Source organism: Nocardioides sp. NPDC054178 (assembly GCF_055585005.1).
Genome location: NZ_JBVJKY010000004.1, coordinates 220849 through 275704, shown reverse-complemented (window position 1 = coordinate 275704; position 54856 = coordinate 220849). Strand labels below are relative to the sequence as shown.

Here is a 54856-nt window from a genome sequence, read left to right as displayed (position 1 = left end):
ATCTTGCTAGTCAATCTGACTACCATCGAGCCATGAACCTCGATGACCTCGACGTCACCCTGCTGGAGACTCTGCACGCCCACCCGAGGGTAGGCGACCTCGAGCTCTCCCGGGTCGCCGGCGTCGCCCGCGCCACCGTGCAGAGCCGGCTGCGCAAGCTGGCCGAGGCCGGCGTGATCCGCGACTGGGCGCCGACGATCGACCCGGCCGCGGCCGGGCACGCCGTCCAGGCGTTCGTGACCCTGGAGATCTCCCAAGGAGCCCTCGAGGACGTACGCCGCGACCTCGCCGAGATCCCCGAGGTGCTGGAGGCGTACGTCACCACGGGCTCCTTCGACGTCTTCTGCAAGGTCGCGACCGGGTCGCACGCGAAGCTCCAGGAGGTGCTCGTTCGCATCGACCAGTCCCACGCCGTCGTCCGCTCGACCAGCGTGGTCACGCTCTCCACCCTCATCGAGCCGCGCACCCTCGACCTGCTGCGCACCGGAGCCACACCCCGCTGACCGACACCGCACAGATTTTCGTTGACGAGATTGCTAACAATCTTGTTGATGATCTATGGTCTGTGACGTGCGTCATGCCCCACACCTTCGAAACCAGACACCCGTGCGGTGTCTCCTCATGCGCGGCGGGACCTCGCGGGGACCGTTCTTCGACGCCCGCGACCTGCCCGCGGACACCACGCAGCGCGACGCGGTGCTGCTGGCGGCGATGGGTTCGCCCGACCCCCTCCAGGTCGACGGGATCGGCGGCGGCCACCCCCTGACCAGCAAGGCCGGTATCGTCGCGCCCGGTGCCGCCGGCAACGAGCAGGGCATCGACATCGAGTGGACCTTCGCCCAGCTCCAGCCCGACTCGGACCAGGTCGACACGACCCCCAACTGCGGCAACATGCTGGCCGCTGTCGTGCCCTTCGCGATCGAGACCGGCATGGTCACTCCCGCCGGCGACACCACCACGGCCCGCGTCCTCACCCGCAACACCGGCGCGGTCGCCGAGATCACCGTGCAGACGCCGGCCGGCCCGGACGGGCAGCGCTTCGTACGCTACGACGGCGACGCCCGCATCGACGGCGTCCCCGGGACGGCCGCGCCGGTGCGGATCGGGTTCCTCGACACCGCCGGCTCCGTCGCCGGGAGCCTGCTGCCGACCGGCAACGTACGCGACACCGTCGAGGTCCCCGGCGTCGGCCCGGTCGAGGTGACCCTGATCGACAACGGCCAGCCGCTGGTGATCGTCGATGCCCGGGCTCTGGGCGCGACCGGCGCCGAGAGCCCCGAGGAGATCGATGCCGACGAGGCGCTCCGGGCCCGGATCGAGACGCTGCGACTCCTCACCGGCCGCGCGATGGGTCTGGGGGACGTGACGAGCAGGCCCTTCCCGAAGATGACGCTCGTCTCCGCCCCGAGGAACGGCGGCGCGATCAGCACCCGCAGCCTGATCCCCCACCGCACCCACCGCTCGATCGGCGTCCTGGCCGCCGTCACCGCCGCGACCGCGGCCGTGCTGCCGGGCTCGGTCGCCCATGATCTCGCGGTGCTGCCCACGGTCACCACGACGCCGGACGGGTCCGAGACCACGCTCAGCGTCGAGCACCCCACCGGCGAGTTCAGCGTGACGCTCGGCCTCGACCCCGACGACCCGACCCGCGTGACCCGATCCGCCCTGCTGCGTACGGCTCGGCTGATCATGGCCGGTCAGGCCATGGTCCCGAGCTCCATCTGGACCCAGGAGACCCCTGCATGATCATCGACATCCACGGCCACTACACGACCGCACCGGCGCCGCTGGGCTCGTGGCGCGACGCACAGGTGGCTGCGCTGACCGACCCCAGCGCCGCCCCGGATCCGGCCGGCCCGCAGATCTCCGACGACCAGATCCGCGAGACGATCGAGGCCAACCAGCTGCGGCAGATGGACGAGCGCGGCATCGACCTGACCGTCTTCTCCCCGCGGGCCTCGTTCATGGCCCACCACGTCGGCGACCTCGCGACCTCCACGGCGTGGGCGCGGATCTGCAACGACCTGTGCGCCCGGGTCGCCGAGCTCTACCCGACCCGGTTCGCCGCGGGCGCGATGCTCCCGCAGTCACCCGGCGTCGACCCCGCGACCACGGTCGCCGAGCTCGAGCGGGCGGTCACCGAGCTCGGCGCGGTCGCGGTGAATCTCAACCCCGACCCGTCCGGCGGCCGCTGGGACTCCCCTCCCCTGACCGACCGGTCCTGGTATCCCATCTGGGAGAAGCTCGAAGAGCTCGACGTACCGGCCATGATCCACGTCTCCACCAGCTGCAACCCGGCCTTCCACACCACCGGTGCCCACTACCTCAACGCCGACACGACCGCGTTCATGCAGCTGCTCACCGGCGACCTCTTCGCGGACTTCCCTGACCTGCGCCTGGTGATCCCCCACGGTGGCGGCGCGGTCCCCTACCACTGGGGCCGCTTCCGCGGCCTCGCCCAGGCCCTCGGCAAGCCGGACCCGACGGAGACCCTGATGAGGAACGTCCTCTTCGACACCTGCGTCTACCACCAGCCCGGGATCGACCTCCTCCTCGACGTGATTCCGCACAGCAGCGTGCTCTTCGCCTCGGAGATGATCGGCGCCGTACGCGGCGTCGACCCCGACACCGGTCACCACTTCGACGACACCCGCCGCTACGTCGAGACGTACGCCGCCCGCCACGGCCTCACCCAGGCCGAGCTCGCAGACCTGACCGAGGCCAACGCCCGCCGGGTGTACCCGCGCCTGGATCGGCGGATCCGGGCGGCCGAATCCCCTGTAACACGTCGTTCGTAGGACTACGCGCCCTATCTGAACGACCGGATAGTCCTACGAACAGCGTGTTACACCCCGCCACCCCCGCCACCCACCCCAACCAGGAGACCACCGTGCACGAGCTCGGAGTTGTTCACACGACCATCGACCGCGCCGACCCCGCGGCCGTCGAGGCGCTGTCCGAGTTCGGCGTCGCGACCATCCACGAGGCGATGGGGCGGCTCGGGCTGATGCGGCCCTACCTCCGCCCGGTCTACGAGGGCGCGAGGCTCTGCGGCACGGCCGTGACCGTGCTGCTCCAGCCGGGCGACAACTGGATGCTGCACGTCGCCGCCGAGCAGGTCCAGGACGGTGACGTCGTCGTGGCCGGCTGCGTGACCGAGTCCGAGGACGGCTTCTTCGGCGAGCTGCTGGCCACCTCGCTGCGCAGCCGCGGCGCCCGCGGCCTGGTCATCGACGGCGGCTGCCGCGACGTCGACGAGCTGCGCGCGATGGACTTCCCGGTCTTCTCCCGCGCGATCAACGCCAAGGGCACCGTCAAGGCGACCCTCGGCTCGGTCAACGTCCCGGTCAACGTCGCGAACGCGCTGGTCAACCCCGGTGACGTCGTCGTCGCCGATGCCGACGGGGTGGTCGTCGTCCCGGCCGCCCGCGCGGCACAGGTCGCCGAGGCCTCCCGCCGGCGCGAGGAGGCCGAGGCCGGCAAGCGCGCCCGCTTCGAAGCCGGGGAGCTCGGCCTCGACATCTACGACATGCGCCCCGCGCTCGACGCGCTCGGCCTCACCTACAAGGACTGATCCGATGGTCACCCCCGGCTGGCTGCACTGGTTCGAAGGACCCACCGAGCCCACCTTCACGCTCCCCGAGGGCGCGGTCGACGCCCACTGCCACGTCTTCGGCCCCGCGGCCGAGTTCCCGTTCGCGCCCGAGCGCAAGTACACCCCGGTCGACGCCTCCAAGGACCAGCTCTTCGCGCTCCGCGACCACCTCGGCCTGGCCCGCAACGTCCTCGTCCAGGCGACCTGCCACGGCGCCGACAACAGCGCCCTCGTCGATGCCCTGCGGCACTCCGGAGGAAGGGCCCGCGGGGTCGCGACCGTCCGTGCCGACGTCAGCGACGAGGAGCTGGCCGGCCTCCACGAGGCGGGGGTGCGTGGCGTACGTTTCAACTTCGTCAAGCGCCTCGTCGACGTCACGCCCACCCAGGTGCTGGAGACCATCGCGGCCCGGATCGCCCCGCTCGGCTGGCACGTGGTGATCTACTTCGAGGCCGCGGACCTTCCCGACCTGAAGGACTTCTTCGCGAGCCTGCCGGTGCCGCTGGTCGTCGACCACATGGGCCGGCCCGATGTGACCAAGGATCCCGAGGGACCCGAGTTCGCGGAGTTCCTCGACTTCGTCGCGGCAGGCGATGTCTGGGTGAAGGTCTCCTGCCCGGAGCGCCTGACCGTGACCGGACCCGCCGCCCTCGATGGCGAGACCGAGGCCTACCGAGACGTCGTCCCCTTCGCCCGCAAGGTCGTCGAGCGCTTCCCCGACCGCGTCCTGTGGGGCACCGACTGGCCCCACCCCAACCTGAAGGACCACATGCCCGACGACGGGCTGCTGGTCGACCACATTCCACACATCGCCCCCACACCCGAGCTGCAGCAGGCGCTGCTCGTGGACAACCCCATGCGCCTGTACTGGCCCGAAGGAGAGCACAGTGCCTGATCCCACCCCCACCAACGCAGCCAACCGGCTCGACCGGCTGCCCATCTCCCGGTTCCACAAGCTCGCCACCGTCGCCCTGGCGTTCGCCTACTTCTTCGAGTTCGCCGACATCAACACCTTCGCCACGACGGCACCGGTGATGCGCGAGCAGTGGGGCGTGACGATCAACCACATCGCGTACGTCACCTCCCTCTCCTTCGTCGGCATGTTCCTCGGGTCCGTGGTGGCCGGCGGCCTGGCCGACCGGCTCGGCCGGAGACGTACGCTCGTGGCGACCACGATCTGGTTCTCGATCTGGTCCTTCGCCAGCGTCTTCGCCTGGGACATCGTCGCGATGGGCTTCTTCCGGGTGATGACCAGCGCCGGGCTCTCCGCGATGACCGTGGTGGCCGTGGTCTACATGAACGAGCTCTTCCCGCGCGCCAAGCGCGGCAAGTTCCAGGCCTACGTCATCGTCATCGGCATCTGCGGCACCCCGGCGACCAACCTGATCGCCTCCGCGGTGGTCCCGATCGCCGACTGGACCTGGCGCCTGGTCTTCCTGTGGGGCGCCCTCGGTGTCCTCTTCCTCTTCTTCGTACGCCGCCTGGTCGAGTCGCCGCAGTGGCTGGAGTCGCGGGGTCGCCACGCGGAGGCCGAGGAGATCCTGGTCGGCCTGGAGCGGGACGCGGCCGCCGAGCACGGCCCGCTGCCCGAGCCGGCGGCACCGGTCGAGGACGGCCCTGCCACCAGGGCCGGGCTGGCGATGCTGAAGGACAAGCGGTTCCTCTACCCGACGATCCTGCTCTCGGTGCTGTGGATCTCCCAGACGATCGGCTTCTTCGGCTTCTCGTCCTGGGCACCCACGCTGCTCGCAGCCGAGGGCGTCAGCGTCGAGGACTCGATCTTCTACGTCGCCCTGACCACCATCGGCGCCCCGCTCGGCTCCTTCCTGGCCTCGCTGGTCACCGACCGCTACGAGCGCAAGTGGTGCCTGGTCGTCTTCGGCCTGATCATCGCCGGCTCCGGTCTGCTCTACGGGCTGACCTTCACGCCGCTGCTGATCGTCGCCTTCGGGTTCCTGGTGAACCTGTTCGAACGCGGCTACACCGCCCTGGCCTACGCCTACTCCCCCGAGCTCTACGACACCAGGGGCCGCTCGCTGGGCACCTCGGTCTCCTACGGCCTCGGCCGGCTCTCCAACGCGGCCGGCCCGCTGATCATCGCCGGGCTCTACAGCGGGCTGGGCTACCAGGCCGTCTTCTACTTCATCGCCGGCACCTGGGTGGTCGGGGCGCTCGCCCTGGCGATCTTCGGCCCGGCCACCCGCAAGGCCCGGCTGGCCGCCGAGGCCGCCGCCATCCCGGCTCACTGAAGGGAGTGACCATGCCCCACCCCGTTCCGGAGAACCTGAGCTCGCTCAGGCGGATGGTCGCCGACTCCCCCACCCGCCCACCGCTGGGCGAGGTGGCACACATCGGCCACGCCCAGCTCTTCACCCCGAAGCCGGCCGAGACCGTCGCGTTCTTCACCGACTTCCTCGGCCTGACCGTCTCGGATCAGGACGGTGACCACACCTACCTGCGCACCTGGGACGACTACGAGCACCACAGCGTCGTCGTCACCGGGCGCGCCACTCCGGGCATCGGACGTACGGCACTGCGGTGCTCCTCACCCGAGGCGCTCGAGCGTCGGATCGAGGCGGTCGAGGCCACCGGGGCTCGCGGAGAGTGGCAGCAGGACGAGCCAGGCATCGGGCCGCTGTGGGTGACCCAGGACCCCGACGGGCACGAGTTCGCGCTCTATCACGAGACCGACTACTGGGAGGCTCCCTCCGACGACCTCCGGCCGGGGCTCAAGAACCAGCCCCAGGCCAAGCCGGGCCACGGGGTCGCGGTGCGGCGCCTGGACCACATCAACTACCTGGCCCGCGACGTCGAGGCGACGACCGGCTTCGTGATCGACGCCCTCGGCGCGCGGCCCACCGAGCAGATCAGGCTCGACGACGGCCACATCGGCGCCCGCTGGTCGACCTTCACCCAGAAGTCCTACGACCTCGTCTACACCGAGGACTGGACCGGGTCGACCGGCCGGCTGCACCACCTGGCCTTCGCCACCGACACCCGCGAGGACATCCTGCGGGCCGCCGACCTCGCCCTCGACACCGGCGTGTTCATCGAGACCGGACCGCACAAGCACGCGATCCAGCAGACGTTCTTCCTCTACGTCTACGAGCCCGGCGGCAACCGGATCGAGCTGTGCAACCCGCTGACCCGGCTGGTCCTGGCCCCCGACTGGCCGCTGATCACCTGGACCGAGGCCGAGCGTGCCAAGGGCCAGGCCTGGGGCCTGAGAACGATCGAGTCCTTCCACACCCACGGCACCCCGGTCGTCGACGGACCTCTCTAGGGCATCCGGGGCAGCTCCACCGAGACCCGCAGCCCGCCGCCGGGCCGGGCCAGGACCGCGAGGTTGCCGTCGTGGGCACGGGTGATGCTCTTGACGATCGCCAGCCCCAGACCGACGCCGGCGTGGTCACCGTGGATGCGCTGGGTGCCGCGCTGGAACGGCTCGGTGAGCGTGGCGACGAGCTCGCGGGAGAGCTCCTCACCGGTGTTCGCGACGGTGAGGACCACGCTCCTCTCGCTGGCAGCGACCGTGACCGAGACCGACCCGGCCTCGGACCCCGTCTCGGGCAGGTTGTGGACGATCGCGTTGTGGATCAGGTTGGTCGCGAGCTGCAGCAGGAGGGCCGGCGAGCCGCTGACCGCGGCCTGCTCACCGGAGGTCTCGATGCGTACGCCGCGCTGCTCGGCCAGCGGCAGCAGCGTCTCGACGGCCTCCTCGGCGACCAGCGAGAGGTCGACCCGCTCCCGGGCGAAGGAACGCTGGTCGGCACGGCTGAGGACGAGCAGGGCCTCGGTGAGGTCGATCGCGCGGGAGTTGATCAGCCGGAGCCGGTCGACGAGCTCGTCGACGTCGCGGTTCGGGTCCTTGGCGGCGACGTCGAGGAGGGTCTGCGTGATCGCCAGCGGGGTGCGCAGCTCGTGGGACGCATTGGCTGCGAACCGCTGCTGCTCGGCGACCTGCGACTCGACCTTCTCGAGCATGTCGTCGAAGCCGTCGGCGAGCTCACGGAACTCGTCGCCGGGGCCCTCGAGCTCGATCCGGTGCGAGAGGGAGCCGGTCGCGGCCGTACGCGTGGCGTCGGTGATCCTCCGCAGCGGCGCGAGCATCCGGCCGGCGAGGATCCAGCCCCCGACCAGCCCGAACACGAGCAGGAAGCCCATCATCGTGGCGGCCCGTGGCACGAACGCGCGCTCCAGGTCGGAGCGGTTCGGGACGAAGGGAGCACTCGGCCTCCCCGGCTGCTGCGGCCATTCCATCCACACCCCGTCGGGGACGTAGCGCAGCAAGAAGACCCACACCACCGCGAGCAGCAGCACCCCGGTGACCACGATGACCGCGGCATAGCTCAGCGTCAGCTTGAGCCTGACGCTCATGCCCGGGCGCCTAGGAGTCGACATCGATCCGGTATCCGACACCCGGCACGGTCGCGATGATCGTGGGCTCGCCGAGCCGCTTGCGCAGGGCGGAGACGGTGATGCGTACGGCATTGGTGAACGGGTCGGCGTTCTCGTCCCAGGCCCGCTCCAGCAGCTCCTCGGCACTGACCACGCCGCCCTCGGCGGCGGCGAGCACCTCGAGCACCGCGAACTGCTTGCGGGTCAGCGCGACGTAGCGGCCCTCGCGGTAGACCTCCCGCCGGAACGGGTCGACCCGCAGGCCGGCGATCTCCCGCACCGGCGGCCGGCTGTAGGCGCGGCGCCGGTCGAGCGCCCGCAGCCGCAGCACCAGCTCGCGCAGCTCGAACGGCTTGGTCAGGTAGTCGTCGGCGCCCAGCTCGAAGCCGGAGGCCTTGTCGTCGAGCCGGTCGGCGGCGGTGAGCATCAGGATCGGCATCCCGGTGCCGGCGGCGACGATGCGCTTGGCGACCTCGTCGCCCGAGGGCCCGGGGATGTCGCGGTCGAGCACCGCGATGTCGTAGGCGTTGACGCTCAGCAGCTCCAGAGCCGTGTCGCCGTCACCGGCGATGTCGGCGGCGATCGCCTCCAGCCTCAGGCCGTCCCGGATCGCTCCAGCCATCAACGGCTCGTCCTCGACCACCAGCACCCGCATGCTCTGATCCTAGGTCGATGACATATCGCTGACGTATTCGAAATGTCATACGCCCTGACGACACCCGGACGGGTTGACTGGCACGGTGACCTTCACTGTCCGACCGATCAGCCCCGCCGAGCACCTCGACCACGTCAGGTCGCGGCGCTCGGTCAGCTTCCTGCAGACCCCGGCCTGGGCCGAGGTGAAGCCCGAGTGGCGCGGCGAGTCGCTGGGCTGGTACGCCGGCGACCGGCTCGCCGGGACCGGGCTGGTGCTGCACCGGCCGGTGCCGCGGCTGGGCTGCACGCTGGCCTACCTGCCGTGGGGTCCCGACATCGACTGGGCCGGCGGGCTCACGGTCTGGTTCCCGCCGCTGGTCTCCTACCTGCGCTCGCAGGGCGCGTTCGCGATCCGGGTCGCTCCCCCGGTGCCCACCGACACCTGGGACGCGACGCAGGTCAAGGAGGGCATCGCCGACCCCGGCGTCGCCCGCCTCACCGACGTCCCCGGCCGCCCCGACCCGGTCGGCGCCGAGGTGACCCGCTACCTCCGCGACTCCGGCTGGATCCCGCAGAACCCCGAGGACGGGTTCGGCGCGGGGCAGCCGCAGTTCACGTACGAGATCCCGCTGCGGCACCCGGACGGGACCGCGCGGTCCGAGGACGACGTGCTCCGCGGCATGAACCAGCTGTGGCGGCGCAACATCAAGAAGGCCGCGAAGGCCGGCGTCGAGGTGACCACCTCGGCCGGCGGCGAGGACCTGAAGGCGTTCCACGACCTCTACGTCCACACCGCCGGGCGCGACGGGTTCACGCCCCGGCCGCTCGCCTACTTCGAGAAGATGTTCGCGGCGCTGGCGCCCGAGGACCCCGGGCGGATCCGGCTCTACCTCGCCCATCACGACGGCGACCTGGTGGCCGCGACGATCTATGTCCGCGTCGGCGGTCACGCCTGGTACCTCTACGGCGCCTCCTCGACCGAGAAGCGGGACGTACGCGGCTCCAATGCCCTCCAATGGGCGATGATCCAAGACTCGCTGGCCGCCGGGTGCGACGTCTACGACCTGCGCGGGATCACCCCGACCCTGTCCGCCGAGGACTCCCACGTCGGCCTGATCCAGTTCAAGGTCGGCACCGGCGGGCGGGCGGTGAGGTACGTGGGCGAGTGGGACCTGCCGCTGCGGCCGATCCTCTACCGGGCCTTCGAACTCTACATGAGCCGGCGGGGTCGATGACGAAGATGACGAAGATGACGAGCAGGAAGATCGGGAAAGAGGACCTCGGATGATCGTGAACGAATCGGGCTCACTGACCGAGACGGGCATCGTCGTGCTGACGGTGCTGGCGTTTCCGGTGGCCGCGCTGGCGGTGCCGGTGCTGGCGGTGCTGCGTCGGGTTCTCGGCGTCGCCTGGCGCCGGGCTTGGCGCCACTCGCTGGCGGAGGTCGCCATCGTCTACGGCACCGTGCCGGGGCTGCTGCTGACGATGGTTCCGGGCAGCGAGGCGGGCCTCGTCTCCGGAGCCGTCAGCCTCGAGCCGTTCACCGACATGCCCACCATGGGACGGATCGGCATCGTCGGCAATCTGATCCTGCTCGCCGCCCTCGGCTTCTTCGCCCCGATCCGGTTCCGCGGGCTGCGCTCGGTGTGGCGGGTCCTGAGCCTGGCGGTCGCGGTGTCGGTCTCGATCGAGGTGCTGCAGTACGTCCTGGTGCTCGACCGGGTCTCCTCGGTCGACGACGTGATCCTCAACGCCGGTGGCGCCACCGCCGCCGCGATCCTGTCGTGGCCGTGGTGGCGGGCGCGCGCCAGGTGGTCGCCACCGGCTCGACCGCCTGTGGCGACCCTCCGCGTCCCCGCCGGGCTCAGGGAGTGACGATGGCGAAGTCGGGGTCGCCCTGATCGAGCACGGCGGTGAGCCTGCCCAGCGCGGAGCGGTCGCCGGCGATCTCGATGCCTGCCTCGGCGAGCCGCTCGGGAGTGGGCGTACCCATCGCGAGGACGGGCAGGCTGCGCCGTTTCGTCGTGAGCGTGGCGTCGGCGTCGCCGGTCTGCGGAGCGGAGCTGTAGGTGAGGGCGCCGTTGACGAGGCGCAGGCGGTAGCGCTCGCCGGTGTCGGTGATCACCACGTCGATGCTGAGCTTCTCCTCCCACGCCGCGGGGCCGTCGACCTGGACGGCCATGGCGTCGAAGAGCATCTCGGGGCCGAGCTGGGCGACCATGTCGTGAGCCGCGGTCACCGTGGGGGTGCCGAACTGGCCGTTGCGGAGCTCGTAGGCACCGGAGAGGTAGAAGTTGCGCCAGGTGCCGTTCTCCGCGCCGTAGCCGAGCTGCTCGAAGGTGTCGGCGAGCAGGTCGCGAGCCGCTGCGTGGTCGGGCTGGGCGAAGACCACGTGGCTGAGCACCTCCGCCGCCCAGCGGTAGTCGCCCTCGTCGTAGGCAGCCTGCCCGTTCGCGACCACGGCGTCCGCGCCGCCGCCGAGGCCGACGTACCGCTTGGCCTTCTCGACCGGGGTGTGCTCCCACAGGTGGGCGGGGTTGCCGTCGAACCAGCCGAGGTAGCGCTGGTAGATCGCCTTCACGTTATGGCTCACCGAGCCGTAGTAGCCGCGGGTGGACCACGCGTTCTCGAGGGCGGGCGGCAGCGTGATCTGCTCGGCGATCTCCGAGCCGACCAGGCCCTTGTTGAGCATCCGCAGCGTCTGGTCGTGCAGGTAGGCGTAGAGGTCACGCTGGAGCGAGACGAACTCGACCACCCGCTCGTTGCCCCAGGTCGGCCAGTGGTGGGAGGCGAAGACGACCTCGACCTCGGCCCCGAACAGGTCGATGGTCTCGGTCAGGTACTTCGACCACACGTGCGGGTCGCGGACCAACGCACCGCGCAGGGTGAGGAGGTTGTGCAGGGTGTGGGTGGCGTCCTCGGCCGCGCACAGTGCCTTGAGGTCGGGGAAGTAGAACAGCATCTCCGCGGGGGCCTCGGTGCCCGGCGCCATCTGGAAGACGATGCGGACCCCGTCGATGACCTCCTCCTGGCCGGTCGTCGTGATCTCGAGGGTCGGCGCGATCAGGGTCACCGTGCCGGTCGACGTGGTCTGTCCGAGCCCTGCTCCGAGCGCTCCCCGAGGGCCGCGGGGCAGCGCGGCGCCGTACATGTAGCCGGCACGTCGTCCCATCGCGGTGCCGGCGTAGACGTTCTCGGAGACCGCGTGCTCGACGAATCCCTCGGGTGCGAGCACGGGCACCTTCCCGGCATCGACGTCCTCCTGGGTGGTGACGCCCTTGACGCCGCCGAAGTGGTCGACGTGGCAGTGGGTGTAGATCACCCCGGTCACCGGCCGGTCGCCGCGGTGCTCGCGGTAGAGCGCGAGCGCGGCTGCGGCCGTCTCGGTCGAGATGAGCGGGTCGATCACGATCACACCGGTCTCGCCCTCGACGAAGCTGATGTTCGACAGGTCCAGCCCGCGCACCTGGTAGAGACCGGGAACGACCTCGAAGAGTCCGTCCGCCGCGACCAGCCTCGACTGTCGCCACAGGCTCGGGTTGACCGTGTCCGGCGCATCGCCCTCGATGAAGGCGTAGGTGTCGTTGTCCCACACCACGCGGCCGTCCTCGGCGCTGACGGCGTTGGGTCGACGGCGCCCGAGGAGACCTCTGTCGGCGTCGTCGAAGTCCTCGGTGTCCGAGAACGGCAAGCGCTTCAGGAGCGCACGCTGCTGGTCGGCGATGGCGGCCGTGGCATCACGAGGAGCTGTCGTCATGGCTCGACGCTGGCGCGACGGCGGTCGCGCCGCCTCACCCGAATCCGGTGGGCTTCGCGGCGGGCCTCGAGCTAGACGAGCGCGGCGGCTACCTGGTCGAGGCGGGCTCCGCGGGACGCCTTGACCAGCACCACGTCGCCGGGGGCGAGGTGGCGGCGCAGCCAGTCGATCGCCGCGGCGTTGTCGGGCAGGGCGACCGCCTGCTGCCCCGCACCGTCCGCGATGACGGCGGCAGCCTCGCCGATGGTGAGGACCAGGTCGGCCCGGGTGGCGGCGTACGTCCCGATCTCGTGGTGCGCGTCGCGGCTCGTCTCGCCGAGCTCGAGCATCTCGCCGAGCACGGCGATGCGGCGCCTGGCGTCGATCGAGGCGAGCGCGTCGAGGCCGGCGCGGGTGGACTCGGGATTGGCGTTGTAGGAGTCGTTGATCAGCGTCGCACCGCTGGACAGCGCGCGCAGCTCCATGCGCCACTTCGAGATCGAGGCGGTGTGGAGCGCGGTCGCGGCCTGCTCGAGCGGAACCCCGGCGGCCAGCCCCGCCGCCGCGGCGGCCGCGGCGTTGAGGGCCCAGTGGGCACCGACGAACGGGAGCGTGACGACCGCCTTATCGTCGTCGTTCTGGAGCGTGAACGAGGGCCGGCCGAGCCGGTCCAGGGCGAGGTCGCCGAGGCGTACGCTCGCCCGCTCGCCGGCGCCGAAGGCGAGCACCGGGCCGGCGGTGAGGTCGCTCATCGCGAGCACCCGCGGGTCGTCGGCGTGGAGCACGGCGGTGCCGCTGCTCGCCATGCCCCGCACCAGCTCGCTCTTGGCCGCCGCGATCGCCTCGCGCGAGCCGAACTCGCCCAGGTGGGCCTGGCCGACGTTGGTCACCACCGCGATGTCGGGCGCAACGAGGCCGGTCAGGTCGGCGATGTCGCCGATGTGCCGGGCCCCCATCTCGAGCACCAGGAACCTCGTCGTGGCGTCGGCGCGCAGCATCGTGAGCGGTACGCCGAGCTCGTTGTTGAACGAGCCGGAGGTCGCGACGGTCGGTGCCGCGCTCGCCAGCACGGCCTCGATCATGTCCTTGGTGCTGGTCTTGCCCTGGGAGCCGGTGACCGCGACCACGGTCAGCTCCTCGCGCAGCAGCGCGACGACGTGGGCGGCCAGGAGCTGCAGCGCGGCCTGCGCGTCGTCCACGACCACCGTCGGCAGCGCCGTCGGGCGGGAGCCGAGCACGGCGACGGCACCGGCCTCGGCGGCCTGTGGGGCGTACTCGTGACCGTCGGTGTGCTCACCCGCGAACGCGACGAAGAGGCCGCCCGGGTCGGCCTCGCGACCGTCGATCACGGCCGGCGCGCTCACGGTCACCGAGCTGTCGCCGACGACCTTCCCGCCGACCAAGGAGGCGATCTCGTCCAAGCTGAGGGGAATCATCCCAACAGTGTTCGAAATCCTACGTTGCCGGAGCGTATCCGCTCATCGATATACGGACGATAAGTCAGCCCGGGATCACAGGCCTGCCTATCGTCGGCATATCGGAAATTCCATACGGGACCGCAACCGCAGCTGAGGTTTGCTGGCGTGGATGATCTACCACGAGCCGACCCTGACGGCGACCACCGAGCCGATGGAGACGACCGTGATCCCGCCCACCGTCGGGATCACGGTCTACGGCTGCGCCCCTGATGAGAGCCTCCTTTTCGACTCCTTGGCACCTTCTCTCGGCGTCGTCCTGAGGACCACGACCGAGCCGGTCTGCGAGGAGAATGCCGCGCTCGCGGCCGGAGACCGCTGCGTCAGCGTCAGTCACAAGTCGCCGATATCGAATGAGACGCTTCTCGCGCTGAAAGGCAGCGGTGTCCGGTATATCTCAACGCGTAGCGTCGGTCTCGACCACATCGATGTCGACTTCGCGGCGAGCATCGGGATAACGGTCGGAAACGTCGCCTATTCGCCCGACTCCGTGGCCGACTACACGTTGATGCTGATGCTCATGTCGCTGCGCCGGGCGAAGGCGGCGATCCGGCGCACCGACGTCCACGACTACCGTCCCGCGACCACGCGTGGCCGCGAGCTGCGCGACCTGACCGTCGGCGTGGTCGGGACCGGACGGATCGGCGCCGCGGTCATCGACCGGCTGCGCGGGTTCGGCGGCGACGTGCTCGCCTACGACATCCGGCCCCGGCCGACGATCGCCGGGGTGGAGCACGTGGATCTGGACACGCTGGTCGAGCGCAGCGACATCATCACCCTCCACGCGCCGCTCAGCGAGGAGTCGCACCATCTTCTGGACCGGCGGCGGATCGACCGGATGCGTCCCGGTGCGTACGTCGTCAACACCGCACGTGGCGCGCTCGTCGAGACGCCGGCGCTCATCACCGCGCTCGAGGAGGGCCGGCTGGGCGGCGCGGCCCTGGACGTCATCGAGGGCGAGGAGGGCGTCTTCTATGCCGACCTCCGCGGACGCGAGCTCCCCAACAGCTGGCTGGCGCGGCTCCAAGAGATGCCGAATGTGCTGGTCAGCCCCCATATCGCCTACTTCACCGACCATGCCCTCCTGGACACGGTCGAGAACTCCATCGTGAACTGTCGTGAATTCGAAAGCAGGTTTCCGCATGTCTAAGCTCAAGGTCGGCATCATCTTCGGTGGCGTCTTCGAGGAGCACCCCGTCTCGGTGAAGTCGGCGCAGGAGGTCAACCGGTTCCTCGACGCCGACAAGTACGAGGCCTACTGGATCGGCATCACCAAGAGCGGCGACTGGCGCCTGTGCGACGGCCCCGAGGCGAGCTGGGAGGACGGCGCCCACCGCCCGGTCGTGCTCTCCCCCGACCGCAGCATCCACGGGCTGCTGGTCCTCGACGAGGGCCGCTACGAGACCATCCGGCTCGACGTCGTGCTCCCGGTCCTGCACGGCAAGCTCGGCGAGGACGGCGCGATCCAGGGCCTCTTCGAGCTCTCCGGGATCCCGTACGTCGGCTGCGACGTGCAGAGCTCGGCACTGTGCATGGACAAGTCGCTGGCCTACACGGTCGTCGGCGAGGCGGGGATCCCGACACCGACGTTCTGGACCCTGTCCCCCGGCGACACGGTGCAGACTCTTGGCGATCCCGGCGTACTCCCCTATCCGGTCTTCGTGAAGCCCGCCCGCTCCGGGTCCTCGTTCGGGGTCAGCAAGGTGACCTCGGCGGCGGACCTGGAGGCCGCGGTGGCGACCGCACGACGCTACGACGAGAAGGTGCTCATCGAGGAGGGGGTCGTCGCCGAGGAGATCGGCTGCGCGATCCTCGGCAACGAGGGCGAGCTGGTCACCGGCGAGGTCGACCACGTCGCACTCACGCACGGCTTCTTCAAGATCCACCAGGAGGACGCTCCCGAGACCGGCTCGGAGAACGCGACCTTCATCGTGCCCGCCGACATCCCGGCCGAGGCGCAGGAGCTGGTCAAGGCCGAGGCGCAGCGGGTCTACCGCGCGCTGGGCTGCCGCGGGCTGGCGCGGGTCGACATGTTCCTCAAGGCCGACGGCACCGTGGTGCTCAACGAGGTCAACACGCTGCCCGGGCTCACCTCCTACAGCCGCTACCCGCGGATGATGGCGGCGGCCGGGATCTCGATGACCGAGCTCCTCGACCGTGCGGTCACCCTCGCGCTGGAGGAGACGGTCCGATGAGGGAGGGCTTCACCTTCGTCGACGAGCTGGTGCCGGGCGTCCGCTGGGACAGCAAGTACGCCACCTGGGACAACTTCACCGGCAAGCCGGTCGACGGCTACCTGGTGAACCGCATCGTCGGGACCCGCGAGCTGTGCGCCGCACTCGCCCAGGCGCGCGACAAGGCCGCGACCCTCGGCTTCGGGATCCTGCTGTGGGACGGCTACCGCCCCCAGCGCGCCGTCGACGCGTTCCTGCGCTGGGCCGCCGAGCCCGCGGGCGACAACGATCCCCGCAAGCCCGTGCACTATCCGGCGATCACCCGCCCGGAGATGTTCGAGAAGGGGTACGTCGCCACGAAGTCCGGCCACAGCCGCGGCAGCACCGTGGACCTGACCCTCTTCTCGCTGGCCACCGGTGCGCTGCTCGACATGGGTGGTGACCACGACCTGATGGACGAGATCTCCCACCACGGCGCGACCGGAGTCTCCGAGGTCGCGGCCCGCAACCGGTCGCACCTGTGCTCGGTGATGGAGTCGTGCGGGTTCAGCCGCTACGAGAACGAGTGGTGGCACTACTCGCTGGTCGAGGAGCCCTTCCCCGAGACCTACTTCGACTTCCCCGTCGGCTGACTCAGGAACTCAGCCAGCCGTGGACCTTCGAGCGGTTCGCCTCCTTCCAGACGGAGGCGAACCGCTCCTCGGCGTCCTCGGCGGCGGCCTCCTCGGCCTCGAGGAGCTCGCGGATGGCGTCGTCGGGCGCGGGAACCAGCGCGATCGTCCGGATCATGACGGCGGCGTCGTTGAGGTCGCCGAGGTTCGACTGAACCGACTTGGCGGCACCGGCGAGACGCTCGGCGTCCTTGCCGAAGACCGCGCCCAGCGACTCGGCCGCGTAGCGGACCCGCTTGGCCCTCTTGCGCACCTCGTGGAGCCGCCGGCGACGCTCGGCTGCGTCGTCAGTGTGATCGGCTGCGTCGACAGCAGCCACCAGACGTCGCCAGCTCCGGCGGACCCGCTTTCGCAACGCCTTCTTGCCGGGGGCGCCCTCCGACCAGGGAAGACCGTCGGCAGCGGCGAGGGCGGCGGTCAGGGCGCGGTAGCGCTCACCGTCCAGCTCCGGCAGCAGCCGGGCGCGCTCCTGGGCCTGGCGCTCGGCGAGCGCCGCCCGCAGTGCGTCGACAGCGGTCGGTCCCGGGCCGTGCTTGGCCACCCAGCGCGCCAGCCGTTTGCGCAGCACCTCGGTGTCGCGTACGTCTCCCAGGAGGGCACCCAGCCACTTCAGCTCCTCGCGGAGCGGCTCGGTCCGCTCCGCGTCGAGGAGCGGGCGGTAGGTCGCCAGGACGCTGCGCAGGCTGCGTACGGTCACGCGCATCTGGTGGACCGCGTCGTCCTCGTCACGCAGCACGAGCCGGCCCCAGCGGTGGAGCGCGGCCACCTGGTCGCGCCACCACTCGCCGACCGGCTCGTGTGGATGAGTCATCCCCACAGTTCTACCCTGCTACGGGCTCCAGGTCACCCACCTTCTCCTCGGTCTCCGAGCCGCCTTTCTCACGGTGCGGGAGGAGGGTCAGGAGCAGACCCGCGCCAGCCCAGCAGGCGAGCACGATCAGCGGAACCGTGGAACCGGCACCGTCGAAGAAGGACAGGCCACGCAGGGCCGAGCCGGTCGCACCCGGCGGCAGGAGCTGGCCGAGCCAACCGAGCGGGATCATCTCCGGGGCCGAGGAGATGCCCGAGAGGGGGTTGCCGACCAACATGATCAGCAGCGCCATGATCCCGACGCCGGCCATGCCGATGAAGTGGCGCAGGCCCACGATCGGCAGCGCGACCGCGAGGATGCCCAGGGCAATGACGCCTGCGTTGACCACGTAGGTGCCCTCGAGAGCGCCGAGCCAACCCTGGATGACTCCGGTCATCGCCAGCCCGCCTCCGATCGCGATGAGGAAGGCCGCGGCGACGCGGTCGCGGGTGCGCTTGAGCGCCAGCGAGGTGATCGCCCCGGCCATGATGCCGCCGAGCGCGAGGGGCAGCGCCGCAGTGCCGAAGACGAGTCCGCGCGGGTCGTCCTCAGGAGCAGCGACGACGTCGGTCACCTTCGGGGCGGTGCCGGTCTCGGCGCCCATCGCCGTCGCCATCGCGGTGAGCTGCTGGGCGACGTTGGCGCTGGCGGCGGTCGCGGTCAGCACCTCCTGGCCCTCCGGGGCGACGACGATCGCGCCGTACGCCTCGCGGTCCTCGATCGCCTCGACCGCCGCGTCGCGGTCGGCGACCGCGATGACGTCGAAGGCGTCCTCGCCCGCAGTGGCGGCGAGCTGCGTCTCGATCTGGGCGACGGCCTGTTCCGGACCGGCGACGGCCAACGGCAGCGCCCGTGGCTCCATCTCGCTGGAGGGCCAGGCGAATGCGGTGATGAGCAGGGTGAGGAGGGTGACCAGACCGAGGCTGACCCCGATCACGGCTTGCACTGACTTGGGCATGTCTGTTCCTTCTTAAAAAAACGAATGTTCATTCTCTTTGGGGGAACTCTCCTCTCCTCCGCAAGATTTATCAAGAATGAATGTTCGTTTTCTTTTGAGGTACTCTCTTCACATGCCCAAGGTCAGCGAGCAGCACCGTGCTGAGAAACGCCAGCAGATCATCGCGGCGACGCTGCGCTGCGTGGAGCGCGACGGCTTCCACAAGACGACGATGGCCGCGGTCGTCAAGGAGTCCGGCCTCTCGGCAGGTTCGGTCTACACCTACTTCCGCGGCAAGAACGACATCATCCACGCGATCGCCCAGTCCGGCCTGACCGGTGTCACCGACGCGATCAACCGCCTCATCCCCGAAGAGGGCTCCGGCATGGACGCTCCCCCGCCGGAGTGGGCGATCGAGGCCGCCACCCAGCATGTCCTCGATCTCGGCGCCGAGCTGGGAGTCGACCTCCCCCGGATCGCGCTACAGACCTGGGCGGAGGCCGCGCGCGACCCGGAGATCCACGCGCTCATGGCCCCCGAGGCTCGTCGCATCCGCGCCGCCTGGCACAACTACGCCGAGAAGGCCATCGACGCGGGCCAGTTCCGCCGTGGCGCCGACCCCGAACGGATCGCGATGGTCCTCACCGGTCTGCTACCGGGCTTCATCCTGCAGCGGATCATGCTGGGTGACGTCACGCCGAAGATCTACGCTGCAGGGCTCGCCGACCTGCTCGGCCAGGCAGGGGTAGTCCGGTAGCGAACTGTCTATTACTCGCCGGTAAATGGACAGTTCGCTACCGGACTACCCCAGATCCCCCTCCCAGCGGGCAACCCAGTAACGCACGCCGTAGGGGTCGTCGTCGTAGTCGACCGCCACCGTCCTGACGGTGCGCAGCAGGGAGGCGGCCTCCACGATCGGGCCGACGTCCGCCCAGAGCTCATCGGCCAGCCCGAGGTCGAGCGCGCCGAGCGCCTCGGGGTCGGGGGTCGCCAGCGCCGTGCCGAGCACGTCGTCGAACCCGGCGGCCCGCGGGTCGAGGTGCCCGGGCGCCTTCTCGCTGCGGCGGGCCGAGCCGTTGGCGACGATGAGGTAGGCCGCCTCGCCGCTGCCCACCGGAGCCGTGCCGACCTCGGCCAGCAGCGAAGCCGCCACCCGGGCGCCCTGCGCACCGGCGATGACACGTACGCCCTCGCCCAGCCAGGCCGCGGCGGCCAGGCAGGCCGAGCGGAGCTCGTCGACGGGATCCTCGAGCGAGGCGTACTCCGGCAGCAGGGCCAGGCATCCGGGAACCAGCGCCACTCGTGTCACTGCAGCCCCCTGATCGCTCGCTTCGGACGTCGCCGGCCGGCGATCGTCCAGGCCATGTCGACGGTCTGCCGGGTCTCCGGCACCTGGTGGACCCGGTAGATACGGGCACCGGCCATCGCGCACACGGTCGTCGCGGCCAGGGTGCCGAGGAGGCGCTCCCCGACCGGCAGGTCGAGCGTCTCCCCCACGAAGTCCTTGTTGGAGAGCGAGACCAGCACCGGCCAGCCGGTCGCGACCATCTCGCCGAGCCGGCGGGTGATCTCGAGGGAGTGGAACGTGTTCTTCCCGAAGTCGTGGGCGGGGTCGATCACGATCGAGTCCTTGGCGACGCCGGCGTCGAGGGCCCGCTGGGCGTAGCCGAGGGTGTCGTCGATCGCCGCGCGGACCACGTCGTCGTACTCGATCCGGTAGGGCCGCGTCCGCGGCGTCACGCCGCCGGTGTGGGTGCACACGATCGCGGCGCCGTGCGCAGCGGCGACGTCGACGAGCTCGGGGTCGGCACCACCCCAGGCGTCGTTGAGGAGGTCGGCGCCGGCCGCGCACACCGCGTCGCCGACCTCGGCGCGCCAGGTGTCGACCGAGATCACCAGCGACGGGAACTCCTCGCGCACCCGGGCGACGAAGTCGACCACGCGGGCCTTCTCCTCCGCGGCACCGATCTCGGCGCCGGGGGCGGCCTTGATCCCGCCGATGTCGATGATCTCCGCGCCCTGGGAGGCCACCAGGCGTACGCGCTCGAAGGCCGCGTCCTCGGCCCACGTCGCTCCCTTGTCGAAGAACGAGTCCGGGGTGCGGTTGACGATCGCCATCATGAGCGCATCCTCGTCACCGAAGGCGTGTCGTCCCAGGCGCAGCATCAGGCGACCATACCGCCCGAGCCGTCGCGCACCGGCGGCCGCTCCAGCAGGCTCACGGAGCGGTCGACGACCTTGGTCGAGCCGTCGATCGGGATGTACTGCCGCATCTCGACGTCGTCGCCCGCCGGACCGGTGCCGAGGCGGCGCGACATCATGCCCACGATCTGGGTCGCCATCAGGCCGAGATCGAAGAGATCCTGGTGGCTGTGGTCGCGCTGGCCGAGGTCGACCTGGGCGATCGCGTCCATCCCGCGCGTGTCCATCGTGTCGACCAGGGCGGCGAGCTCCACGCCGTAGCCGGTCGGGACCTGCAGCCGCTCGAAGAGCGAGCGCCGGATCGACCACTCCCCCGCCAGCGGCTGGATCAGGTCCCGCAGCGGCCTGCGGTGGAGAGCCAGCAGCGGGCGGGCGACGAGCTCGGTGACCCGGCCGCCGTCGAGGCCGTGCTCCCCCGGGCGCCTGTAGAACCCCTTGACCAGCTCGATCTTCGGATCGTTGAGAAGAGGGCCGACCAGGCCGCGTACGAAATGGGTGTCCCAGTCGGTCAGGTCGGCGTCCATGAAGACGATCAGCTCACCGGTCGTCACGAACTGCGACTTCCACATCGCCTCACCCTTGCCGGGGTAGGAGCCGAGCTCCGGCCGGATCGCAGCCGAGGCGTAGACGTCGGCACCGGCGTCGGCGGCGATCCGTGCGGTGTCGTCGGAGGAGTCGGAGTCGATGACCACGAGCTCGTCGACCAGGTCCGAGGTCTCCATCAGGCTGGTGCGCAGCTTGTCGACCAGGCCGCCCACGGTCGCGGCCTCGTTGCGCGCCGGGACCACGAGGCTCACCCGCTGGCCCTGCTTGGCCGCGACGAGGTCGGCCAGCGACCAGTCGTCCCAGTGATGGGTGTTGCTCTGCGACCACGACATGTCCCAAACCCTATCGACGGTGTCCTCGAACACCGGACCGATACCCGATCCGTCGGGTTGCCAGCCGTCGGCTACCGCGTGTCGTCGTGGGAGCGAGCGAAGGTGAGGATCTCGTCGGTGGCGCCGTTCATCCAGACGTCCTGGCAGGCCTGCGCGATGTCGTCGAGGCCGTCGACGACCGTGCCGAAGACGTTGCCAGGCACCCACCCCTGGTCGCCGTTGATGAGCAGGTTGTTGCGGCCGTAGAAGAGTGCGAGGTCGACGATCTGGGTCATCTCTCCCGGGCCGCGGTCCTCCGGATAGCCGTAGGACGGGTTGCCGAGGTCGTCGGAGGAGAAGGCGAAGTAGCACAGGTCGCCGGGGATCGGCGTGACCGTCGTGTTCTCCTTGCCGGGCTCCTTCGCGGCGAAGGCGGGCACCAGGTGGTAGATCTCGTTGCGGGCGTACTTGCCGTGGAAGACCTGGCCGCTGAGCGGCAGCGCGTCCCAGACGGCACCGGCGGTACGTGGCGCCTCCTCGTCGAGCAGACGGGCGAGGCAGGAGACACCGCGGCGCTCCAGGGTGACGGTGATGTAGCGGCTCATCGGGCTCCTCGTGGATGGTCGACAGGTCGGACGAACAGCTCACCGCTGGCCCGCTCGTAGGCGCGCGCCGCTCTCAGCACCCGGGCGTCGTCGTGGCGGGCACCGACGATCTGGAGGCCGACCGGCAGACCCGCCTCGGTGGTGCCGCAGGGCACGCTCGCCGCCGGCTGCTGGGTCATGTTGAACGGGTAGGTGTAGGGCGTCCAGCTCGGCCACCACTGCGAGGGCCAGCCCGTGGGGGCCTGGAGCCCCCGCTCGAAGGCGGTGATCGGCATGGTCGGGGTGATCAGGAGGTCGTACGTCTCGTGGAACCGCCCCATCAGCCGGCCGAGGTCCATCCGCACGGCGGTCGCGTCCAGATAGTCGGCCGCGGAGCCGCGGCCCTTGGTCTCGATGCCTTCGCGCAGCAGCGGGTCGATCCGGTCGATCGCGCCGGCCGGGTAGGCGTCGAGGACCTTCGCCGCGCCGCAGAACCAGAGCACCTCGAACGCCTCCACCGGGTCGGTGAAACCGGGGTCGACCTCCTCGACCTGAGCGCCCTCGGACTCGAGCACGGCGGCTGCGGCGCGGACCAGCCGCTCGACCTCCGGGTCGTTCTCGACGTACCCGAGCGTGGGCGAGAACCCGATCCTCAACCCGTCGACACCGTCGTCCAGGCCGGCCAGGAAGGAGGTCCGCGGCGTGGGCATCGCCGACCAGTCGCGCGAGTCGAAACCGGCGACCACGTCGAGCAGCGCCGCCGCGTCGGTCACGGTCCGGGTCATCGGACCGGCGTGGGAGAGGGTGCCGAAGGGGCTGGCGGGATAGAGCGGGATCAGTCCGTAGGTCGGCTTGATCGTCACGGTGCCGGTGAAGGAGGCCGGGATCCGGACCGAGCCGCCTCCGTCGGTGCCGAGCCCCCACGGGCCCATGCCGAGACCCACCGCCGCCGCGGCACCGCCGCTGGAGCCGCCCGAGGTCAGGCCCGGGTCCCAGGGGTTGCCGGTGGAGCCGTGGCGGAGCGAGTCGGTGACGCCCTTCCAGGCGAACTCCGGTGTCGTCGTCTTCCCGGTGATCACGGCGCCGGCCTCGCGCAGCCGCGCGACCGCGGGCGCGTCCTCGGTCCACGGCCCGGTCTCGTCGATGAGCCTGGTGCCGCGGATTGTCGGCAATCCTACGGTCCACAGGATGTCCTTGACCGAGGTCGGTACGCCGTCGGCGATGCCGAGCGGACGCCCGGCCCGCCATCTCTCGGTGGATGCGGTCGCCTGGGCGAGGGCGCCGTCGGGGTCGACCCGGACGAACGCGTTCACCGCGGCGTCGCGCTCCTGGATCGTGTCGAGCACCGACCGCGTCGCGTCGAGCGGGGTGAAGGCGCCCGAGCCGTAGCCGGCCACCAGCTCGGCAGCGGTCAAGGCGCTCAGCTCGGATCCGGACGCAGGCTTCGGGTCGGTCATCGCCCCTCCTGCTCCGCGACGACGAAGCCGCGCTGCTTGTCGACGACGTTCAGCAGCGGCTCGCCTCTCGTCCAGCGCCGCGCGTTGTCGACGAACTGGTCCGCGAGCGCCTCCCGCCAGCCCTCGTAGTCGCCCGACATGTGCGCCGAGACCGCTACCCCCGGCATCGTCCACAACGGGCTCTCCGCCGGCAGCGGCTCGACCTCGAAGACGTCCAGGGACGCCGCCTCGACCGGGCCGTCGCGGAGCGCCGAGACGAGCGCGGCCTCGTCGACGATCTGCCCACGCCCGACGTTGACCAGATGACTGCCCGGCTTCATCGCCGCGAGCACGTCTTCGCTGATCAGGCCCCGAGTCTCCGCGGTCAACGGGGCGGTGACGACGACATGGTCGGCCCAGCCGACGTGGGCGACCAGGTCGGTGCTCGCGAGGACCTCACCGAAGTCGGGATCGCCGCTGCGGGCGGTGCGGCCGGCGCCGCGTACGTCCATCCCGGCCGCGCGCAGCAGCCGCGCGGTCTCGCGACCGATCGCGCCGGTGCCGACCACGAGCGCGGTCTCGGCCGCGATCAGGCGAGTCTCGCGGCGCAGCCACTTCCGTGACGACTGCAGGTCGTGGCTGAGGTGGATGTCCTTGGCCACGGCCAGGATCGAGCCGAGCACGAACTCCGCCATCGCCCGGTCGAAGATCCCACGGGCGTTGGTGACGACCACGTCGGAGGCGACCAGCTCCGGGAACAGCAGCTTGTCGACCCCGGCGGCGGCGACATGGATCCAGCGCAGCGAGCCGGTGCTCGGCCACGCGTCACGGACGGTCTCGGAGAAGAAGTCCCACAGCAGCAGCGCCTCGGCTCCGCGGAGCGCATCGGGAAGTCCCGCGGCATCGGTGTAGGTGAGCTCGGCTTCTGCCTGGAGGCGCTCCATCCCGGCCGGTCTGCCGCCGTCGGGCGGACAGAGGATCGTGATCGCGGGGCGCCGGGACGTCTCCAAGAAATTCCTCCGTCGCACTCGACACACCTCGGCAACAATCCGAGACTACGCTAGGAGGCCAGATTGCAGATTGTCAACAATCCTAGCGAGGTGCGATGTCCTCAACGGTACGCATCGCCGTGGTCGTCCCTCATGACATGGTGCTCGACCACGAGCTGTGGCGGTGGGCCCCGGCCGACACCAGCCTGCTCTTCACCCGGACGCCCTACACCGATCGCGAGGTCACCCTCGAGATGGCCGAGGAGATCAGCGAGACCGCGGTCCTCGAGCAGGCAGTGCGCGACCTCTCGGCCGCCGAACCCCACCTCTACGTCTACGCCTGCACCTCCGGCAGCTTCGTCCACGGCCGGCACGGTGAGCGCCGGCTGGCCGCGGCGATGCGCCGCGCCGGCGGCGCTCCCGCGGTCACCACCTCCGGCGCCGTGCTGGAGTCGCTCTCCGCCCTCGGCCTCTCCCAGGTCGCGGTCGCCACTCCTTATGACGTCGCGCTGGCCGCCCGGTTCGCAGGCTTCCTGGCCGAGGCCGGGATCACCGTCGTGAGCACCGGCGACCTCGGACTCGGCCACCACATCTGGGAGGTTCCCTACGAGACCACGCTCGAGCTGGTGCGGGCCGCCGATACCGACGCCGCCGAGGCGGTCGTCGTCTCGTGCACGAACCTGGCGACGTACGACATCATCGGCCGTCTCGAGGCCGAGCTCGGCAAACCGGTGATCTCCGCCAACCGGGCGACCATGGAGGCCGCGCTCCGGATGGTCGGGCGTACCCCGCCGACGGCCGAGAACGTCTGGGGGCACGCCTCATGACCCGGCCGCCGGTCGTCGGGCTGCTCTATCCCGGGCACGCGGCGGAGGACGACTTCCCGGCGCTCGAGAACGCGCTCGGCGGCGCGATCTGGCTACCGCTGGTCCACACCTCGATGGGTCGTGACGAGCACACCGTCGCGGCTCTTCGCGACACCGGCTCCGCGGACAGGCTCGCCGCGGGCGCCGACGCGATCGCGGTCCACTCCCCCGACGCGGTGATGTGGGCGTGCACGTCGGGGAGCTTCGTCTTCGGACGGGCCGGCGCCACGGCCCAGGCCGCCGCGATCAGCGAGCGTCTGGGCTGCCCCGCCTCCTCGACCTCGATCGCGTTCGTCGAGGCGGCCCGGGCGCTCGGGCTCCGGAAGGTCGCCGTCGCCGCCTCCTACCCCGAGGAGCTGGCCGAGCACTTCGCCTCCTTCCTGGCGGACGACGGGATCGAGATCGTCTCCTTCGGCGCCAGCGGGATCTTCACCGCCGTCGACGTCGCCCGTCTCGGCCCGGACGCGGTCCTCGAGATGGCCCTGGCGGTCGACGTTCCCGAGGCCGAGGCCGTCCTCGTCCCCGACACCGCGATGCACACCCTGACCTGCATCGATACGGTGGAGAAAGTGCTCGGGAAACCCGTGCTGACGGCCAACCAGGTGACCGTCTGGGAGGGCCTGCGACTCGCCGGGAGCTCCGGCCCCCTGCCCGGGCTCGGAACCCTGTTCAGGTAGCGTCGCGGCTTTACATAAACCTCCCGTCACACCCCGCGCCACCTTCCGCGCGCCCTAGCCAGGGCACAGAGACAGCGCTAACGTGGCGCAAATTGTTGACAACCCTACTGTCGACACTGCGGGTCAAAAGCGGTCCCCAGCCATCAATCACACCGAATAGGTGAGAAGAAATGTCAGGAACCCCAACCATCCCCTCCAACGAGGCACAACCCGACAAATCGAAGCTCCGAAGAGCCATCACCGGCTCAGCGGTCGGCAATGCGACCGAATGGTTCGACTACGGCGCCTTCGCCTACGTCGCGACAGAGATCACCGCCAACTTCTTCCCGGAGATGGGCTTCGCCGGCACGGCTCTGACCTTCGCGATCTCATTCATCCTGCGACCGCTCGGCGGCATCTTCTGGGGTCCGCTCGGCGACCGCATCGGTCGCCAGCGCGTCCTCGCGATGACGATCATCCTGATGGCGGCAGCCACCTTCCTGGTCGGCTGCCTGCCGACGTACGACTCGGTCGGCATCTGGGCCGTGGTCCTGCTCGTGCTGCTGCGGGTGATCCAGGGATTCTCGACCGGTGGCGAGTACGGCGGCGCCGCGACCTACATGGCCGAGTGCGCTCCCGACAAGAAGCGTGGGTTCTACGGCAGCTTCCTGGAGTTCGGCACCATCGTCGGCTTCACCGCCGCCATCGCGGTCGTCTTCACCACCGAGTCGATCATCGGTGACGCGGCGATGACCGAGTGGGGCTGGCGTATCCCGTTCCTGATCGGTGGTCCGATCGGCCTCATCGGCCTCTACATCCGGACCAAGCTCGAGGAGACGCCGGTCTTCCAGGAGCTGGAGACGCAGGACGCCGTCGAGAGCGGCGCCGGGGCCGCGCTGAAGGACCTCTTCGCGCTGTTCTGGAAGCCGATCCTCACCCTGATCGGCCTGGTCGCCGCGCTCAACATCGCCAACTACACGCTCCTCGCCTACATGGCGACCTACCTGCAGGAGGAGGCCGGCTTCAACAGCACCGACGCCGACCTGCTGGTCATCTTCGGGCAGATCGCGATGCTGGTCTTCCTGCCGATCGCCGGGGCGCTCTCCGACAAGGTCGGCCGCAAGCCGTTGTGGGGTGGCTCCTTCATCGGTCTGATCGTGCTGTCGGTCCCGATGTTCCTCCTGATCGGCCAGGGCTTCTGGCCGGCGGTCCTCGGCTTCACGGTCTTGGGCATCGTCTACGTCGCCCAGCTCGCGACCATCTCGGCGACCTTCCCGGCGATGTTCCCCTCGCAGGTGCGCTACGGCGGCATGGCGATCGGCTACAACATCTCCACCGCCGCGTTCGGCGGCACGGCCCTGTACGTCAACAACGCGCTGATCGATGCCACCGGCGACGTGCTGATGCCGGCCTACTACATGATCGCCGGGTCGGTGGTCGGCCTGATCGCGCTGTTCTTCGTCGTCGAGACGGCCGGCAAGTCGATCCGGGGCACCGAGATCCCGGGTACGCCGGAGTCGGAGGCGGAGCTCGCCGAGCTCGACAAGGCAGACAAGGTCGTCTGACCGACGACGGCGACCGAGCGTGCCGGGCGCGGCACCCGCACCCGGGACGCTCGGTCGATCCGCGCACCACAGACCGGCCACATGCAATGATTGTCAACAATCAAACTCTTTCTCGGTGACCTATCGGAGACCACGTTGACAGTGACATCGAGCTTCGAACCCGTGCACAGGGAGTCGACGGCCTCGGTCATCGCCCGCCAGCTGCGTACGGCGATCATGGAGCGCACCCTGCGGCCCGGCGCACAGCTGAGCGAGACCGCGCTCTCGGCCCAGTTCGGCGTCAGCCGCGGACCGCTGCGCGAGGCGATGCAGCGGCTGGTCCAGGAGGGCCTGCTCCGCAGCGAGCCCAACCGCGGGCTCTTCGTGATCGAGCTCGACGAGGCCGACATCCGAGACATCTACATCGCGCGGGCGGCCGTCGAGGGCGCCGCCGCCACGATGATCGCCAAGGCACGGATCCCGGCGGCGCTGCGCGAGCTCCGCGCCGCCTGCGACGCGATGACCACCTCGCTCGAGCTGGGCGACCCGGCAGCGCTGAGCGATGCCGACTTCCACTTCCACGACGTGCTGGTGCAGTGCTCCGGAAGCCGGCGCCTGGCCCGGATGCACCAGACCCTGATCGTCGAGACCAGGATGTGCCTGACCGCGCTGGAGGGCACCTACCAGCAGCCGCTCGAGCTGGTCGAGGAGCACAACCAGATCGTCGACGCCATCGAGGCGGGCGACGTGAAGCTGACCCTCAAGCGCGTCGAGCTGCACATGGACGAGGCGCTGCGGCGCCTCATCCACGCCGAGGACAACGACGAGGGCTACGTCTAGATCACATCGCGATCCCGACGTACTTGGTCTCGAGGAACTCCTCGATCCCGGTACGCCCGCCCTCCCGCCCCAGTCCCGAGGCCTTGACGCCGCCGAAGGGAGCGGCGGGGTTGGAGACCACGCCCTGGTTGAGCCCGACCATGCCGGACTCGAGCGCCTCGGCGACCCGCAGGCCGCGGCGCAGGTCGTTGGTGAAGACGTAGTTGACCAGGCCGTACTCGGTGTCGTTGACCGCCTCGACCACCTCGTCCTCGGTGTCGAACGGCGTCAGCGGCGCGACCGGCCCGAAGATCTCCTCGCTGCCCATCTTGGCCGAGGCGGGCACGTCGGTGAGCACGGTCGGCGGGTAGAAGTAGCCGGGCCCGTCGGGGGCCGTGCCTCCGGTCAGCACCCGCGCGCCGCCGGCCACGGCGTCATCGACGAGGGTCTGCACCTTCTCCCTGGCCGCCTCGTCGATGAGCGGCCCGACGCGTACGCCCTCCTCGACGCCGCGACCGACGGGCAGCTCCGACATCGCCTTGGCGAGCCGGTCGCCGAACTCCTCGATGACGGAGCGCTGCACGAAGATCCGGTTGGCCGCCGTGCACGCCTCTCCCGTGTTGCGCATCTTCGCGGCCATCGCGCCCGCGACCGCCTCGTCGATGTCGGCGTCCTCGAAGACGACGAAGCCGGCGTTGCCGCCGAGCTCCATCGACGTACGCAGCACCTGCTCCGCGCTCTGCGCGAGCAGCACCCGGCCAACCGCCGTGGAGCCGGTGAAGGAGAGCTTGCGGATCACGCCGGAGCGCAGCAGCGGCTCGGTCAGCTCACCCGGCCGGGTCGTCGGAAGGATGTTGACGACGCCCTCGGGCACACCGGCCTCGCGCAGGATCTCCCCCAGCGCCAGCATCGAGAGCGGCGTCTGCTGGGCGGGCTTGACGATGCTCGTGCAGCCGGCCGCGATCGCCGGTCCGAGCTTGCGGGTCCCCATCGCCATCGGGAAGTTCCATGGCGTGATCAGCAGCGCCGGGCCCACCGGCTGCTTCGTGATCAGGAACCGGGAGCCACCGGCGGGCGCGGTCTGGTAGCCGCCCTCGATCCGCACCGCCTCCTCGGCGAAGTGGCGGAAGAACTCCGCGGCGTAGGCGATCTCGCCCCTCGCCTCGGCCAGCGGCTTGCCCATCTCGAGCGTCATCAGCAGGGCGAGGTCGTCGATCCGCTCGTGCAGGAGGTCGAAGGCGGCCATGAGCATGTCGGCCCGGGCGCGCGGCGCGGTGGCGGCGAACTCCTTCTGCGCACCTGCCGCCGCCTCGAGCGCACGGGCGCCGTCCTCGGGGGTCGCGTCGGCGACCGCACAGAGCACCTCTCCCGTCGACGGGTCGAGCACGTCGAAGGTCGCCCCGTCGCCGGCATCCACCCAGCGACCGGCGACCAGGAGCCCCTTCGGCACCTCGGCCACGACCCGCGCCTCGTTCGGTTCCTTGCTCATCCCGCATCAGCCTCCCAGGTCAGCGTACGGCCGTCCGGCTGACAGCCGACCGACGCTGGCCTACTGTAGTAGCCAGTCGGATTGTCGACAATCAACAGGAGGCCACGGTGGCCAAGCTCTCCCCGATCCTCAAGCAGGCGACCCCGGTCGTGGCGGCTCGCGGCGAAGGCGTCCAGCTCTTCGACGAGGACGACCGCCGCTATCTCGACTTCACCGCCGGCATCGGCGTGACCAGCACCGGCCACAGCCACCCGAAGGTCGTCGAGGCCACCCAGCGCCAGATCGCCAATCTGATCCACGGGCAGTACACGACGGTCAGGCACCGCCCGCTCCTGGACCTGGTCGACCGCCTCGGTGCCGTGCTCCCCGCCGGTCTCGACAGTCTCTTCTTCGCCAACTCCGGTTCGGAGGCCGCCGAGGCCGCGATCCGCCTGGCCCGCCAGGCCACCGGCCGCCCCAACATCGTCGTCTTCCACGGCGGCTTCCACGGCAGGACCGTCGCGGCCGCGTCGATGACCACCTCGGGCACCAAGTTCCGCGCCGGCTTCAGTCCGCTGATGGCCGGCGTCGTGGTCTCCCCCTTCCCCGATGCACCCCACTTCGGCTGGCCACAGGAGCAGGCGACGGAGTTCGCGCTGCGCCAGCTCGACTACACGCTGCAGACCCAGAGCGCCCCGGCCGACACGGCCGCGTTCCTCGTCGAGCCGGTTCTCGGCGAGGGCGGTTACGTGCCCGCCGACAAGACCTTCCTCGATGGCCTGCGCGAGCGTGCCGACAGGCACGGGATCCTGCTCATCATCGACGAGGTGCAGACCGGCTTCGGCCGCACCGGCGAGTTCTGGGGACACGACCACTTCGGCTCGCGTCCCGACATCATCATGACCGCCAAGGGCCTGGCCTCCGGGTTCCCGCTGTCCGCGATCGCGGCGAGCGAGGCGCTGATGTCGAAGGCCTGGCCCGGCTCGCAGGGCGGCACCTACGGCGCCAACGCCGTTGCCTGCGCCGCTGCCCTGGCGACCCTCGACGTCATCGAGGAGGAGGGCCTGGTGAAGAACGCCGCCGAGCGCGGTGCCGAGCTCCGCTCCGCCCTGGAGGAGGTCGCGAGCAGGCACGAGGCGATCACCGACGTACGCGGCCTCGGGCTCATGCTCGGCAACGAGTTCCGCACGCCCGAGGGTGAACCGGACGGCGCCACCGCCGCCGCGGCCCAGCAGGAGGCTGCCAGGCGCGGCCTGCTGCTGCTCACCTGCGGCGCCTGGGGCCAGGTCGTGCGGTTCATCCCCGCCCTCGTCGTCGACTCGGCGGCCATCGACGAGGCCGCCGATCTCTGGGCCCGGTCGGTCGACGCCGTCCTCGGCTGACCGAACGGATCACCCGATGACGTACGACCTCGAGCGGCTGCTCCGCTGGGAGCAGGCCGGCGCGACCTGGGAGGCGATCTGGCCGCGCGCCGGCGAGGTGACCATCGTGCTGTGCACCTGCGACAGCGGGGAGGAGGTCGACCGCTACACCTCGACCGCCGCCGACCTCCTCGACCACGTCAGATCGGCCGGGCTCAGCGCAGGAAGCTGAAGCCGAGCACCGCCACGCACAGGACCAGCGAGAACGTGGCGTTGAGGAACAGGTTCCGGCCGAGATCGCGCGCCCGGAGGTGCGCGCAGACGGCGCAGACGAAGTAGACGACCAGCGCCGCACTGGTCAGCGCCCCGACGTACGGCACCCACAGACCGGCGAGCAGCCCCGCGGCGGCGGCGACCTTGACCCAGGGCATCACCGGCCACAGCGCCCGCGGCAGCCCGACGTCGGTGAAGCACCGGGCGATGAAGCCGACCGGCCGGAAACACATCGCCGCGTCGCCGAGCTGGATCACCGCGAGCACCACGACCGGCCACCACGGGTCCGGAACCTCACGGACGTACGCCGCGACCACCCCGCCGAGATCGTCCCGCCCCGCCGCGTACATCCCGGTGACGACGAGCGTGGCCGACGCCAGCGCGAGACCGGCCCCGGCGCGCCCCAGGCTCCGGTCCCCCACCCGCAGGTGTGCACCGATCGCGAGCACGAAGAACGCCACGAACCCGGCAGCGGCGACGATCCCGACGGCCGGGACCGCCAGGCCGACGAGCAGGCCCACGAAGCCCAGCCCGTAGGACGCACCGATCGGGAACCGCAACCATTCCACCGGCACCGAGAGCCGCCGGGCCTCGGTCACGGGTATCCGGTGCCCGGTCAGGTTCAGCACCGCCCCGCCAAGCGCGGCGATCGAGGCGACGAGGGTCAGGGTGAGATAGGTGGCCGTCATGGCCATCCAGACACCGGCGACCCCACCGTTGTGACGCCGACCTACCTGCTCAGCAGGCTCGCGATCGCGCCGAGCCCCGCGAGGCCGGCGTCACGGACCGCGACCACAGGCCCGTTCTCGACCTGGCCGAGCACGCCGACCAGCCGGGAGGCCCGCACCAGCCGCTGGGTCGCGGGGCGCCGGGTGCGGTCGTAGGCGACCAGGGCACTCTCGATGCGAGCGTGGCCGGCGAGCTGCGCGGCCAGGACGGCAGCGTCCTCGATCGCGGCGCAGGCACCCTGGCCGAGGTTGGGGGTCGTCGCGTGCGCGGCATCCCCGAGGAGCACGACCCGGCCGTGGTCGAACCGCTTCAGCGGCAGCCGCAGGTCGCAGATGTCTCCGCGGACCACGGCGCTCGGCGGCGTCGCCGCCAGCAGCTGCGGGATCGGCTCGTGCCAGTCGCCGACCAGTGCGGTGACGTCGGCGTGGTGGTCCCCGCCGCTCTCCCCCGCCGGCCGGTTGGCGGTGACGAACCAGTAGGTCCGGCCATCGACCAGCGGGACGTGGCCGACGCGCACCCCGGTCCCCCAGGTCTCCCCGCCCGTCGTCGAGGCTTCGCCCGGCACCGGCTCCGCGGTGACGCCGCGGTAGGCGGTGTAGCCGGCATAACGTACGTCCTCGCGCTGGTGCAGCTCGTTCCGGATCGTGCTCCGGATCCCGTCGGCGGCGACCACCACGTCGGCCGGGCCGCGGGCGTCGACGTGGTCGAGATCGGCCAGGCCGGTGACGGCCACCCCGGTGCGTACCTCGACCCCGTCGCGCGTCGCGAGCTCGGCCACCAGTGCCTCGTGCAGCCGGGCCCGGTGCACCATCACCGGGGTCCGGTCGGCGGCGTCGGGACCCACCTTCGCCAGCCAGCGCCCGTCCGGCCGCCGCAGCCCCGCCTGGATCGCCGGCCGGGCGCCGTCCGCCAGGCGATCGGCGACCCCGAGGTCGGCCAGGATCTTCCACGCCCGCGGCCAGATCGAGAGGCCGGCCCCGACCTCGCCCAGCTCCGGGGCGCGCTCGAGCACGGTCACCTGCCACCCGATCCGGGACAGCGCGAGCGCCGTGGTGAGCCCTCCGATCCCCGCACCGACCACCAGAGCGCGCCGACCCGCCGAGCTGTTCACGCCTCGAATCTAGTGGACGGCCACCGGCTCGGCGCTGGGGGTGCTCGAGGTTCGCGTGACCAGGTAGACCGCCAGCAGCAGCACCGCACCGACCGCGGAGGCGAAGGCGAAGACCACGATGCTGGCGGTGGCGCTCGTCGGGTTCTGGGCGAGCAGCGCTCCCGCGACCGTCGGCGCGATCACCGCGCCGACCCGTCCGCCGCCGAGCGAGGACCCGAGCGCGCTCGCCCGCAGGTTCGCCGGGTAGTGGCCGGCGATCGCGGAGATGATCAGGCACAGGGTGCCGTGGGAGCCGACCCCGGCGAGGATCAGCAGGAGGTAGACGACCACGAGCGAGGACGGGAACGTCGTCAGCGCGGCCAGGCTGAGCGCACCGAGGAAGGCCGCGACGACCGCCACCTGCAGCGCCCCGAAGCGGGTCGCTGCCCAGGCCGTCACCGCCGAGACCGCGACGGCGCCGAGGTTGAGCGCCAACAGGTAGGTCAGCGAGCTGCTGCCCAGGTCGAACCTCACATCGGCGTCGGTCAGCTTGGGCAGCCAGGTGCCCAGTCCGTACCAGGCGAACATCGTCGCCGTGGTCGCCACGAAGAAGAGAGCGGTCGCGACCGCGTACCGGCCCTTGAAGATGGCTGTGAGGGACGCCTTCTCGTTCTGCTCCTCGGGTGCCGGGACGAGGCCGTAGGTCCGCTCGACGCTCTCGGCCTCGAGGCGGCGCCCTTGTGCCCTCAGCCAGGTCGGGGACTCCGGCAGCGCGACGAGTGCGATCACCGCCAGCCCGAGTCCCAGGAAGGAGAACAGGTAGAGCGACTCCCACCCCAGCGACGGGATCGCCCGGAGCGCGACCAGCGCCGCGATGCAGCCTCCGATGGGCACGCCCGACATCATCGCGGTCGCCACGATCGAGCGGCGGCGCGGCGAGACGAACTCGGAGGCCAGCGCGTTCGCCGACGGCACCAGCCCACCCAGGCCGAGCCCGGCGAGGAACCGCAGCGCGCCGAACGTCTCGGGGCTGTTCGCAAAGCCGCACAGGCCGGTGAACAGGCTGAACCAGACCACCGAGACCAGCACCGTACGCCGCCGCCCGAGCCGGTCGGCGATGCCACCTGCCCCGATCGCGCCGATCAGCATGCCGAGGAACGCGACGCTGCCGATGCTGCCGGCCGAGTCCGGCGTGAGCCCCCAGGAGCTCTCGGCCAGGAGGGACGGGATGGTCGCGCCGTAGATGATGAGGTCGTAGCCGTCGAAGATGACGATCAGCCAGCACAGCGCGATGACCAACCAGGCCGGGCGGGCGCCGCCGGACCGCAGAGGGGAATTTTCCATGGCGCCCATGATGTGGCGGCCGCCACTTCGCGAACTCAACATTCTGTCTTACAGAATTCCGGCTTCCATCGGTTGAGTACCGACACTCAAGCGCCGCGCGGCCCGATCAGGCAGCCTGGAGACATGAAGTTCCTCGTACGCCTCGCTGTGATCCTCAGCGCCAGCATCCTGTACTCGCTCGTGATGACCAACGTCTTCCCCACCGAGGACGCCGACATCGGCGCCGGCCTGATCTACTTCGCGGCCCTGCTCGTCATCTCGGGGGCGTGGGGTCTGTGGGACGGCTACCACGCGACCTCCCTGCCGCCCGTCTTCGTACGCTGGGCGGTGGTCGCCCTGGTGGTCGGGCTCAGCGGCCCGCTCAAGATCTGGTTCGAGGAGGGCCGCGACGTCGGCGTACTGCTGAGCGACCTGCGCTACCTGACACCGTTCGTGGCCGGGCTCGTTCTCGCCCCCGCTGCGGTCGGGATCGCGCTCGGCTACGCCCTCGACAGCCGGGACCGGAGCCTGCCGCGGAGCGCGCCGCACCACCCGTCCCTCTAGGCTCTCCCCAGCAACCGACCCAGGAGGAGCGCGCATGACCACCTTCCGTGAGGCGATCGAGGCCAAGGACATGGATGCCGTCGAGGCGATGCTCGCCGACGACGTCGTGTTCACCAGCCCGGTCGCGTTCAAGCCCTACCCCGGCCGGGCGATCACCGCCGCGATCCTGCGCGCGGTGGTCAAGGTGTTCGAGGACTTCACCTACGTCCGCGAGATCCACGACGGGGTCCACCACGCCTACGAGTTCACCGCCAAGGTCGACGGCCTCGACCTCAACGGCTGCGACTTCCTCACCTACGACGAGGACGGGAAGATCGTCGACTTCAAGGTGATGGTCCGCCCGCTGCGCGCCGCCGAGGCCCTCGCCGCCCGGATGGGCGAGCAGTTCGAGGAGATCAAGGCCGCCGCGCTGCGGGGCTGAGACCGGCTGCTCGGCCGATCGGCTACTCGGCCGATCGGCCCTCGCGCCGCTCCTGCTGCCGCTGCTGCGCCTCGGGCAGGAACTTCAGGCACGGCGCGTCGGCCTCGGGGTGCTTCTGCGTCAGGTGGAAGATCCATCGGTCCATCGCCGCCATGAAGCCGTTGTCCTCACCGGCGCGATAGGTCGCCCACTTGATCCGGTCCCTGACGACGCACTCCGTGCAGGTCACCTTGTAGACGAACTGCTGCTGGGCGTCGAGATCGATCCTCACCGTGGCCAGCGGCCCGGCCTGCGAGGCTGCCTTCCGCTCACGAGCCGACTTGCTCGCTGTCATGCTGCACCTCGTTCCGGTCGGGAGACGAAGCCTACGTCAGCACGTCGTGACCACGTCGAAGCGGCCGCCCGCGGACTCCTGCAGGGTCGTCACGGTGGCGTCGCCCTGGCCCATGTAGTCCTCCGAGACGTCCGCGTAGAACGGGTTGTAGGGGTTGGTGCCGTAGGAGTGGGCGCGCCCGGCGGCCTGGTGCTGGGCGTTGGTCGCCGAGCCGCAGTAGAGGCCCGGCTCGGTCGGCGGGTCGGTGGGCGGGTCGGTCGGCGGGTCGGTCGGCTCGGTGCCCCGCTCGACCCGGCGGTTGTTGTCGAAGAAGAAGTCCGTGACGTACGCCGGGTAGTCGATCGAGTTCGTCGTGACGTACGAGCCACCGGGGCCGCCGCCGGCCGGCCAGTTGTGGCCCATCCCGGTGTTCTGGATCAGCGAGACCCGCGGGCCGCTGCCGTCCGACCAGAGCGTGCCGGAGCCGGCGGTGTTGTTGCCGGCCAGGCCCGACAGCGAGAACGATGACTGCGCAGTGGCGCCGTAGATCCCGGCCATGACCTGCGCGTTCAGGGTGTTGTAGCCGGGTGCGACGGTCGTGTCGTTGGAGCCGTAGATCACTGAGGTGACCTGGCTGCCGAAGCCCGAGGAGGCGGACCCGGCGAACGTCCGGCAGGTGTTGGTGACCTGTGACTGGCTCACCGCGACCGACCCGATCTGCCCCGACGTCGTGCCGACCGAGGGGCCGGCGTTGATCCCGATCCCGGCGAACACGTCAGGCGCGAGGCAGCCCATCACCATCGTCTCGCCACCGCCCGAGGAGAGCCCGGAGAGGTAGACCTGGTCGGGGTCGATGTCCAGTGCCGGGTCGGCCAGCAGGTCACTGACCAGCTGGAGCAGGTTGTCGTCGTGCCGCCCCGGCGAGGTCCGGGAGTGGTTGCCGTCGTAGTAGTCCCAGCAGCCGAGGAGTACGCCGCCGTTCGGCGCCGCAGGGATCGCCACGACCATCCCGCGGGCGTCCGCGGTCGCGGCCCAGTTGCCGCCGTCGCGCAGGTTGGCCGAGGTCTGGACGCAGCCGTGCAGACTGACCATGAGCGCACGCCCGGTGCCGAGCGTAGGCGCGGTGCCGGGGACGTACAGCTGGGTCGTCATCCCGCCCGCCGTCCGTGCCGTCCACGTGCCCGCCGCGGCTGCGGCCGTACCACCTGCAGAGGGCGCCACGGCAACCACTGCGCCACCGGCCAGCAGCAGGCCGAGGCCCGCGAGCGCGACACCGATGCGTTGCTGCCGGAACCTGGACGAGATCCGAGACCCGAGACCCATGACCGATCCTCCTGAACGAGACCCGCCTGCCGCCTCCCGACAGGCAGATCGACCGTAGGTGTGACGACCGCCACAGGTCTATGTCGACCCGACCCACAATCCGGCGGCCCGATGTATCGGTCCGGCGCCGGTCACCGGTAGAGCTCCTCATCGATGCTCGCCAGCCGCGACGGATGGACCCGATCCCCCAGCCCGTAGAACTGCTGAAAGCTCATCACCAGCGGCCGCCAGCGATCGGGGTCGATCCGGTTGGGATGACCCTCGAGGCGTACGTCCGGCATCACCCGCACCGCGGTCACGGCGACCTCCACGGCGAGCAGCTTCGGCTCACCGAGCTCGTGGAGCGCCGACACCGTCCCCTCGATGTGCACAGGGCACTCCCCGACCGACGTCGGCAGCACCGTGTCCGATCCGTACGCCGTCAGTCCGGCGTGCGCGTACTTGTCGGACACGTGCACATACCCACGCTCCGCCTTCGCCGCCGACATCGCCCCGTTGCCCGTGGTCAGCGCCAGCCGGTCGACCTGGGTCACCAGGTCGACCGAGGCAAGATTGAGGACGATCTCGGGCCGGTCCCTCAAATTGCGCGCCGTCTGCGACGAGGCGCCGATCCCGAGCACCGCCGTACGTCCCAGCCAGAACACCGACGACATCGGCATCAGGTTCGTGGTCCCGTCCTCGTTGAGAGTCGAGAGCACCACCACCGGCGTGCCGAAGTAGAGGATGGCCGGATCGATGTCCACATGCGTTCCCATGTCTCGAACCTAGGGCTCACGACCCGCCTGGTCCGGCGGGTATCCGACGCACAATCAGGGTCGGCGAGTGAATCGGATGGTGCCATCCGGTAGTCGCTCATGAACATACGCGGGGTTGTGCGCCAGCCGGTGATGATGCGGACACAGCAGTGCCCCGTCTTTGAGGTTGGTCTTCCCGCCGGCGGCCCAGGGGTCTAGGTGGTGGGCGTCGCACCACTCCGGCGGCATGTCACACCCTTCGGCCTGGCAGCACTTCTGCTGGAGTCGGAGTGCTTTGCGCTGGATCGGTTGGAAGAACCGGCTGCCTCGGCCGGCGTCGAGGACCTCACCATCACCACCCAACACCCAGGGGATGATGGTGGCGTTGCACGCCATCCGCCGCGCCTCGGCCGCGGAGATCGTGGCCCCGTTGGTCTCGTCATAACCCAAGGTCGCGACCCCGAGGTCCTTACGCAGCTCCTCCAGCGAGATCACCACGTTGATGGTGGTCGCGTCACCCCCGTGTCGGGGCAGCGCGGCGGGGTCGAGGGTCTCCAGCAACCGGGAGAACCCCTGCCCCATCAGCCGCTCCCACGGCGGCAACGGGGCACCCTTGCCGACCAGCTGCTGTTTGCGGGGCTGGGCGTAGGCCTCGACGAGTCGTTTGAACCGCATCCCCATCGAGGTCGGCAAGACTCCCTCGAACCCGACGGTGCCGTCGTGGTTGTCCCAGACCCGCAGCGCGGTCTTCTGCTGGGCTCGTTCCTCCTCAGCCAAGAGCGCTCGGGCTTCGGCGTCCTCGAACCGGACCGGGTCGATCTCGACCAGGATCCGTTTGCCCGCGATCCGCAACTGGTTCACGGTCAACTCACCGGCGTAGTCGACCAGCAGCTTCTCCGCGAGGATCAGGTGCTCGGGACTGGCGACCGGATCCGTCTTGATCTTGTCCAACGCCCTCGTGATCACCCGGGCCTTGTCCAACGACACCACGCCCTCGGCCAGACCGGCGGCCACCAGGTCGTACTTGGCGACCCTGGTGGCGAGTTTGATCTGCGAGCGGGCCGCGCCTTTGTCGATGAGCAGTTCGGCCCGCATCCAGGCCGAGGCGTCCTTGGCGCCGGTCTCTTCTGCGATGTCACCGGCGCTGGCGAGCACCTGAACACTGACCGCGCCGAGCTTGGTCTGGAGTGTCTCCAGCCGCTTCAACGCGTCTTTCTTCTGCCCGGTGCGCCAGTAGGCGGGGTCCCTGGTCAACAGCCTGTCGAGGGCGGTTTCGATGGCGGCCAGTTCGGCGTCGATCGCGTCACCGGGGTCGGTACCCCAGTGGTCGACGTCGCGCCCGAGACTCATCGCCATTCCTTCCCTTTAAGGGTGTGTTGTGATGGCTCTGATTCTACGCCTCAACCGCTCTCTTTACTATCTATTTTCCCTGTTCAGACGAGTTTTTCGCGGTGAGCGAACGTCCTCGTTCCTGTGGATGATAAGTGGCCCGAAGGGCCACCCTTCACGCCCCATCAACACCATCCATCCCAGGAATGAATCCGCTGCGCCACACCCCGGCCGCCGCCCCGATAGCCAGCCAAATCTTTTCTCGACGGGCCCCGGTGTCCAGGACCGCGAAGCGGCCGGCGAAGCCGGCGGCCGCAGGCCGTCCTTGACTCCGGGGCCCGTCGAGAAGACCCTCCAAGATCGGGTCGGCGGCCCAGACCAACCCCGAAGAACGGTCACGGGACAGATGGTCTCGACAAGCTCGACCACCGAGAGCCGAACGAATGCCGAGTCGGCGCATCTTGACCGGCCCGCTCGCTTCGCTTCGCGAGACACCGGTCAAGATCCGCCGACTCGGCAGGGTTACACGCCGCCCTGCCGCTGCTGTTCTCGACAAGCTCTCGACTACCCCCTCACCGGTCCACGACCCAGACCCCTAAACGCGGCTGGCAAACCCGACACCCGCAAGGCGCCATCTCGACAAGCTCGATACATCGCCGCGACGCCGGTCCAGATCGAGAAGACCCGCCCTGATCGGGTCGGCGGCCCACACCAGCCCCGAAGAAGCGGTCACGAAAACAGATGGTCTCGACAAGCTCGACCACCGAAAGCAACTGAATGCCGAGTCGGCGCATCTTGGCCGGCTCGCTGGCTTCGCATCGCGAGACACCGGTCAAGATCCGCCGACTCGGCAGGGTTACCCACCACGGCGGAGCTCACCCGTCGCCCGCCCCACAGCCGACAGCGCGCGCAACCTCGGTGACGATCGCCCGAAGGTCGGCGAAGGAGACAGACCGCTGAGCAACACCCGCACCACCGATCGTGGCGATCGTGCCACCGCCATCGACGTCCGGTGCAAGATCACATGCCCAGAAGGGACGCGCACTGCGGCCGCCGCCATCGACGTACGCTCGTCCGCCGGCGACTGCGAACGAGTCCTCCACTGTGCCGATGCGCCGGTGCTCGTCGGCCCAGTCGTCCTCTTCGACCGATGCCGCGGCCACGATGCTGCCGACCTCGCCACCGACGGTGTCGGTGAGGATGTCGCAGGTCCAACTCCCCCCGCCCCGTAGGGGCAGCGGCTCGGGGTCGGCGCTCCTGAACTGGTCGGTGCCGAGCACCGAGGCGACACGGCGGGCGCTCATCCCGCAGGCGGTCGGCGCCGCGTACGTCTCGAAGGGTCCGTCCAGTGGATCGGCGTCGCAGCCGGCGGCGTACTCGGCGGCCGCCCGGAACACCTTGCCGAAGGCCTTGGCCGAGCCCTCGACCTCGGCGGAGGACCACACGGAGATCGCCGGCAGCCCGGGCCAGTAGCGCGAGCACACCCAGGTGCCCTCGAAGCTGCCGTCGGTACGCTCGAAGCCGCCGCGCCCGCCGTTGAAGGTCATCCGGTGAGCGCGAGACTCCACGGACCGGATGCGCCTCGGCCAGCTCGCCGCATCGTCGGCGAGCACCATGAACTCGACCTCGCCGTCGTCCGGCCCTTCGCCGTCGTCCGGCCCTTCGCCGCCGACGATGGCCGAGCAGCGCTTCCCGAAGCCGTACCTCTCCACGAACCTGTCCGTGCCGAACAGGTCCTCGACAAGAGCTGTCCGTACGCCACACACCGTGGCCTTCTCGTAGTGAGGCGTCAGCCCGCTACGCCACTTCCAGACGCCGCCGGCTACCACCAACAGAACGATCACAACGCCGATCACGGCACGACGAGCGCTCACACCAGTTCCCCTTCAGCCCCGAGACAGGGCTCATGATCTCTCAGCGCTCGCTGTCGAACCAGGAACGCAGCCGGGCGATGACCAGGTCGATGGAGCCGTCGCGGACGGCTCGACCGAAGGCACCCTCGTCGAGGCGGTCCCCAAGGACGTAGACGGTCGCGAGGCGGGCGGCGTCGGCGAGCGGCGCGGTGGTGATGCGGCCGGGGTCGGCGAGAAGCGGGTTGCCGCGCATCCATCTCATCCAGTCGATGGTGACGACCGGCAGCGTGCGGTGCAGCCGGCGGACCGGGTCGGGGTCCGGGGCAGTCAACGCGGCGGCAGCATCGAAGGCCTCCCGCCACCTCGCCTCCGGCACGCTCCGTAGCTCGTCCTCGACCTGCGCATCGGAGGGATCGAGGGCCACGCGGGCGCGGTCGAAGGTGTCGTACGCCTTCTGGTCGAAGAGCACCATCCGCACCTCCTCGACAGCCGTCGGGGTCCGGGCGAGGGTCCACAGGGAGACGTGGGCCGCCTCTTCGAGCGGGTAGCGGTAGACGCCGGTCGAGATCGCCGGGAACGCCACGGTGCGCGCCCCGAGCTCGTCGGCCACCCGGAGCGACTCACGGAAGCACGAGGTCAGCAGGGCGACGTTGTCCTGGCCGCTGGTGAACACAGGGCCGACCGTGTGGATCACCCACCGCGCGGGAAGCTCACCGGCGGTCGTCGCGACCGCCTGTCCGGTCGGTAGCCCGCCGCCGAGATGGCCGGCCCGCAGCCGCCGGCACTCCTCGAGGATCGCCGGCCCGCCTCGCCGATGGATCGCCCCGTCGACCCCTCCTCCGCCCAGCAGCGAGGAGTTGGCGGCGTTGACCACGGCGTCGACCCGCTGGTCGGTGACGTCCCCGCGTACGACCGTGATCCTCACCCGATCAATCTAGATGACCGCGACCGGCCCCACGGGGCAGTCATCGGTTCTGCCGATGCATTAGACCAAAAGGATTCGTTTGCCAGAGGAAGGTGGTGGTCCCGACCATTGGTGCTGCGCCTCACACCTTTGGAGAATGAAACATGCCAGACCAACCAGTCGTCGAGAAGCACACCATCGGCTACGTCCCACCCGAGGACCGCCATGGCAAGGTGCGCGACCTCTTCACCCTGTGGTTCGGGACGAACATCGCTCCCCTGCCCGTCGTCACCGGTGCCGCTGGCGTCACCGTCTTCGGCCTCGATCTGTTCTGGTGCGTCGTGGCGATCATCGTCGGCCACCTCGTCGGCGGCATCTTCATGGCGCTGCACTCGGCCCAGGGCCCGCAGATGGGCATCCCGCAGATGATCCAGAGCCGCGGCCAGTTCGGCTCCTACGGGGCGCTGATCGTCGTGGTGATCGCGGCCGTGATGTACCTGGCCTTCTTCGCCTCCAACATCGTCCTGGCCGGCCAGTCGCTGCACGGCATCGCCGACCCGATCCCGGTCGAGGCGGGCATCGTCCTCGGGGCGCTAGGCTCCGGCCTGATCGCGGTGATCGGCTACAAGGTGATCCACTCGCTCAACAAGGTCGCCACCTGGGTCCTCGGCATCGGCATCGTGCTCGGCACGGTCGCGATCTTCGTCTCCGGCGTGCCCGCCGGCTTCTGGACGCAGGGCGGCTACAGCACCGCCGGCTTCCTCGCGACGGTCTCGCTGGGCGCCCTGTGGCAGATCGCGTTCGCGCCGTACGTCTCGGACTACTCGCGCTACCTGCCGGCCAGCGTCGGGGTGAAGGCGACCTTCACCGCCACCTACCTCGGCTGCACCCTCGGCTCGATCCTGCCGTTCGTCTTCGGCGCGATCGTGGCGCTGGCGATGAAGCCGGGCGTCGAGGTCATGACCGGGGTACGCGACACCACCGGCGCGTTCGGTACGCCGCTGCTCGTGCTGTTCCTGCTCTCGGTGATCAGCCACAACGCGCTCAACCTCTACGGCACCGTGCTCTCGCTCATCACCTGCGTGCAGACGTTCGTCGCCAGCTGGATCCCGACCGCCCGCAGCCGCGTGGTGCTGTCGCTGCTGGTGATGGCCGCCTCGACGTACTTCGCCATCGGCGTCTCCGGCAACTTCATCTCGCACTTCGTCGACATCGTGCTCGCGCTGCTCGTCGTGCTGGTCCCGTGGACCGCGATCAACCTGATCGACTTCTACCTGATCCACCGCGGCAACTACGACCTCGACTCGATCTTCGCGGCCGACGGCGGCATCTACGGCCGCTTCAACGGCCAGGCGATCCTGGCCTACGTGATCGGCATCGTCGTCCAGATCCCGTTCATGGCGACGCCGCTCTACACCGGGCCGGTCGCGGACAAGCTCGACGGCGCCGACCTGAGCTGGATCATCGGCCTGGTCGCCACCGCGCCGATCTACTACCTGCTGGCCCGCGGCCGCAAGCTCGCGCCCAGCGAGCTGGCGCTCGCCTCGCACGCCTGAGTCACCCAGCACTCCCTCGGCGGGGAGGTCGCGTCAGCGGCCTTCCCGCCGTCGTGCTGCCCGCCCCGAGGAGCGGACGAACGCCTGGGCGCGCGCGGTGAGGCGTACGCCCTTCATCGAGGCCAGCACGACCTCGAGAGGCTCGACCGGGTCGGTGATCTCGAGGGTCACGATCTGCGCACCGTCGTACGTCGTGTCGCTGGCCGGGCGCTGGTTGAGGACCGACCAGCCCTGGCCGTTGGCGACCATCGCCCGGACGGTCTCGAAGCCGGCGCTGCGGTGGCGGACCTGCGGACGGAAGCCGGCCGACTCGACGAGACGCTCGAAGTACTGGCCGCTGTGCGGCAGGTCCAGGAGCACCATCGGCTCCTCCTCGAGCTCGGCGAGCGCGACCTTCTTGCGGCGCGCGAGCCGGTGGCCCTTGCCGACGAGGACGTACGGCGCCGCCAGGCCGACCCGGACGTGGTCGATGTCGTCGTCGAGGTCGTAGCCGTACATGAGCGCCAGCTCGCAGCTGCCCGAGCGCAGCGCGTGCTTGAGCGCGGCGTGCTCGTCCTCGACGACGGAGACGTGGATGCCGGGGTGGTCCTGCTCGCAGGCGGCCAGCAGCCGCGGCAGCTCGAAGGGGCCCAGCGTGGTGAAGCAGCCGATGGTGAGGTCACCGACGAGCGCCTGGCCGGCGGAGCGCGCGACCTCGACCAGCTCGCTGGTGTGCACCAGATAGCTGCGCAGCTCGCGGTAGAACTCCTCGCCGGCCGCGGTCAGGGTCAGGCCGCGCGCATGGTGGCGCAGCAGCAGCTGGACGCCCAGCTCCTTCTCCAGCTGGGCGACGGCCGTCGAGACGGCCGACTGCGAGACCACGAGCTGCCGCGACGCGGCGGTCATGGAGCCCAGCTCCGCAGCCGCGGCGAAGTAGCGCAGCTGGGTCAGGGTGAAGGACGGCTCGGCCATGCGGGCCATCCTGCCCGAAGTCACTCCCGTTTCGCCCCGTTGACGCCGTCGAGGTTCGCGAGCGTCTCGGGGCGCAGGAGCGCGTCGAGCACGGCGGGGTCGAGGCCTCCGGAGGCGAGGGCGAGGTCGCGTACGGCCCCGGCGCCGCTGAGCGCGGCCTTGGCGATCTCGGCGGAGCGCGCGTAGCCGAGCAGCGGGGTCAGGGCGGTGGCGAGGCCGGCGTTGCCGGCGGCCGCGGCGGCGAGCTTGGCGGCGTCGACGGTGATCCCGTCGACGCACGTCTCCCGCAGCGAGTCGAAGGCCGCTGCGGTCCAGGCGAAGCCCTGGAGCAGGCCGTGCGCCATCACCGGCTCGAAGGCGTTGAGCTGGAGCTGGCCGCCCTCGGCAGCCATCGTCACGGTGAGGTCGTTGCCGATCACCCAGAAGGCGACCTGGTTGACCATCTCCGGGATGACCGGGTTGACCTTGCCGGGCATGATGCTCGACCCGGCCTGGCGGGCGGGGAGCTGGAGCTCGGCGAGCCCGGCCTGCGGGCCGGAGCTGAGCAGCCGGAGGTCGTTGCAGATCTTGGACGCCTTGACGACGATCCGTTTCAGCACGCTGGAGACCTGCACGAACGCGCCGGTGTCGCTGGTCGCCTCGACCAGGTCTCCCGCGCCGACCACCGGCAGGCCGGTGATCTCGGCGAGGTGCTCGACGGCGAGCCGCCGGTAGTCGGGGTGCGCGGTGATCCCGGTGCCGATCGCGGTGGCGCCGAGGTTGATCTCGCACAGCAGCACCCGCGAGTCGGCCAGCCGGGCCAGCTCCTCGCGCAGCGTGATGGCGAAGGCACCGAGCTCCTGGCCGACCGTCATCGGGACGGCGTCCTGGAGCTGCGTACGTCCGATCTTGGGGACCGAGCGGAACTCGGCCGCCTTGCGGGCGAAGGAGTCGGCGAGCGCCTCGGTCGCCTCGACCAGCCGGTCGACGGCGCCGACGAGCGCGAGCCGGACGGCGGTCGGGTAGACGTCGTTGGTCGACTGGCAGCGGTTCACGTGGTCGAGCGGGTGGATCTGGTCGTAGCTGCCGAACGGCAGGCCGAGGATCTCGAGCGCCCGGTTGGCGACGACCTCGTTGGCGTTCATGTTGGTCGAGGTGCCGGCGCCGCCCTGGATCACGTCGACGACGAACTGGTCGTCGAGCGCGCCGTCGCGGACCTCCTGTGCGGCGGCCGCGATGGCGCCGTGGCGGCGGTCGTCGAGCAGACCGAGCCCGTGGTTGGCACGAGCGGCGGCGAGCTTGACCGCGCCGAGGGCGGCCACGAGCGAGCGGTGGCTCCCGACCGTGGTGCCGCTGATGGGGAAGTTCTGCAGCGCCCGGGCGGTGTGCACGCCCCAGTAGGCATTCGCCGGGACCTCGAACGGGCCGAGCGAGTCGTGCTCGGTGCGGGTGGTCGGGGCGTCGAGGGTGGTCATCGTCCGCTCGCCTCCTCGGCGACGTCGAGCGCGGTCCAGGCCAGCGCGGTCGCGGCATCGAGGATCGCCTTCTCGGCGTCCCCGCCCACGCAGTGCGCGGCGAACTCGGGCTGGTGGTTGAGGGCGGTGCCGGAGTTGATCCCGACGTAGGGATGGATCGCCGGGACCACCTGGGAGACGTTGCCCATGTCGGTGGAGGCCCGGTTCATCCGGCGCGCCGGGGTGCCCGGGTCGAAGACCCGGCCGATCTCCTCGGCATTGCGCCGGTAGGCCGCCAGCGCGGGCGTGAAGGTGCGGAACTCGGCGTACGGCTTGCTCTCCGGCTCGACGGTGAGCTTCGCACCGGTGGCGAGGGCACCGGCCTCGAAGCAGCGCCAGACCTTCTCCTCGGTCTCGGCGAGCTGGGCGAGGCTCTCGGCGCGGACGTACCAGCGGCCTTCGGTGCGGGCGGGGATGGCGTTGGGCGCCTCTCCCCCGTTGGTCATCACGCCGTGCACGCGCACCGTCGGCGGCAGCTGCTGGCGGAGCAGGCCGATCGCGACCTGGGCGATCGTGAAGGCGTCGGCGGCGTTGACGCCCTGCTCGGGATAGGCCGCCGCGTGGGCGGCCTTCCCCTGGTACTCGACGTGCGAGTGGGACACCGCGAACGGCTCGGCCTCGGCGACGTCGACGGGCGCGGGGTGGGCCATCATGGCCAGGTCGAGGCCGGCGAAGGCGCCGCGCTCGAGCAGCTCGATCTTGCCGCCACCGCCCTCCTCGGCCGGGGTGCCGTACACCTCGATGGTCAGACCGGCGGCGTCGGCGAGCGGCGCGAGCGCGCGGGCGGCGCCGACGGTGATCGCGGAGATCAGGTTGTGACCGCAGGCGTGGCCGAGCCCGGGCAGCGCGTCGTACTCGGCGCACAGGCCGAGCCGGAAGGGGCCGCTGCCGAAGGTCGCCAGGAAGGCGGTCTCCAGGCCGAGGTACGCCGGGGTGACGGTGAAACCGGCCTCCTCCAGCGACTCCGCGACCCATCGGGACGAGTTGTGCTCCTGCCAACCGGTCTCGGGGTTCGCGTGCAGCTGCTCGGAGAGCCGGATCAGGCGCTCGGCGTCGCCGCTGACGGTGGTCGCGGCAGACTGCTTCGCGGTGGTCATCACTCGTCCCCGGGCACGCCGTAGGACGGGGCGGCGGTGGGGTCGAGGCCGCGGGTGACGTAGTCGTCGCGCTGCGGCATCCAGACCTTCAGCAGGTCGCGCAGGTCCTCGACCGGGCGATCGCTCCAGTCGACGCGGAGGTCGGTGACCCGCCAGGCGACGTCGCGGACGACGGAGAGACCCGCCGAGTGCAGCGGCCCGGCCTCGCCACCGGCGGCCAGTCCGGCCTCGAGCGCGGCCAGCAGCCGTTCCTCGAGGTCTCCGGTCGCGGCCTGGAAACCCGCGACGACGGCGTCGACGACCTCGGTGCCGGCCAGCAGGTTGCCCGCGGCGACGACCTGCGGGGCGACGGCGTGGTGGTGGACACCGAGCGACCCGGAACCGCTGTACGCCGCGCCCGCGCCGTCGAGCGACAGCACGGTGAGCTGGCGGTGCTCGATCAGGTCACGGCCCTGGGTGACCGACGCGAGCGCGGCCCGGGCGTCGAGCCCCGAGGCGAGCGCGTCGAGCAGCTCGGTGCCCAGGCGCGGGTCGGTGATGTTCTGCGACGAGGCGCCGCCGACGCCGGGGCGCAGGTGGAGGCAGCGCGCGGCCACGGCCGGGCTGGAGGAGGTCACGGCGATGCCGACGGCGCCCTTGCCGTCGGTGGCGAGGACGGAGAAGGTCACTTCGCCACCTCCGGGATGACCGCGATCGCGTCGACCTCGACCAGCCACTCCGGGCGGGCCAGGGCGGAGATCACCAGGCCGGTGGAGATCGGGTGCACGCCCTTGGTCCAGCGGCCGATGGTCCGGTAGACCGTCTCGCGGTAGCGCGGGTCGACGATGTAGATCGTGAGCTTGACCAGGTGCTCCATCTGAGCCCCGGCCTCCTCGAGCAGCATCTTGATGTTGGCCATCGCCTGCTCGGTCTGCGCCTCGACGTCGCCGATGCCGACCGACTCGCTGGTGTCCAGGTCCTGCCCGATCTGGCCGCGCACGTAAACCGTGTTGCCCGCGACGACGGCCTGGCACAGGTCGTTGTCGAGGTTCTGCTCGGGGTAGGTGACGCTGGTGTTGAACGGGCGGATCCGGGTGTGTCCGCCGACGACGATGCTGCTGGGTTTGTTGGTCTCCACGACGACCAGTCCACCTCGTCCCGAGGCATGTGTCCAACAGATGTTTCCAACGACCATCTTCAATGAAACAGATGCAATGACGGCCGCGGCCATTGCATCGGTCGATCCGATGGGTAAGGCCAACAACATCTGTTGGACACAGGCAATCCGGCGGCTCAGGATCTGAGTATGTCCAACGAACAGATCGAGGTCCTCGTCGTCGGCGCCGGTCAGGCCGGCGTGGCGATGAGCGAGCACCTGAGCGACAACGGCGTACCCCACCTCGTGCTGGAGCGTGACCGGATCGCCGAGCGCTGGCGCACGATGCGCTGGGACTCGCTCGTCGCGAACGGCCCCGCCTGGCACGACCGGTTCCCGGGCCTGGAGTTCCAGGACGTCGACGCGGACGCGTTCGCCACCAAGGACCAGGTCGCCGCCTACTTCGAGGCGTACGCCGAGAAGATCGCCGCCCCCATCAGGACCGGCGTCGAGGTCACCTCGGTCACCCGCAACGAGGGCCGCCCGGGCTTCCGGGTCGAGACCTCCGAGGGCGTCATCGACGCCCGGTTCGTCGTCGCCGCGACCGGCCCGTTCCAGCGGCCGGTCTACCCGCCGATCGTCCCCGACGGCGCGGTCCGGCTGCAGCTGCACTCGAGCGACTACCGCAACCCCGACCAACTTCCCGAGGGCAACGTGCTCGTCGTCGGCGCCGGCTCCTCCGGCGTCCAGATCGCCGACGAGCTGCAGCGCTCCGGCCGCCAGGTCCACCTCTCGGTCGGCCCGCACGACCGTCCCCCGCGCAGCTACCGCGGCCGCGACTTCTGCTGGTGGCTCGGCGTCCTGGGCCTGTGGGACCTGGAGACCCCTGCCGCAGGCGCGGAGCACGTCACGATCGCCGTCAGCGGCGCCCGCGGCGGCCACACCGTCGACTTCCGCGCCCTCGAGGCCGGCGGGATCCGGCTCGTCGGCATGACCAACCGTTTCGACGCCGGCACGCTCACCTTCCGCGAGGACCTGGCCGAGAACATCGCCCAGGGCGACGCCAACTACCTCGCCCTCCTCGACGCCGCCGACGAGTACGTCACCCGCAACGGCATCGACCTGCCCGAGGAGCCCTCGGCCCGTGAACTGGGCCCCGCCCCTTCGGCTGCGACCACGCCCCTGCTCTCCCTCGACCTGGCCGAGGCCGGCATCACCACGGTGATCTGGGCGACCGGCTTCGCCACCGACTACGGCTGGCTGAAGGTCGACGCACTCGACGAGAGCGGCCGCCCGGCCCACCGCCGCGGCGTCTCCACCGAGCCCGGTGTCTACTTCGTCGGCCTCCCCTGGCTCTCCCGCCGCGGCTCGTCCTTCATCTGGGGTGTCTGGCACGACGCCAAGCACGTGGCCGGCCACATCGCGACGCAGCGCAGCTACGCGGCGTACGACCGTCAGGCGCGTGCGTAATGACCACCTCGGGGACGGCGTTCTACCACGACGAGCGCTGCCTGTGGCACAGCACCGGTGAGGCCGTGCTGTTCCTGCCGGTCGGCGGGTGGCTCCAGCCGCTCGCGACCGGCGGGCACCCGGAGTCGCCGGAGTCGAAGCGGCGGTTCAAGTCGCTGCTCGACGTCTCCGGTCTGACCGAGCGGCTCGACGTGCACAGCGCCGAGCCGGCGACGCGCGCGGACCTGGAGCGGGTGCACCCGGCGGCGTACCTGGACCGGTTCGAGGAGCTCAGCGCCGGCAGGGGCGGCGAGATCGGCCCCGAGGCACTGTTCTCGCACGGCGGCTTCGAGATCGCCGCCCTCTCCGCGGGGCTCGCGAAGCGGGCGGTCGCCGACGTGGTGACCGGCCGCTACCGCAACGCCTACGCGCTCTCCCGCCCGCCGGGCCATCACGCCCTGCCCGAGGAGGGCATGGGCTTCTGCCTGCTCGCCAACATCGCGATCGCGGTCGAGGCGGCCAAGGCCGAGCACGGTCTCGGCCGGGTGGCCGTCATCGACTGGGACGTGCACCACGGCAACGGCACCGAGGCGGTCTACTACGAGCGCGACGACGTCCTCACCGTCTCCCTCCACCAGGAGAACTGCTTCCCGGTCGACACCGGCGCCACCACCGACCGGGGTCGCGGCGCCGGCCTGGGCTTCAACCTCAACGTGCCGCTACCGCCGGGGTCGGGCCACGAGACGTACCTGGCGGCGATGCGCGACATCGTGCTGCCCGCGGTCCGCGACTTCGCGCCCGAGCTGATCGTCATCGCCAGCGGCCTCGACGCCAACATGGTCGACCCGCTGGCCCGTCAGCTGCTCTACGCCGACAGCTTCCGGCAGATGACCGCGCTGGTCATGGAGGTCGCCGAGGAGGTCTGCGACGGCCGCGTGGTCGCGGTCCACGAGGGCGGGTACGCCGAGTCCGAGGTGCCCTTCTGCGGCCTCGCCATCGTCGAGACCCTCTCCGGCATCCGCACCGAGGTCGTCGACCCGTTCGAGGAGACCTTCATCGCCCAGCAGCCGTCCGCCCGGACGCTCTCGCACCAGCTCGCCATCGTCGCCGAGCTGGCCGAGGAGCTGCGCGAGGCCTAGGGGTCAGTGCGCGCCGCGGATCAGGTCCGCGGCGCGCTCGGCCACCATCATGATGGTGACGACCGGGTTGGTGGCGACCAACTGCGGGAACACCGAGGCGTCCACGACGCGCAGCCCGGCGACGCCGCGCACCCGCAGCGACGGGTCGAGCACCGCGAGCGGGTCGTCGTCCGCGCCGATCGCACAGGTGCCGCTGACGTGGTAGACGGTCTGGTGCGTGGCCCGGGCGACCTCGCTGATCTGCTCGTCGGTCTGCACGTCCGGCCCCGGGAAGACCTCGCGCACGAGCCGAGAGGCGAACGGCTCGGCCGCCGCGATCCGCCGGGCCAGGCGTACGCCGGCGACCAGCACGGCCTCGTCGCGGCCGTCGGGGTCGGTGAAGTAGCGGTAGTCGATCGACGGCGCGACCTCGGGGTCGGCCGAGGTGATCCAGACGCGGCCGCGGGACGCGGGGCGGGCGACGTTGGGGGCGATCGAGCAGATCCGCTCGGGCAGCTCGGCGCCGTACGCCTCGGCGTGGACGGCCCACGGCTCCACCGGGAAGTGCATGAGGACGTCGGGACGGTTGTCGGGTTCCATGACGCTGACCAGCGCGCCGGCGTCCCAGCCGCTCGCGCAGGTCGGCGGCGGCGACTCCTCGAGCTCCCACACGACCAGGCCCTCGGCGTGGTCCATCAGGTTCTCCCCCACGCCGGGTAGGTCGAGGACCACGGGCACGCCGGCCGCCTCGAGCACGGCGCGCGGGCCGATGCCGGAGAGCTGCAGCAGTCGGGGCGTGTCGATCGCGCCCGCGCAGACGATGACCTCGCGCCGAGCCGTGAGCTCGACCGGCGAGCCGTCGATCCGGGCCGTCACCCCACGGGCGACCCCGTCGACGACGTCGACGCGCTCCACCCGCGCACCGAGCACGACCCGGAGGTTGTGCCGCGTCGCCCGGGCCGGGTGCAGGTAGTGGATGGAGGTCGAGGAGCGGAGGTTGTCCTCGGGCGTGTAGCCGACCTCGAAGAAGCCGGCGCCCTCGGCGCGCGTGTCGAGGCGGCCGTCGTTCCAGGCATCCTGGAGCGGGATCTCGAGGGCCGTCGCCGCGGCGGCGACCATGTCGGCGACCATCGGGTTGCGGTCCGCCGCAGCCACCGGCTGGATCGGGGTCAGCAGCCGGTCGTAGTAGGGCTGGACGACCTCGGCCGACCAGCCCGCCGCGCCCCGCTCGACCCACTCGTCCAGGTCGGCGGCGAGCGTACGCCACGAGATCATCGTGTTGCCGTCGGAGCAGCCGCCGAGGATCCGGAGCCGGGCCTGGCGGATCGCCGAGTTGCCGCGCTCCTGCGGGACGCTGCGGTAGTCGAGGTCGTACTCGCCCTCGAGCATCTCCGCCCAGCGCCGCAGCTCGCGGGCGCGCGGCTCGTGCTCGTCGTCCGGGCCCCACTCCAGGAGCCCGACGGTGACGTCGGGGTCCTCGCTCAGGCGCGCGGCGAGCAGGCTGCCGGACGTACCGCCGCCGACGATCAGGTAGTCGAAGGTCGTCTCGTCGGGCGTCATGCGACACCCTCCGCCTCGACGACCGGGCGGTGGCCGGAGAAGCGGGCGAAGCGCTTCATCAGGAACAGGTAGAGGGGGCTGATCACGGCCAGGCCGACGATCCAGGAGATGTCGACGCCGCCCAGCCGCTCGGCCAGCGGGCCGACGTACATCGTGGTGCTCAGGAACGGGATCTGGACCAGGATGCCGAGGAAGTAGCAGGCGACCGCGATCAGGTTGAACCGGCCGTAGCGGCCGCCGTCGCGCTCGAAGAGCGAGTCGATGTCGTAGTCGCCGTGCTTGAGCGCGTAGTAGTCGACCAGGTTGACCGCGGTCCACGGCACCAGCACGCAGAGCAGCAGGAGCATGAAGTTGGTGAAGTTGACCAGGAAGTTGTCCTTGCCGGCGAGGCCCATCACGACCGCACCGAGGAACAGGGCCGCGGAGACGACCGCGCGCGCCGAGGCGCCGGGCACCCAGCTCGGGAAGATCGTCTGCCCGACGGTGATCGTGGACAGCGCGCCGCAGTAGAGGTTCATCGCGTTGGTGCAGGCGATGCCGATGCCGAAGACCGCGATGATCAGGCCACCGACGCCGGGGGTCAGGTCCTGCAGGCCGGTCACGGTGTCGGCCTCGGGCAGCGCGGCGCCGACGAGCGCGCCGAGGAGCATCGGGAACAGCGACCCGAGCACGGCACCTGCGTACGTCGCCCAGAAGGCGGGCCGCACCCCGGTGTCACGCGGCATGTAACGGGTGTAGTCGGAGACGTACGGCGCGTAGGCGATCTGCCACAGCGCGGCGAGGGAGACCGTGCCCATGAAGCCGGACAGGGTGGCGCCGTCGGTGTGGAAGGTGCCGGTGGGCAGCTGGTGGACGCCGAGCATCCACACGAAGGCGAGGACCAGGACGACGCCCGAGACCAGGCTCATCAGGCCGGTCAGGGCGTGGATCATCCGGTAGCCGACGACCGCGCCGACGACGCTGACCAGGCCGATCACGATGATCGAGAGGGTCTCGTCGAGCCCGAACAGGCTGGAGACCGCCTGGCCACCGAGGACCATGTTGGAGGCGAAGAAGCCGACGTACATGAAGATCACCAGGATGACGACCAGCAGGCTTCCGTACGAGCCGAACTGGGCTCGCGTCTGCAGCATCTGCGGCACGCCCATCTGCGGGCCCTGCGCCGCATGCAGCGCCATCACCACGCCACCGACCGCATGGCCGAGGACGAGCGCGATGACCGCGGCCCAGACCGGCAGGCCGTAGACGGCCGTCGCGACCACGCCGGTGGCCACGGTGAGCAGCATGATGTTGGAGCCGAACCAGATGGTGAACAGGTCTCGCGCGCGGCCGTGCCGCTCGCTCACGGGGATGTGGTCGATGGTGCGCTTCTCGACCGCCATGGTCGCCTCGGCTGCGTCGTGCTGCATCGGAGATTCCTTCCTGGAATGCCGGCTCGGGGTGGGGCCCGAGCCCGCGATTTGCTCACGGTAGGCCCGGGCGGAGGGAGCCGACCAACACCGGTTTTCGTTGCTCTGCATCGGCAGAACAGATGCCGAGGATCGTTGACATCGACGCCGTCTTCCGCCCGGAACGTCCTCTGACAGAATCCGGGCATGCGCATCCTCTCGGTCAACGCATGGGGCGGTGCCCGCTACGACGATCTCGCGGCCTGGCTCCCCACCGCCGGCGCCGACGTCGTCTGCCTCCAGGAGGTGACCCGCACCGCGGGCCTGTCCGGCTGGACGTCGTTCGCCGACGGCGAGCGGGCGCTCCCCCAGCGGGCGAACCTGCACGACGACGTACGCCGCCTGCTGCCGTCGCACGAGGCCCTGTTCCTGGCCAGCGACGCCGGGCCCGTGACCGACGACGCCGGTCGCCGCCACCAGCAGGACTTCGGCCTCGGCACCTACCTCAGCGAGGAACTGCCCGTCATCGGCATGGCGAGCGCGTTCGTGCACGGCTGCTTCGTGGACCACGACGAGTGGACCGTCACCGACCGGCCCCGCGCGGTGCAGGCGGTGCGGGTCGTCGACCGTGCGGCCGGCCGCACCGTGTGCGTCGTGCAGCTGCACGGCCTGCGCGACCCGGCCGGCAAGGGCGACACCCCGGCCCGGCGCGAGCAGGCCGAGCGGCTCGCCGCCTTCGTCGAGACGGCCCGTGCTCCCGGCGACCTCGTGGTCGTGGCCGGTGACCTCAACCTGCTGCCCGACAGCGCGACCTTCGACGTGCTGCGCGGGATCGGGCTGCACGACCTGGTCGGCACGGCCGACACCCGCACGTCGTCCTATCCCAAGCCCGTGCGGCACGCGAGCTACCTGCTCGTCTCGGACCCGGAAGCCGTCGCGGGTTTCCGGGTCCTGACGGAGCCGGAGGTCTCCGACCACCGGGTCCTCGAGCTCGACCTCAGGCCAGCTGGGTGACCTCGCGCCGGAACGGCACCTCGTCGTTGGCGGGCAGCACCGCGT

Annotated in this window: 55 protein-coding genes and 1 pseudogene (1 of these 56 cut by a window edge); 25 read left to right on the top strand and 31 right to left on the bottom strand. The window is 70.6% G+C overall.

The features are described from left to right. Window positions 1–32 precede the first annotated feature (32 nt). Genes ACZ6WN_RS17275 through ACZ6WN_RS17245 form a run of 7 tightly spaced genes read left to right on the top strand, consistent with a single transcriptional unit; the run spans window position 33 to window position 6878 of the window. Entirely contained in the window at window positions 33–503 is a 471-nt protein-coding gene (locus tag ACZ6WN_RS17275) for an Lrp/AsnC family transcriptional regulator (protein ID WP_465866220.1), read from the top strand. A gap of 55 nt (window positions 504–558) precedes the next feature. After that, entirely contained in the window at window positions 559–1746 is a 1188-nt protein-coding gene (locus ACZ6WN_RS17270) for a 4-oxalomesaconate tautomerase (RefSeq protein ID WP_465866219.1), read from the top strand. Then, window positions 1743–2798 (top strand): amidohydrolase family protein, encoded by a 1056-nt coding sequence (locus tag ACZ6WN_RS17265; protein WP_465866218.1) that lies wholly within the window; start codon window positions 1743–1745, stop codon window positions 2796–2798. Before ACZ6WN_RS17270 ends, ACZ6WN_RS17265 begins: the two co-directional genes overlap by 4 nt. A gap of 44 nt (window positions 2799–2842) precedes the next feature. After that, on the top strand, window positions 2843–3574 hold the full coding sequence (ligK, locus tag ACZ6WN_RS17260; protein ID WP_465866216.1) for a 4-carboxy-4-hydroxy-2-oxoadipate aldolase/oxaloacetate decarboxylase: 732 nt from the start codon (window positions 2843–2845) through the stop codon (window positions 3572–3574). Window positions 3575–3578: 4 nt separating this feature from the next. Beyond that, window positions 3579–4490 carry an amidohydrolase family protein gene (locus ACZ6WN_RS17255; protein WP_465866215.1) on the top strand — a complete coding sequence of 304 codons (912 nt, stop codon included), beginning with the start codon at window positions 3579–3581 and terminating at the stop codon, window positions 4488–4490. Continuing rightward, the gene (locus ACZ6WN_RS17250) at window positions 4483–5844 is read left to right on the top strand and encodes an MFS transporter (protein ID WP_465866214.1); all 1362 of its coding nucleotides are present in this window, start codon (window positions 4483–4485) and stop codon (window positions 5842–5844) included. The genes ACZ6WN_RS17255 and ACZ6WN_RS17250 overlap by 8 nt, the downstream gene beginning before the upstream one ends. 11 nt (window positions 5845–5855) lie before the next feature. Continuing rightward, the gene (locus ACZ6WN_RS17245) at window positions 5856–6878 is read left to right on the top strand and encodes a VOC family protein (RefSeq protein WP_465866212.1); all 1023 of its coding nucleotides are present in this window, start codon (window positions 5856–5858) and stop codon (window positions 6876–6878) included. Here ACZ6WN_RS17245 and ACZ6WN_RS17240 read toward each other — a convergent pair. Both ACZ6WN_RS17240 and ACZ6WN_RS17235 read right to left on the bottom strand, forming a co-directional pair. Continuing rightward, window positions 6875–7972 carry a sensor histidine kinase gene (locus tag ACZ6WN_RS17240; protein WP_465866211.1) on the bottom strand — a complete coding sequence of 366 codons (1098 nt, stop codon included), beginning with the start codon at window positions 7970–7972 and terminating at the stop codon, window positions 6875–6877. The genes ACZ6WN_RS17245 and ACZ6WN_RS17240 overlap by 4 nt on opposite strands. Window positions 7973–7982: 10 nt before the next feature. Beyond that, window positions 7983–8648 (bottom strand): response regulator transcription factor, encoded by a 666-nt coding sequence (locus ACZ6WN_RS17235; protein ID WP_465866210.1) that lies wholly within the window; start codon window positions 8646–8648, stop codon window positions 7983–7985. An 85-nt stretch (window positions 8649–8733) separates the two neighbouring features. On the opposite strand from ACZ6WN_RS17235, the gene ACZ6WN_RS17230 reads away from it, so the two are divergent. Both ACZ6WN_RS17230 and ACZ6WN_RS17225 read left to right on the top strand, forming a co-directional pair. Beyond that, window positions 8734–9864 carry a lipid II:glycine glycyltransferase FemX gene (locus ACZ6WN_RS17230; RefSeq protein ID WP_465866208.1) on the top strand — a complete coding sequence of 377 codons (1131 nt, stop codon included), beginning with the start codon at window positions 8734–8736 and terminating at the stop codon, window positions 9862–9864. A 49-nt stretch (window positions 9865–9913) separates the two neighbouring features. After that, window positions 9914–10504 carry a VanZ family protein gene (locus tag ACZ6WN_RS17225; RefSeq protein ID WP_465866206.1) on the top strand — a complete coding sequence of 197 codons (591 nt, stop codon included), beginning with the start codon at window positions 9914–9916 and terminating at the stop codon, window positions 10502–10504. Here the strand turns inward: ACZ6WN_RS17225 and ACZ6WN_RS17220 are convergent. Together ACZ6WN_RS17220 and ACZ6WN_RS17215 are read right to left on the bottom strand one after the other, a co-directional pair. Further along, window positions 10494–12386: an alkyl/aryl-sulfatase gene (locus tag ACZ6WN_RS17220; RefSeq protein WP_465866204.1), complete on the bottom strand. Its 1893-nt coding sequence runs from the start codon at window positions 12384–12386 to the stop codon at window positions 10494–10496. The two genes, ACZ6WN_RS17225 and ACZ6WN_RS17220, sit on opposite strands and share 11 nt — an antisense overlap. A 71-nt stretch (window positions 12387–12457) precedes the next feature. Then, on the bottom strand, window positions 12458–13801 hold the full coding sequence (locus ACZ6WN_RS17215) for a UDP-N-acetylmuramoyl-tripeptide--D-alanyl-D-alanine ligase (RefSeq protein WP_465866203.1): 1344 nt from the start codon (window positions 13799–13801) through the stop codon (window positions 12458–12460). 193 nt (window positions 13802–13994) lie between these two features. On the opposite strand from ACZ6WN_RS17215, the gene ACZ6WN_RS17210 reads away from it, so the two are divergent. From ACZ6WN_RS17210 to vanX, 3 genes are read left to right on the top strand one after another with little or no spacing between them, the layout of a single operon-like run. Further along, the gene (locus tag ACZ6WN_RS17210; RefSeq protein ID WP_465866610.1) at window positions 13995–14990 is read left to right on the top strand and encodes a D-isomer specific 2-hydroxyacid dehydrogenase family protein; all 996 of its coding nucleotides are present in this window, start codon (window positions 13995–13997) and stop codon (window positions 14988–14990) included. Next, a complete protein-coding gene (vanA, locus tag ACZ6WN_RS17205) occupies window positions 14983–16035 on the top strand; it encodes a D-alanine--(R)-lactate ligase (protein ID WP_465866202.1) in 1053 nt (350 codons plus the stop codon). The genes ACZ6WN_RS17210 and vanA overlap by 8 nt, the downstream gene beginning before the upstream one ends. Then, window positions 16032–16646, top strand: a complete 615-nt coding sequence (gene vanX / locus ACZ6WN_RS17200) for a D-Ala-D-Ala dipeptidase VanX (protein WP_465866201.1) — start codon at window positions 16032–16034, stop codon at window positions 16644–16646. Before vanA ends, vanX begins: the two co-directional genes overlap by 4 nt. Window position 16647: 1 nt before the next feature. Here the strand turns inward: vanX and ACZ6WN_RS17195 are convergent, their stop codons facing one another. Together ACZ6WN_RS17195 and ACZ6WN_RS17190 are read right to left on the bottom strand one after the other, a co-directional pair. Continuing rightward, a complete protein-coding gene (locus tag ACZ6WN_RS17195) occupies window positions 16648–17496 on the bottom strand; it encodes a CHAD domain-containing protein (RefSeq protein ID WP_465866199.1) in 849 nt (282 codons plus the stop codon). Window positions 17497–17506: 10 nt separating this feature from the next. Beyond that, window positions 17507–18493, bottom strand: a complete 987-nt coding sequence (locus tag ACZ6WN_RS17190) for a hypothetical protein (RefSeq protein ID WP_465866198.1) — start codon at window positions 18491–18493, stop codon at window positions 17507–17509. Window positions 18494–18605: 112 nt separating this feature from the next. On the opposite strand from ACZ6WN_RS17190, the gene ACZ6WN_RS17185 reads away from it, so the two are divergent. Beyond that, complete coding sequence (locus tag ACZ6WN_RS17185; RefSeq protein ID WP_465866196.1) at window positions 18606–19229, top strand: TetR/AcrR family transcriptional regulator; 624 nt, start codon at window positions 18606–18608, stop codon at window positions 19227–19229. Window positions 19230–19274: 45 nt separating this feature from the next. Here ACZ6WN_RS17185 and ACZ6WN_RS17180 read toward each other — a convergent pair whose 3' ends face one another. From ACZ6WN_RS17180 to ACZ6WN_RS17155, 6 genes are all read right to left on the bottom strand, one after another. Beyond that, window positions 19275–19781, bottom strand: a complete 507-nt coding sequence (locus tag ACZ6WN_RS17180; protein WP_465866195.1) for a class III extradiol ring-cleavage dioxygenase family protein — start codon at window positions 19779–19781, stop codon at window positions 19275–19277. Next, complete coding sequence (gene folP / locus ACZ6WN_RS17175; RefSeq protein WP_465866194.1) at window positions 19778–20638, bottom strand: dihydropteroate synthase; 861 nt, start codon at window positions 20636–20638, stop codon at window positions 19778–19780. Before folP ends, ACZ6WN_RS17180 begins: the two co-directional genes overlap by 4 nt. After that, the gene (locus tag ACZ6WN_RS17170; protein WP_465866193.1) at window positions 20638–21552 is read right to left on the bottom strand and encodes a glucosyl-3-phosphoglycerate synthase; all 915 of its coding nucleotides are present in this window, start codon (window positions 21550–21552) and stop codon (window positions 20638–20640) included. The genes folP and ACZ6WN_RS17170 overlap by 1 nt, the downstream gene beginning before the upstream one ends. A gap of 71 nt (window positions 21553–21623) precedes the next feature. Then, complete coding sequence (locus ACZ6WN_RS17165; protein ID WP_465866191.1) at window positions 21624–22136, bottom strand: DUF3830 family protein; 513 nt, start codon at window positions 22134–22136, stop codon at window positions 21624–21626. Next, window positions 22133–23572: an amidase gene (locus tag ACZ6WN_RS17160; protein WP_465866190.1), complete on the bottom strand. Its 1440-nt coding sequence runs from the start codon at window positions 23570–23572 to the stop codon at window positions 22133–22135. The genes ACZ6WN_RS17165 and ACZ6WN_RS17160 overlap by 4 nt, the downstream gene beginning before the upstream one ends. Beyond that, window positions 23569–24561, bottom strand: a complete 993-nt coding sequence (locus ACZ6WN_RS17155; RefSeq protein WP_465866189.1) for a D-2-hydroxyacid dehydrogenase — start codon at window positions 24559–24561, stop codon at window positions 23569–23571. The genes ACZ6WN_RS17160 and ACZ6WN_RS17155 overlap by 4 nt, the downstream gene beginning before the upstream one ends. 95 nt (window positions 24562–24656) lie before the next feature. Between ACZ6WN_RS17155 and ACZ6WN_RS17150 the strand changes: the two genes are divergently transcribed. From ACZ6WN_RS17150 to ACZ6WN_RS17135, 4 genes are all read left to right on the top strand, one after another. Then, a complete protein-coding gene (locus ACZ6WN_RS17150; protein WP_465866188.1) occupies window positions 24657–25367 on the top strand; it encodes a maleate cis-trans isomerase family protein in 711 nt (236 codons plus the stop codon). Beyond that, a complete protein-coding gene (locus ACZ6WN_RS17145) occupies window positions 25364–26083 on the top strand; it encodes a maleate cis-trans isomerase family protein (RefSeq protein WP_465866186.1) in 720 nt (239 codons plus the stop codon). Before ACZ6WN_RS17150 ends, ACZ6WN_RS17145 begins: the two co-directional genes overlap by 4 nt. A 170-nt stretch (window positions 26084–26253) precedes the next feature. After that, on the top strand, window positions 26254–27627 hold the full coding sequence (locus ACZ6WN_RS17140) for an MFS transporter (RefSeq protein ID WP_465866185.1): 1374 nt from the start codon (window positions 26254–26256) through the stop codon (window positions 27625–27627). 162 nt (window positions 27628–27789) lie between these two features. Next, complete coding sequence (locus ACZ6WN_RS17135; RefSeq protein WP_465866183.1) at window positions 27790–28446, top strand: GntR family transcriptional regulator; 657 nt, start codon at window positions 27790–27792, stop codon at window positions 28444–28446. 1 nt (window position 28447) lies between these two features. Here the strand turns inward: ACZ6WN_RS17135 and ACZ6WN_RS17130 are convergent, their stop codons facing one another. Continuing rightward, on the bottom strand, window positions 28448–29914 hold the full coding sequence (locus tag ACZ6WN_RS17130) for an NAD-dependent succinate-semialdehyde dehydrogenase (protein WP_465866182.1): 1467 nt from the start codon (window positions 29912–29914) through the stop codon (window positions 28448–28450). Window positions 29915–30021: 107 nt separating this feature from the next. On the opposite strand from ACZ6WN_RS17130, the gene ACZ6WN_RS17125 reads away from it, so the two are divergent. Continuing rightward, window positions 30022–31275: an aspartate aminotransferase family protein gene (locus tag ACZ6WN_RS17125; protein WP_465866181.1), complete on the top strand. Its 1254-nt coding sequence runs from the start codon at window positions 30022–30024 to the stop codon at window positions 31273–31275. 16 nt (window positions 31276–31291) lie between these two features. After that, window positions 31292–31486, top strand: a complete 195-nt coding sequence (locus tag ACZ6WN_RS17120) for a hypothetical protein (protein WP_465866179.1) — start codon at window positions 31292–31294, stop codon at window positions 31484–31486. Here ACZ6WN_RS17120 and ACZ6WN_RS17115 read toward each other — a convergent pair. From ACZ6WN_RS17115 to ACZ6WN_RS17105, 3 genes are read right to left on the bottom strand one after another with little or no spacing between them, the layout of a single operon-like run. Beyond that, window positions 31470–32216 carry a DoxX family protein gene (locus ACZ6WN_RS17115; RefSeq protein ID WP_465866177.1) on the bottom strand — a complete coding sequence of 249 codons (747 nt, stop codon included), beginning with the start codon at window positions 32214–32216 and terminating at the stop codon, window positions 31470–31472. The two genes, ACZ6WN_RS17120 and ACZ6WN_RS17115, sit on opposite strands and share 17 nt — an antisense overlap. 41 nt (window positions 32217–32257) lie before the next feature. After that, the gene (locus ACZ6WN_RS17110; protein WP_465866176.1) at window positions 32258–33367 is read right to left on the bottom strand and encodes an FAD-dependent oxidoreductase; all 1110 of its coding nucleotides are present in this window, start codon (window positions 33365–33367) and stop codon (window positions 32258–32260) included. Window positions 33368–33376: 9 nt separating this feature from the next. Next, the gene (locus ACZ6WN_RS17105) at window positions 33377–34690 is read right to left on the bottom strand and encodes an MFS transporter (protein WP_465866175.1); all 1314 of its coding nucleotides are present in this window, start codon (window positions 34688–34690) and stop codon (window positions 33377–33379) included. Between the two features lie 123 nt (window positions 34691–34813). Between ACZ6WN_RS17105 and ACZ6WN_RS17100 the strand changes: the two genes are divergently transcribed. Both ACZ6WN_RS17100 and ACZ6WN_RS17095 read left to right on the top strand, forming a co-directional pair. Continuing rightward, window positions 34814–35233, top strand: a complete 420-nt coding sequence (locus tag ACZ6WN_RS17100) for a hypothetical protein (RefSeq protein WP_465866173.1) — start codon at window positions 34814–34816, stop codon at window positions 35231–35233. A 34-nt stretch (window positions 35234–35267) separates the two neighbouring features. Beyond that, window positions 35268–35654: a nuclear transport factor 2 family protein gene (locus tag ACZ6WN_RS17095; RefSeq protein ID WP_465866171.1), complete on the top strand. Its 387-nt coding sequence runs from the start codon at window positions 35268–35270 to the stop codon at window positions 35652–35654. Between the two features lie 22 nt (window positions 35655–35676). Here the strand turns inward: ACZ6WN_RS17095 and ACZ6WN_RS17090 are convergent, their stop codons facing one another. The 7 genes and pseudogenes from ACZ6WN_RS17090 to ACZ6WN_RS17060 all read right to left on the bottom strand — a co-directional run. Next, entirely contained in the window at window positions 35677–35988 is a 312-nt protein-coding gene (locus tag ACZ6WN_RS17090; protein ID WP_465866170.1) for a hypothetical protein, read from the bottom strand. Between the two features lie 36 nt (window positions 35989–36024). Further along, window positions 36025–37290 (bottom strand): extracellular catalytic domain type 1 short-chain-length polyhydroxyalkanoate depolymerase, encoded by a 1266-nt coding sequence (locus tag ACZ6WN_RS17085; protein WP_465866169.1) that lies wholly within the window; start codon window positions 37288–37290, stop codon window positions 36025–36027. Window positions 37291–37421: 131 nt separating this feature from the next. After that, window positions 37422–38045 (bottom strand): flavin reductase family protein, encoded by a 624-nt coding sequence (locus tag ACZ6WN_RS17080; RefSeq protein ID WP_465866167.1) that lies wholly within the window; start codon window positions 38043–38045, stop codon window positions 37422–37424. 54 nt (window positions 38046–38099) lie between these two features. Beyond that, on the bottom strand, window positions 38100–39374 hold the full coding sequence (locus ACZ6WN_RS17075; protein WP_465866165.1) for an HNH endonuclease signature motif containing protein: 1275 nt from the start codon (window positions 39372–39374) through the stop codon (window positions 38100–38102). Between the two features lie 854 nt (window positions 39375–40228). Beyond that, the gene (locus ACZ6WN_RS17070; protein ID WP_465866164.1) at window positions 40229–41227 is read right to left on the bottom strand and encodes a hypothetical protein; all 999 of its coding nucleotides are present in this window, start codon (window positions 41225–41227) and stop codon (window positions 40229–40231) included. Between the two features lie 40 nt (window positions 41228–41267). Continuing rightward, window positions 41268–41582 (bottom strand): DUF6508 domain-containing protein, encoded by a 315-nt coding sequence (locus ACZ6WN_RS17065; protein ID WP_465866608.1) that lies wholly within the window; start codon window positions 41580–41582, stop codon window positions 41268–41270. 51 nt (window positions 41583–41633) lie between these two features. Continuing rightward, window positions 41634–42131: pseudogene (locus ACZ6WN_RS17060) on the bottom strand (O-acetyl-ADP-ribose deacetylase); the annotation flags it as partial. Between the two features lie 143 nt (window positions 42132–42274). Here ACZ6WN_RS17060 and ACZ6WN_RS17055 point away from each other — a divergent pair. Then, on the top strand, window positions 42275–43666 hold the full coding sequence (locus ACZ6WN_RS17055; RefSeq protein WP_465866162.1) for a purine-cytosine permease family protein: 1392 nt from the start codon (window positions 42275–42277) through the stop codon (window positions 43664–43666). A 33-nt stretch (window positions 43667–43699) separates the two neighbouring features. Here ACZ6WN_RS17055 and ACZ6WN_RS17050 read toward each other — a convergent pair whose 3' ends face one another. The 5 genes from ACZ6WN_RS17050 to ACZ6WN_RS17030 are packed head-to-tail and all read right to left on the bottom strand — an operon-like array spanning window position 43700 to window position 48324. Further along, window positions 43700–44617, bottom strand: a complete 918-nt coding sequence (locus ACZ6WN_RS17050; protein WP_465866160.1) for a LysR family transcriptional regulator — start codon at window positions 44615–44617, stop codon at window positions 43700–43702. A gap of 20 nt (window positions 44618–44637) precedes the next feature. After that, window positions 44638–46071 carry an aspartate ammonia-lyase gene (locus ACZ6WN_RS17045; protein WP_465866159.1) on the bottom strand — a complete coding sequence of 478 codons (1434 nt, stop codon included), beginning with the start codon at window positions 46069–46071 and terminating at the stop codon, window positions 44638–44640. Beyond that, on the bottom strand, window positions 46068–47207 hold the full coding sequence (locus tag ACZ6WN_RS17040) for a M20 family metallopeptidase (RefSeq protein ID WP_465866157.1): 1140 nt from the start codon (window positions 47205–47207) through the stop codon (window positions 46068–46070). Before ACZ6WN_RS17040 ends, ACZ6WN_RS17045 begins: the two co-directional genes overlap by 4 nt. Beyond that, window positions 47207–47875: a DUF1028 domain-containing protein gene (locus ACZ6WN_RS17035; RefSeq protein ID WP_465866156.1), complete on the bottom strand. Its 669-nt coding sequence runs from the start codon at window positions 47873–47875 to the stop codon at window positions 47207–47209. The genes ACZ6WN_RS17040 and ACZ6WN_RS17035 overlap by 1 nt, the downstream gene beginning before the upstream one ends. Next, on the bottom strand, window positions 47872–48324 hold the full coding sequence (locus ACZ6WN_RS17030; RefSeq protein WP_465866154.1) for a RidA family protein: 453 nt from the start codon (window positions 48322–48324) through the stop codon (window positions 47872–47874). Before ACZ6WN_RS17030 ends, ACZ6WN_RS17035 begins: the two co-directional genes overlap by 4 nt. A gap of 168 nt (window positions 48325–48492) precedes the next feature. Between ACZ6WN_RS17030 and ACZ6WN_RS17025 the strand changes: the two genes are divergently transcribed. Beyond that, a complete protein-coding gene (locus ACZ6WN_RS17025) occupies window positions 48493–49752 on the top strand; it encodes a flavin-containing monooxygenase (RefSeq protein ID WP_465866152.1) in 1260 nt (419 codons plus the stop codon). Then, window positions 49752–50870 carry a class II histone deacetylase gene (locus tag ACZ6WN_RS17020; protein WP_465866150.1) on the top strand — a complete coding sequence of 373 codons (1119 nt, stop codon included), beginning with the start codon at window positions 49752–49754 and terminating at the stop codon, window positions 50868–50870. The genes ACZ6WN_RS17025 and ACZ6WN_RS17020 overlap by 1 nt, the downstream gene beginning before the upstream one ends. A 3-nt stretch (window positions 50871–50873) precedes the next feature. Here the strand turns inward: ACZ6WN_RS17020 and ACZ6WN_RS17015 are convergent, their stop codons facing one another. Together ACZ6WN_RS17015 and ACZ6WN_RS17010 are read right to left on the bottom strand one after the other, a co-directional pair. Further along, window positions 50874–52409 (bottom strand): GMC family oxidoreductase, encoded by a 1536-nt coding sequence (locus ACZ6WN_RS17015; RefSeq protein ID WP_465866149.1) that lies wholly within the window; start codon window positions 52407–52409, stop codon window positions 50874–50876. Then, window positions 52406–53818 (bottom strand): purine-cytosine permease family protein, encoded by a 1413-nt coding sequence (locus tag ACZ6WN_RS17010; protein ID WP_465866148.1) that lies wholly within the window; start codon window positions 53816–53818, stop codon window positions 52406–52408. The genes ACZ6WN_RS17015 and ACZ6WN_RS17010 overlap by 4 nt, the downstream gene beginning before the upstream one ends. Before the next feature lie 186 nt (window positions 53819–54004). On the opposite strand from ACZ6WN_RS17010, the gene ACZ6WN_RS17005 reads away from it, so the two are divergent. After that, the gene (locus ACZ6WN_RS17005) at window positions 54005–54811 is read left to right on the top strand and encodes an endonuclease/exonuclease/phosphatase family protein (protein ID WP_465866146.1); all 807 of its coding nucleotides are present in this window, start codon (window positions 54005–54007) and stop codon (window positions 54809–54811) included. On the opposite strand, the gene ACZ6WN_RS17000 is transcribed toward ACZ6WN_RS17005, so the two are convergent. After that, window positions 54795–54856: the 3' end of an oxidoreductase gene (locus ACZ6WN_RS17000; RefSeq protein ID WP_465866144.1), read on the bottom strand. The gene runs 2011 nt beyond the window's last position; 62 of the gene's 2073 nt are visible here — the last part of the coding sequence; the start codon falls outside the window, past its right edge; it ends in the stop codon at window positions 54795–54797. The two genes, ACZ6WN_RS17005 and ACZ6WN_RS17000, sit on opposite strands and share 17 nt — an antisense overlap.

Excerpts from the sequence above, each read along its gene's own strand:
- ACZ6WN_RS17210 (WP_465866610.1), top strand. The coding sequence starts at position 13,995 with ATGGAGACGACCGTGATCCCGCCCACCGTCGGGATCACGGTCTACGGC.
- ACZ6WN_RS17020 (WP_465866150.1), top strand. The coding sequence starts at position 49,752 with ATGACCACCTCGGGGACGGCGTTCTACCACGACGAGCGCTGCCTGTGG.
- ACZ6WN_RS17005 (WP_465866146.1), top strand. The coding sequence starts at position 54,005 with ATGCGCATCCTCTCGGTCAACGCATGGGGCGGTGCCCGCTACGACGAT.
- ACZ6WN_RS17235 (WP_465866210.1), bottom strand. The coding sequence starts at position 8,648 with ATGCGGGTGCTGGTGGTCGAGGACGAGCCGTTGATGGCTGGAGCGATC.
- ACZ6WN_RS17045 (WP_465866159.1), bottom strand. The coding sequence starts at position 46,071 with ATGACCACCCTCGACGCCCCGACCACCCGCACCGAGCACGACTCGCTC.
- ACZ6WN_RS17040 (WP_465866157.1), bottom strand. The coding sequence starts at position 47,207 with ATGACCACCGCGAAGCAGTCTGCCGCGACCACCGTCAGCGGCGACGCC.
- ACZ6WN_RS17100 (WP_465866173.1), top strand. The coding sequence starts at position 34,814 with ATGAAGTTCCTCGTACGCCTCGCTGTGATCCTCAGCGCCAGCATCCTG.
- ACZ6WN_RS17025 (WP_465866152.1), top strand. The coding sequence starts at position 48,493 with ATGTCCAACGAACAGATCGAGGTCCTCGTCGTCGGCGCCGGTCAGGCC.
- ACZ6WN_RS17115 (WP_465866177.1), bottom strand. The coding sequence starts at position 32,216 with ATGACGGCCACCTATCTCACCCTGACCCTCGTCGCCTCGATCGCCGCG.
- ACZ6WN_RS17170 (WP_465866193.1), bottom strand. The coding sequence starts at position 21,552 with ATGTCGTGGTCGCAGAGCAACACCCATCACTGGGACGACTGGTCGCTG.
- ACZ6WN_RS17075 (WP_465866165.1), bottom strand. The coding sequence starts at position 39,374 with ATGAGTCTCGGGCGCGACGTCGACCACTGGGGTACCGACCCCGGTGAC.
- ACZ6WN_RS17190 (WP_465866198.1), bottom strand. The coding sequence starts at position 18,493 with ATGCCCAAGTCAGTGCAAGCCGTGATCGGGGTCAGCCTCGGTCTGGTC.
- ACZ6WN_RS17055 (WP_465866162.1), top strand. The coding sequence starts at position 42,275 with ATGCCAGACCAACCAGTCGTCGAGAAGCACACCATCGGCTACGTCCCA.
- ACZ6WN_RS17215 (WP_465866203.1), bottom strand. The coding sequence starts at position 13,801 with ATGATTCCCCTCAGCTTGGACGAGATCGCCTCCTTGGTCGGCGGGAAG.
- ACZ6WN_RS17085 (WP_465866169.1), bottom strand. The coding sequence starts at position 37,290 with ATGGGTCTCGGGTCTCGGATCTCGTCCAGGTTCCGGCAGCAACGCATC.
- ACZ6WN_RS17270 (WP_465866219.1), top strand. The coding sequence starts at position 559 with ATGGTCTGTGACGTGCGTCATGCCCCACACCTTCGAAACCAGACACCC.
- ACZ6WN_RS17015 (WP_465866149.1), bottom strand. The coding sequence starts at position 52,409 with ATGACGCCCGACGAGACGACCTTCGACTACCTGATCGTCGGCGGCGGT.
- ACZ6WN_RS17090 (WP_465866170.1), bottom strand. The coding sequence starts at position 35,988 with ATGACAGCGAGCAAGTCGGCTCGTGAGCGGAAGGCAGCCTCGCAGGCC.
- ACZ6WN_RS17050 (WP_465866160.1), bottom strand. The coding sequence starts at position 44,617 with ATGGCCGAGCCGTCCTTCACCCTGACCCAGCTGCGCTACTTCGCCGCG.
- ACZ6WN_RS17140 (WP_465866185.1), top strand. The coding sequence starts at position 26,254 with ATGTCAGGAACCCCAACCATCCCCTCCAACGAGGCACAACCCGACAAA.
- vanA (WP_465866202.1), top strand. The coding sequence starts at position 14,983 with ATGTCTAAGCTCAAGGTCGGCATCATCTTCGGTGGCGTCTTCGAGGAG.
- ACZ6WN_RS17145 (WP_465866186.1), top strand. The coding sequence starts at position 25,364 with ATGACCCGGCCGCCGGTCGTCGGGCTGCTCTATCCCGGGCACGCGGCG.
- ACZ6WN_RS17255 (WP_465866215.1), top strand. The coding sequence starts at position 3,579 with ATGGTCACCCCCGGCTGGCTGCACTGGTTCGAAGGACCCACCGAGCCC.
- ACZ6WN_RS17245 (WP_465866212.1), top strand. The coding sequence starts at position 5,856 with ATGCCCCACCCCGTTCCGGAGAACCTGAGCTCGCTCAGGCGGATGGTC.
- vanX (WP_465866201.1), top strand. The coding sequence starts at position 16,032 with ATGAGGGAGGGCTTCACCTTCGTCGACGAGCTGGTGCCGGGCGTCCGC.
- ACZ6WN_RS17220 (WP_465866204.1), bottom strand. The coding sequence starts at position 12,386 with ATGACGACAGCTCCTCGTGATGCCACGGCCGCCATCGCCGACCAGCAG.
- ACZ6WN_RS17120 (WP_465866179.1), top strand. The coding sequence starts at position 31,292 with ATGACGTACGACCTCGAGCGGCTGCTCCGCTGGGAGCAGGCCGGCGCG.
- ACZ6WN_RS17150 (WP_465866188.1), top strand. The coding sequence starts at position 24,657 with ATGTCCTCAACGGTACGCATCGCCGTGGTCGTCCCTCATGACATGGTG.
- ACZ6WN_RS17165 (WP_465866191.1), bottom strand. The coding sequence starts at position 22,136 with ATGAGCCGCTACATCACCGTCACCCTGGAGCGCCGCGGTGTCTCCTGC.
- ACZ6WN_RS17275 (WP_465866220.1), top strand. The coding sequence starts at position 33 with ATGAACCTCGATGACCTCGACGTCACCCTGCTGGAGACTCTGCACGCC.
- folP (WP_465866194.1), bottom strand. The coding sequence starts at position 20,638 with ATGCTGCGCCTGGGACGACACGCCTTCGGTGACGAGGATGCGCTCATG.
- ACZ6WN_RS17195 (WP_465866199.1), bottom strand. The coding sequence starts at position 17,496 with ATGACTCATCCACACGAGCCGGTCGGCGAGTGGTGGCGCGACCAGGTG.
- ACZ6WN_RS17185 (WP_465866196.1), top strand. The coding sequence starts at position 18,606 with ATGCCCAAGGTCAGCGAGCAGCACCGTGCTGAGAAACGCCAGCAGATC.
- ACZ6WN_RS17130 (WP_465866182.1), bottom strand. The coding sequence starts at position 29,914 with ATGAGCAAGGAACCGAACGAGGCGCGGGTCGTGGCCGAGGTGCCGAAG.
- ACZ6WN_RS17095 (WP_465866171.1), top strand. The coding sequence starts at position 35,268 with ATGACCACCTTCCGTGAGGCGATCGAGGCCAAGGACATGGATGCCGTC.
- ACZ6WN_RS17240 (WP_465866211.1), bottom strand. The coding sequence starts at position 7,972 with ATGAGCGTCAGGCTCAAGCTGACGCTGAGCTATGCCGCGGTCATCGTG.
- ACZ6WN_RS17105 (WP_465866175.1), bottom strand. The coding sequence starts at position 34,690 with ATGGAAAATTCCCCTCTGCGGTCCGGCGGCGCCCGCCCGGCCTGGTTG.
- ACZ6WN_RS17080 (WP_465866167.1), bottom strand. The coding sequence starts at position 38,045 with ATGGGAACGCATGTGGACATCGATCCGGCCATCCTCTACTTCGGCACG.
- ACZ6WN_RS17225 (WP_465866206.1), top strand. The coding sequence starts at position 9,914 with ATGATCGTGAACGAATCGGGCTCACTGACCGAGACGGGCATCGTCGTG.
- ACZ6WN_RS17010 (WP_465866148.1), bottom strand. The coding sequence starts at position 53,818 with ATGCAGCACGACGCAGCCGAGGCGACCATGGCGGTCGAGAAGCGCACC.
- ACZ6WN_RS17265 (WP_465866218.1), top strand. The coding sequence starts at position 1,743 with ATGATCATCGACATCCACGGCCACTACACGACCGCACCGGCGCCGCTG.
- ACZ6WN_RS17160 (WP_465866190.1), bottom strand. The coding sequence starts at position 23,572 with ATGACCGACCCGAAGCCTGCGTCCGGATCCGAGCTGAGCGCCTTGACC.